The 56,229-nt window shown below is 71.8% G+C and carries 51 protein-coding genes (2 of these 51 running past the window's edge); 25 read left to right on the top strand and 26 right to left on the bottom strand.

Going from position 1 to position 56,229, the window contains the following annotated elements; genetic code table 11:
• Positions 1–1,798: the 5' portion of a glycosyltransferase gene (locus ACIQFZ_RS16530; RefSeq protein ID WP_402691503.1), read on the bottom strand. The gene continues 1,973 nt to the left of window position 1, outside the view; only the first 1,798 of its 3,771 coding nucleotides appear in the window; the start codon lies at positions 1,796–1,798; its stop codon lies off the left edge, out of view.
• A 193-nt stretch (positions 1,799–1,991) separates the two neighbouring features.
• Positions 1,992–2,255 carry a WhiB family transcriptional regulator gene (locus tag ACIQFZ_RS16525; RefSeq protein ID WP_003975777.1) on the bottom strand — a complete coding sequence of 88 codons (264 nt, stop codon included), beginning with the start codon at positions 2,253–2,255 and terminating at the stop codon, positions 1,992–1,994.
• Between the two features lie 657 nt (positions 2,256–2,912).
• Between ACIQFZ_RS16525 and ACIQFZ_RS16520 the strand changes: the two genes are divergently transcribed.
• The 4 genes from ACIQFZ_RS16520 (at position 2,913) to ACIQFZ_RS16505 (ending at position 6,907) form a co-directional block, all read left to right on the top strand.
• Positions 2,913–3,452 carry a cysteine dioxygenase family protein gene (locus tag ACIQFZ_RS16520; RefSeq protein ID WP_361411697.1) on the top strand — a complete coding sequence of 180 codons (540 nt, stop codon included), beginning with the start codon at positions 2,913–2,915 and terminating at the stop codon, positions 3,450–3,452.
• A 71-nt stretch (positions 3,453–3,523) separates the two neighbouring features.
• Entirely contained in the window at positions 3,524–4,507 is a 984-nt protein-coding gene (gene cofD / locus ACIQFZ_RS16515) for a 2-phospho-L-lactate transferase (protein WP_402691502.1), read from the top strand.
• Entirely contained in the window at positions 4,504–5,859 is a 1,356-nt protein-coding gene (locus tag ACIQFZ_RS16510; protein WP_402691501.1) for a coenzyme F420-0:L-glutamate ligase, read from the top strand. The genes cofD and ACIQFZ_RS16510 overlap by 4 nt, the downstream gene beginning before the upstream one ends.
• Positions 5,860–5,905: 46 nt before the next feature.
• Positions 5,906–6,907: a DNA-3-methyladenine glycosylase family protein gene (locus tag ACIQFZ_RS16505; protein ID WP_402691500.1), complete on the top strand. Its 1,002-nt coding sequence runs from the start codon at positions 5,906–5,908 to the stop codon at positions 6,905–6,907.
• 113 nt (positions 6,908–7,020) lie between these two features.
• Here ACIQFZ_RS16505 and ACIQFZ_RS16500 read toward each other — a convergent pair whose 3' ends face one another.
• Together ACIQFZ_RS16500 and ACIQFZ_RS16495 are read right to left on the bottom strand one after the other, a co-directional pair.
• Positions 7,021–8,103 carry an NDP-sugar synthase gene (locus tag ACIQFZ_RS16500; protein WP_361411705.1) on the bottom strand — a complete coding sequence of 361 codons (1,083 nt, stop codon included), beginning with the start codon at positions 8,101–8,103 and terminating at the stop codon, positions 7,021–7,023.
• Between the two features lie 47 nt (positions 8,104–8,150).
• Complete coding sequence (locus tag ACIQFZ_RS16495; RefSeq protein ID WP_402691499.1) at positions 8,151–9,461, bottom strand: peptidoglycan recognition protein; 1,311 nt, start codon at positions 9,459–9,461, stop codon at positions 8,151–8,153.
• Positions 9,462–9,593: 132 nt separating this feature from the next.
• On the opposite strand from ACIQFZ_RS16495, the gene ACIQFZ_RS16490 reads away from it, so the two are divergent.
• The 3 genes from ACIQFZ_RS16490 to ACIQFZ_RS16480 all read left to right on the top strand — a co-directional run bounded on the left by ACIQFZ_RS16490 (position 9,594) and on the right by ACIQFZ_RS16480 (position 14,348).
• Positions 9,594–10,349 carry a TIGR03089 family protein gene (locus ACIQFZ_RS16490; protein ID WP_402691498.1) on the top strand — a complete coding sequence of 252 codons (756 nt, stop codon included), beginning with the start codon at positions 9,594–9,596 and terminating at the stop codon, positions 10,347–10,349.
• Positions 10,350–10,848: 499 nt separating this feature from the next.
• Positions 10,849–12,600 (top strand): LCP family protein, encoded by a 1,752-nt coding sequence (locus tag ACIQFZ_RS16485; RefSeq protein WP_376651934.1) that lies wholly within the window; start codon positions 10,849–10,851, stop codon positions 12,598–12,600.
• 92 nt (positions 12,601–12,692) lie between these two features.
• Complete coding sequence (locus tag ACIQFZ_RS16480; RefSeq protein WP_402691497.1) at positions 12,693–14,348, top strand: LCP family protein; 1,656 nt, start codon at positions 12,693–12,695, stop codon at positions 14,346–14,348.
• Positions 14,349–14,405: 57 nt separating this feature from the next.
• On the opposite strand, the gene ACIQFZ_RS16475 is transcribed toward ACIQFZ_RS16480, so the two are convergent.
• Positions 14,406–15,434 (bottom strand): glycosyltransferase family 2 protein, encoded by a 1,029-nt coding sequence (locus ACIQFZ_RS16475; protein ID WP_365416920.1) that lies wholly within the window; start codon positions 15,432–15,434, stop codon positions 14,406–14,408.
• A 125-nt stretch (positions 15,435–15,559) separates the two neighbouring features.
• Between ACIQFZ_RS16475 and ACIQFZ_RS16470 the strand changes: the two genes are divergently transcribed.
• Entirely contained in the window at positions 15,560–17,050 is a 1,491-nt protein-coding gene (locus ACIQFZ_RS16470) for an LCP family protein (RefSeq protein ID WP_365416918.1), read from the top strand.
• A 20-nt stretch (positions 17,051–17,070) separates the two neighbouring features.
• Here the strand turns inward: ACIQFZ_RS16470 and ACIQFZ_RS16465 are convergent, their stop codons facing one another.
• A complete protein-coding gene (locus ACIQFZ_RS16465) occupies positions 17,071–17,628 on the bottom strand; it encodes an acyl-CoA thioesterase (protein WP_361411719.1) in 558 nt (185 codons plus the stop codon).
• Between the two features lie 119 nt (positions 17,629–17,747).
• Here ACIQFZ_RS16465 and ACIQFZ_RS16460 point away from each other — a divergent pair, with 119 nt between their 5' ends.
• Entirely contained in the window at positions 17,748–19,037 is a 1,290-nt protein-coding gene (locus tag ACIQFZ_RS16460) for an LCP family protein (RefSeq protein WP_402691496.1), read from the top strand.
• Between the two features lie 75 nt (positions 19,038–19,112).
• Here the strand turns inward: ACIQFZ_RS16460 and ACIQFZ_RS16455 are convergent, their stop codons facing one another.
• Both ACIQFZ_RS16455 and ACIQFZ_RS16450 read right to left on the bottom strand, forming a co-directional pair.
• Positions 19,113–19,475 (bottom strand): four-helix bundle copper-binding protein, encoded by a 363-nt coding sequence (locus ACIQFZ_RS16455; RefSeq protein ID WP_376400967.1) that lies wholly within the window; start codon positions 19,473–19,475, stop codon positions 19,113–19,115.
• 208 nt (positions 19,476–19,683) lie between these two features.
• Complete coding sequence (locus ACIQFZ_RS16450; RefSeq protein WP_402691495.1) at positions 19,684–20,856, bottom strand: acyl-CoA dehydrogenase; 1,173 nt, start codon at positions 20,854–20,856, stop codon at positions 19,684–19,686.
• 172 nt (positions 20,857–21,028) lie between these two features.
• Between ACIQFZ_RS16450 and ACIQFZ_RS16445 the strand changes: the two genes are divergently transcribed.
• Positions 21,029–22,372, top strand: coding sequence for a UDP-glucose/GDP-mannose dehydrogenase family protein (locus tag ACIQFZ_RS16445; RefSeq protein ID WP_365416910.1), 1,344 nt, complete (start codon positions 21,029–21,031; stop codon positions 22,370–22,372).
• Between the two features lie 143 nt (positions 22,373–22,515).
• Here ACIQFZ_RS16445 and ACIQFZ_RS16440 read toward each other — a convergent pair whose 3' ends face one another.
• Positions 22,516–23,022: a CGNR zinc finger domain-containing protein gene (locus ACIQFZ_RS16440; RefSeq protein ID WP_383060622.1), complete on the bottom strand. Its 507-nt coding sequence runs from the start codon at positions 23,020–23,022 to the stop codon at positions 22,516–22,518.
• 118 nt (positions 23,023–23,140) lie between these two features.
• Here ACIQFZ_RS16440 and ACIQFZ_RS16435 point away from each other — a divergent pair, with 118 nt between their 5' ends.
• Positions 23,141–23,500: a VOC family protein gene (locus tag ACIQFZ_RS16435; RefSeq protein WP_365416907.1), complete on the top strand. Its 360-nt coding sequence runs from the start codon at positions 23,141–23,143 to the stop codon at positions 23,498–23,500.
• Positions 23,501–23,572: 72 nt separating this feature from the next.
• On the opposite strand, the gene ACIQFZ_RS16430 is transcribed toward ACIQFZ_RS16435, so the two are convergent.
• Genes ACIQFZ_RS16430 through ACIQFZ_RS16420 form a run of 3 tightly spaced genes read right to left on the bottom strand, consistent with a single transcriptional unit; the run spans position 23,573 to position 26,420 of the window.
• Positions 23,573–24,751: a dipeptidase gene (locus ACIQFZ_RS16430; RefSeq protein ID WP_383060624.1), complete on the bottom strand. Its 1,179-nt coding sequence runs from the start codon at positions 24,749–24,751 to the stop codon at positions 23,573–23,575.
• 5 nt (positions 24,752–24,756) lie between these two features.
• Positions 24,757–25,284, bottom strand: a complete 528-nt coding sequence (gene purE, locus ACIQFZ_RS16425) for a 5-(carboxyamino)imidazole ribonucleotide mutase (protein ID WP_361411735.1) — start codon at positions 25,282–25,284, stop codon at positions 24,757–24,759.
• Positions 25,281–26,420 (bottom strand): 5-(carboxyamino)imidazole ribonucleotide synthase, encoded by a 1,140-nt coding sequence (locus ACIQFZ_RS16420; protein WP_365416903.1) that lies wholly within the window; start codon positions 26,418–26,420, stop codon positions 25,281–25,283. The genes purE and ACIQFZ_RS16420 overlap by 4 nt, the downstream gene beginning before the upstream one ends.
• A gap of 282 nt (positions 26,421–26,702) precedes the next feature.
• On the opposite strand from ACIQFZ_RS16420, the gene ACIQFZ_RS16415 reads away from it, so the two are divergent.
• Positions 26,703–27,248, top strand: coding sequence for a GtrA family protein (locus ACIQFZ_RS16415; RefSeq protein ID WP_365416948.1), 546 nt, complete (start codon positions 26,703–26,705; stop codon positions 27,246–27,248).
• Positions 27,249–27,298: 50 nt separating this feature from the next.
• Here ACIQFZ_RS16415 and ACIQFZ_RS16410 read toward each other — a convergent pair whose 3' ends face one another.
• Both ACIQFZ_RS16410 and ACIQFZ_RS16405 read right to left on the bottom strand, forming a co-directional pair.
• On the bottom strand, positions 27,299–28,570 hold the full coding sequence (locus tag ACIQFZ_RS16410; RefSeq protein WP_365416901.1) for an ATP-binding protein: 1,272 nt from the start codon (positions 28,568–28,570) through the stop codon (positions 27,299–27,301).
• A 35-nt stretch (positions 28,571–28,605) separates the two neighbouring features.
• The gene (locus ACIQFZ_RS16405; protein WP_100571005.1) at positions 28,606–29,283 is read right to left on the bottom strand and encodes a response regulator transcription factor; all 678 of its coding nucleotides are present in this window, start codon (positions 29,281–29,283) and stop codon (positions 28,606–28,608) included.
• 536 nt (positions 29,284–29,819) lie between these two features.
• Here ACIQFZ_RS16405 and ACIQFZ_RS16400 point away from each other — a divergent pair.
• Complete coding sequence (locus tag ACIQFZ_RS16400; RefSeq protein ID WP_402691494.1) at positions 29,820–31,358, top strand: peptide MFS transporter; 1,539 nt, start codon at positions 29,820–29,822, stop codon at positions 31,356–31,358.
• Between the two features lie 123 nt (positions 31,359–31,481).
• On the opposite strand, the gene ACIQFZ_RS16395 is transcribed toward ACIQFZ_RS16400, so the two are convergent.
• Together ACIQFZ_RS16395 and ACIQFZ_RS16390 are read right to left on the bottom strand one after the other, a co-directional pair.
• Positions 31,482–32,030, bottom strand: a complete 549-nt coding sequence (locus ACIQFZ_RS16395) for an ATP-binding protein (RefSeq protein WP_365416897.1) — start codon at positions 32,028–32,030, stop codon at positions 31,482–31,484.
• A 253-nt stretch (positions 32,031–32,283) separates the two neighbouring features.
• Positions 32,284–32,661 (bottom strand): STAS domain-containing protein, encoded by a 378-nt coding sequence (locus ACIQFZ_RS16390; RefSeq protein ID WP_100571008.1) that lies wholly within the window; start codon positions 32,659–32,661, stop codon positions 32,284–32,286.
• Between the two features lie 239 nt (positions 32,662–32,900).
• On the opposite strand from ACIQFZ_RS16390, the gene ACIQFZ_RS16385 reads away from it, so the two are divergent.
• Entirely contained in the window at positions 32,901–33,836 is a 936-nt protein-coding gene (locus ACIQFZ_RS16385) for an RNA polymerase sigma factor SigF (protein WP_172632949.1), read from the top strand.
• A 290-nt stretch (positions 33,837–34,126) separates the two neighbouring features.
• Positions 34,127–35,695 carry an RICIN domain-containing protein gene (locus tag ACIQFZ_RS16380; RefSeq protein WP_365416894.1) on the top strand — a complete coding sequence of 523 codons (1,569 nt, stop codon included), beginning with the start codon at positions 34,127–34,129 and terminating at the stop codon, positions 35,693–35,695.
• An 81-nt stretch (positions 35,696–35,776) separates the two neighbouring features.
• On the opposite strand, the gene hutI is transcribed toward ACIQFZ_RS16380, so the two are convergent.
• The 4 genes from hutI to hutU all read right to left on the bottom strand — a co-directional run bounded on the left by hutI (position 35,777) and on the right by hutU (position 41,272).
• Positions 35,777–36,949, bottom strand: a complete 1,173-nt coding sequence (gene hutI / locus ACIQFZ_RS16375; protein ID WP_402691493.1) for an imidazolonepropionase — start codon at positions 36,947–36,949, stop codon at positions 35,777–35,779.
• A 26-nt stretch (positions 36,950–36,975) separates the two neighbouring features.
• Positions 36,976–38,325, bottom strand: coding sequence for a formimidoylglutamate deiminase (locus tag ACIQFZ_RS16370; RefSeq protein WP_365416890.1), 1,350 nt, complete (start codon positions 38,323–38,325; stop codon positions 36,976–36,978).
• The gene (locus tag ACIQFZ_RS16365; RefSeq protein WP_402691511.1) at positions 38,322–39,524 is read right to left on the bottom strand and encodes an allantoate amidohydrolase; all 1,203 of its coding nucleotides are present in this window, start codon (positions 39,522–39,524) and stop codon (positions 38,322–38,324) included. The genes ACIQFZ_RS16370 and ACIQFZ_RS16365 overlap by 4 nt, the downstream gene beginning before the upstream one ends.
• Positions 39,525–39,607: 83 nt before the next feature.
• On the bottom strand, positions 39,608–41,272 hold the full coding sequence (gene hutU / locus ACIQFZ_RS16360) for a urocanate hydratase (protein WP_365416888.1): 1,665 nt from the start codon (positions 41,270–41,272) through the stop codon (positions 39,608–39,610).
• 182 nt (positions 41,273–41,454) lie between these two features.
• Here hutU and ACIQFZ_RS16355 point away from each other — a divergent pair, with 182 nt between their 5' ends.
• The 5 genes from ACIQFZ_RS16355 (at position 41,455) to ACIQFZ_RS16335 (ending at position 45,186) form a co-directional block, all read left to right on the top strand.
• The gene (locus ACIQFZ_RS16355; RefSeq protein WP_402691492.1) at positions 41,455–42,852 is read left to right on the top strand and encodes a diaminopimelate decarboxylase; all 1,398 of its coding nucleotides are present in this window, start codon (positions 41,455–41,457) and stop codon (positions 42,850–42,852) included.
• 187 nt (positions 42,853–43,039) lie between these two features.
• Positions 43,040–43,432, top strand: coding sequence for a hypothetical protein (locus tag ACIQFZ_RS16350; RefSeq protein WP_361411757.1), 393 nt, complete (start codon positions 43,040–43,042; stop codon positions 43,430–43,432).
• The gene (locus ACIQFZ_RS16345; RefSeq protein WP_365416885.1) at positions 43,429–44,277 is read left to right on the top strand and encodes a transcriptional regulator; all 849 of its coding nucleotides are present in this window, start codon (positions 43,429–43,431) and stop codon (positions 44,275–44,277) included. The genes ACIQFZ_RS16350 and ACIQFZ_RS16345 overlap by 4 nt, the downstream gene beginning before the upstream one ends.
• 13 nt (positions 44,278–44,290) lie before the next feature.
• The gene (locus ACIQFZ_RS16340) at positions 44,291–44,791 is read left to right on the top strand and encodes a roadblock/LC7 domain-containing protein (RefSeq protein WP_383056443.1); all 501 of its coding nucleotides are present in this window, start codon (positions 44,291–44,293) and stop codon (positions 44,789–44,791) included.
• 20 nt (positions 44,792–44,811) lie between these two features.
• Complete coding sequence (locus ACIQFZ_RS16335; protein ID WP_361411763.1) at positions 44,812–45,186, top strand: hypothetical protein; 375 nt, start codon at positions 44,812–44,814, stop codon at positions 45,184–45,186.
• Positions 45,187–45,218: 32 nt separating this feature from the next.
• On the opposite strand, the gene ACIQFZ_RS16330 is transcribed toward ACIQFZ_RS16335, so the two are convergent.
• The gene (locus tag ACIQFZ_RS16330; protein ID WP_365416881.1) at positions 45,219–45,821 is read right to left on the bottom strand and encodes a hypothetical protein; all 603 of its coding nucleotides are present in this window, start codon (positions 45,819–45,821) and stop codon (positions 45,219–45,221) included.
• A 107-nt stretch (positions 45,822–45,928) separates the two neighbouring features.
• Positions 45,929–46,771: a MurR/RpiR family transcriptional regulator gene (locus ACIQFZ_RS16325; RefSeq protein ID WP_365775649.1), complete on the bottom strand. Its 843-nt coding sequence runs from the start codon at positions 46,769–46,771 to the stop codon at positions 45,929–45,931.
• A 304-nt stretch (positions 46,772–47,075) separates the two neighbouring features.
• Between ACIQFZ_RS16325 and ACIQFZ_RS16320 the strand changes: the two genes are divergently transcribed.
• Positions 47,076–47,504, top strand: coding sequence for a hypothetical protein (locus ACIQFZ_RS16320; RefSeq protein WP_365775668.1), 429 nt, complete (start codon positions 47,076–47,078; stop codon positions 47,502–47,504).
• A 426-nt stretch (positions 47,505–47,930) separates the two neighbouring features.
• Here ACIQFZ_RS16320 and ACIQFZ_RS16315 read toward each other — a convergent pair whose 3' ends face one another.
• Complete coding sequence (locus ACIQFZ_RS16315) at positions 47,931–49,322, bottom strand: cystathionine beta-synthase (RefSeq protein WP_365417100.1); 1,392 nt, start codon at positions 49,320–49,322, stop codon at positions 47,931–47,933.
• A 158-nt stretch (positions 49,323–49,480) separates the two neighbouring features.
• Here ACIQFZ_RS16315 and ACIQFZ_RS16310 point away from each other — a divergent pair, with 158 nt between their 5' ends.
• The 3 genes from ACIQFZ_RS16310 (at position 49,481) to ACIQFZ_RS16300 (ending at position 53,121) form a co-directional block, all read left to right on the top strand.
• Entirely contained in the window at positions 49,481–50,539 is a 1,059-nt protein-coding gene (locus ACIQFZ_RS16310) for an SGNH/GDSL hydrolase family protein (RefSeq protein WP_365417149.1), read from the top strand.
• Positions 50,540–50,768: 229 nt separating this feature from the next.
• The gene (locus tag ACIQFZ_RS16305) at positions 50,769–51,989 is read left to right on the top strand and encodes an acetyl-CoA C-acetyltransferase (RefSeq protein ID WP_365775648.1); all 1,221 of its coding nucleotides are present in this window, start codon (positions 50,769–50,771) and stop codon (positions 51,987–51,989) included.
• A gap of 310 nt (positions 51,990–52,299) precedes the next feature.
• Positions 52,300–53,121, top strand: coding sequence for a hypothetical protein (locus ACIQFZ_RS16300; protein ID WP_365775647.1), 822 nt, complete (start codon positions 52,300–52,302; stop codon positions 53,119–53,121).
• 60 nt (positions 53,122–53,181) lie between these two features.
• Here the strand turns inward: ACIQFZ_RS16300 and ACIQFZ_RS16295 are convergent, their stop codons facing one another.
• Positions 53,182–53,493 carry a hypothetical protein gene (locus ACIQFZ_RS16295; RefSeq protein ID WP_361411775.1) on the bottom strand — a complete coding sequence of 104 codons (312 nt, stop codon included), beginning with the start codon at positions 53,491–53,493 and terminating at the stop codon, positions 53,182–53,184.
• A gap of 98 nt (positions 53,494–53,591) precedes the next feature.
• On the opposite strand from ACIQFZ_RS16295, the gene ACIQFZ_RS16290 reads away from it, so the two are divergent.
• Positions 53,592–53,819, top strand: a complete 228-nt coding sequence (locus tag ACIQFZ_RS16290; protein ID WP_141360416.1) for a DUF4287 domain-containing protein — start codon at positions 53,592–53,594, stop codon at positions 53,817–53,819.
• 123 nt (positions 53,820–53,942) lie between these two features.
• Here the strand turns inward: ACIQFZ_RS16290 and ACIQFZ_RS16285 are convergent, their stop codons facing one another.
• Together ACIQFZ_RS16285 and ACIQFZ_RS16280 are read right to left on the bottom strand one after the other, a co-directional pair.
• Entirely contained in the window at positions 53,943–54,854 is a 912-nt protein-coding gene (locus tag ACIQFZ_RS16285; protein ID WP_361411777.1) for a Bax inhibitor-1/YccA family protein, read from the bottom strand.
• 205 nt (positions 54,855–55,059) lie between these two features.
• A protein-coding gene (locus ACIQFZ_RS16280) for a 4-hydroxybenzoate 3-monooxygenase (protein WP_402691491.1) crosses the window boundary here: on the bottom strand, positions 55,060–56,229 show its 3' portion. Its footprint extends 6 nt past the window's final position; the window shows 1,170 of its 1,176 coding nt (coding positions 7–1,176); its start codon lies beyond the right edge, outside the window — the gene reads right to left on this strand; it ends in the stop codon at positions 55,060–55,062.

The following is a 56,229-nucleotide window of genomic DNA, read 5'->3' as shown; positions in this document are numbered from 1 at the left end:
CCAGCACGGCGGTGCCGATGCGGCCGCCGGCCAGCGCGCCGGTGGTGGCGGGCAGGAAGGCATAGGCGACGGCGGCCCAGGCACGCAGCAGGCGGGAGGGGACCAGCGGGCGGGAGGCGAAGTACGCGGTGAATCCGGCCAGCGGTACCGAGCCGACCAGCAGGGCGGTGACCGCGAGCCCGGTCGAGCCGAGCAGCAGGGAGGCGAGCGTCGCGACCATCGCCAGGTACGGAGGCGCGGACGGGGTGCCGCCCGCGCCCACCGGGTGCCAGGAGTCGAGGTAGCGCGACCACAGTTCGGAGGAGTCGGCGGGCGCGGGCAGCAGGGCGCCGCCCGCGAGCGCGCCGCCGCCGAGCAGACCGCGGCAGGCGGCAAGGGAGACGAACAGCAGCACCAGGAAGAGCACCGGGCCGGGTTTGCGGGCGATGCGCTTGAGCCGGGCGAACTGCTCGATCTCCAGGAAGTCGGCGTCGTCGCCGCCGGGCCCGGACTCGATCGCGCCGCCGTGCCGGCCGGCCGAGGACACCTCGGCGTCGGAGCCGCCCACGAGGTTGCCGGCGACCTGTTCCACGGTGGCGCGGATGGTGGCGCCCGGCGGTGGGAGCAGCGCCCGCAGCTCACCCTTGTCGATCTGCGACTTGCCGCGCCTGCTGCGGCCCGCGATGATCCGCTCGGGCCGCAGCAGGACGCCCATCAGGCCGCGGATCTCGTCGACGGCCTGTCCCGGCACCTTGCCGACGAGGTAGGCGACGGTCCGCAGGAGGGTGCCCAGGACCAGGCGCAGCAGCACCCAGGGCAGCGCTGCCGTACGGGTGTTGACGAGCAGGGTGTAGACGGCGCCGGCCTTGTCGACCTTGTGCGGGGAGGCGGCGGTGCGGCCGACGCAGTCGACGGTGCGGCGCTCGCGGGAGGCCGCCTCGGCGTGCCGTACGACGGCTTCGGGGGCGACCAGGACACGGTGGCCGGCGGAGAGGGCACGCCAGCACAGGTCGACGTCGTCGCGCATCAGGGGAAGCCGGCGGTCGAACCCGCCCAGCTCCTCGAAGATGTCACGCCGGATCAGCATTCCGGCGGTGGACACCGACAGCACGGGCCGTACGTGGTCGTGCTGGCCCTGGTCCTGCTCGCGCCGGTCGAGGCCGGTCCAACGGCGTCCGGAGTTGGCGATGCTGACGCCCACTTCGAGGAGCTGCCTGCGGTCGTACCAGCCGCGCAGCTTGGGGCCGACCACCGCCACGTCGTCGCGGCCGAGTTCGTACTCGTTCTCCACGACGCGCAGCAGCTGGGCCAGGGCGTCGGGCTCGGGGGCGCAGTCGTCGTGCAGCAGCCACAGCCATTGCACCGGCTCCCCGTAGGGCAGTTCGGGCAGGTCGTAGGTGTCGTCGCGCCACGTGCGCGTGACGGGGTCCCAGCTGCTGGGGCGCTTGAGGTACGGCAGGTCGTCCGGGGCGAGGACCGGGGCGCTGTGGACGGCCTCATTGACGGCCTGTCCGAAGCCGGTGCGCCGGGCGAGGTGCACAACGCGGTCCGCGCCGAGGGCGTCGGTGACCACCTGGGCGGACTCGTCCGCGCTGCCGGTGTCGGCGGCCACTGCGTACTGCACGGGCCGCTCCTGGCCGAGCAGGCCGGCGAGCGCGTCGGGCAGCCAGCGCGCGCCGTCATGGGAGACGAGCACGGCGGTGACGACGTGGCGCGGGTACTCCGGTGTGCCGGTCTGGTCGGACGCCGTCGCGCGCGCGGGGTCGGGCACTGGGGCAGCGCCGTCGTAATGGGCTGCCGTATGGCTGTGCACGGACATCGATGTACGGGCCCCGGTTCGGTGGACTTCGGTGGACGCCTGTGCCCGACGGGGGCAGGGGGGCGTGTTGGACGAGCGACCACACTATCGGCTGACCAACAGAGCGGCCCGCCGCCTGTGGATAACCCACCAGCGACGGGCCGTTCGTGACGTTTTCCGGGGGATGTGAGCGGAGCCTGCGGTGGTACGGCGGTCAGACGGCCGCCTTCTTCAACCGGCGGCGCTCCCGCTCGGACAGGCCGCCCCAGATGCCGAAGCGCTCGTCGTTGGCGAGGGCGTACTCGAGGCACTCGGAGCGGACCTCGCACGCGAGGCAGACCTTCTTGGCCTCGCGGGTGGAGCCGCCCTTCTCGGGGAAGAAGGACTCGGGGTCGGTCTGGGCGCACAGCGCGCGCTCCTGCCAGCCGAGTTCCTCGTCCGCGTCGTCGACCAGCAGTTGCTGCACCAGCTCGGTCATGTGCGCCCCTCGTCTGTCTTTCGCGTCCCCGTGATGCAGCCGTTATCTGTCCGGCTGAACGACACGAGTGAAATTACAAGTGTGCTGCTCCGGGCGAGTCAAGCCGAGATCTGCTATTGAGCCCCTTATTCACTCTGCGGAACCAAGGCCATGCGGAAAGTGTGCAAATCGGCATAAACCCTGACACACGGTCGAGGCTCCGAGGGTCTCGCGCCCCGCACGTAGCCCGCACAGGGAAGGACGCCTCGGACTTCGATCTCGTTCCGACGCGCACACCGAAGCGACCTGGATCACGGTCTGATCACGGGATCGCATCGGGACTTGCGCGCCCGGCATGAGCGCCATGTGTCCCGGTAGCCACGCGAGCAAACCTTTCATCTGGGAGATGAACCGGATGAGGTGAAACATGTCCCACATTCCGGGCGTCAAGTTGACAGTGGGGGTGTGAGCCGCTTGCCTAGAGGGCATGCTCGCGAACTCGGCACTCACCACGACCCGCACCGCCGGGTCCCTCGGTGCTGCCCACGCTCGCTGTAGCTGTCGCTGTTGCGGCTGTTGAGCCCCCGCGCGTCACGCGTGCTCCAGTCGTCGTCCGGACCTTTTCAGCCGGGCCCCCGTTCCCTCTGACCTTCTTTCACGAGGAACCACCCCACCCTCATGAACAGCGACAGCGACCTCCAGATCGCCGGCGACATCCTCGAAGTCCCGCACCTGCTCCAAGCCCCCCGCGAACATCCGTCCACCGTGGCCGAGTTCGTCGGCCTGGCCCGCTCCCTCGCGGCCGACCGCGCCCAGTGGGCGCACCTCGTCCGCTACGACGCGACCACCCGCTGGTACCACCGGCTGCGCACCGGCCCGGGCTACGAGGTGTGGCTGCTGTCCTGGGTGCCCGGACAGGGCAGCGGACCGCACGACCACGGCCCCTCCTCCGGCGTGCTCACGGTCCTGGACGGCGAGCTGACCGAGCGCACCGCGCGGGGCACGCGCGCGCTGGGCGCGGGCGCGCAGCGCGTGTTCGCACCCGGGTACGCGCACGAGGTCGTCAACGACACGCTGGAGCCGGCGGTCAGCCTGCACGTCTACTTCCCCGGTCTGACCGAGATGCCCATGCACGCCCGGTCCTCGACCGGGGCGGCCCGCACCGCCGCCCAGTGCGCGGGGGTCCTCCCCGACCCGGCGGGCGCGGCCGGCGCCTGAGCCGCCGGGGGGGACGTGTCCCTTGTCCACAGGCCGCAACGAGTCGGCCCGGCGGCTGACACACTGTTTCCATGCGGATTGTGGTTCTGGCAGGCGGCATCGGTGGTGCCCGGTTCCTACGCGGTCTCAAGCGGGCCGTGCCGGACGCGGACGTCACGGTCATCGGCAACACCGGCGACGACATCCACCTCTTCGGGCTGAAGATCTGCCCGGACCTGGACACGGTGATGTACACGCTCGGCGGCGGCATCGAGGAGGAGCAGGGCTGGGGCCGGGCCGAGGAGACCTTCCATCTCAAGGAGGAACTCGCGGCGTACGGCGTGGGACCGGACTGGTTCGGCCTGGGCGACCGCGACTTCGCCACGCACATCGTGCGTACTCAGATGATCGGCGCCGGGTATCCGCTCAGCGCGGTGACCGAGGCACTGTGCGACCGGTGGAAGCCGGGGGTGCGGCTGATCCCGATGACCGACGACCGGGTCGAGACGCATGTCGCGGTCACCCTGCCCGACAGCGGCGCCACCCCGGGCCCCGGCGAGCGCAAGGCCGTCCACTTCCAGGAGTACTGGGTGCGGCTGCGGGCCTCGGTACCGGCGGAAGCCGTGGTGCCGGTCGGCGCGGAGCAGGCCAAGCCGGCGCCGGGCGTGCTGGAGGCGATCGCCCAGGCCGACGTGATCCTCTTCCCGCCGTCCAACCCCGTCGTCTCCATCGGCACCATCCTCGCGGTGCCCGGCATCCGGGAGGCCATCGCCGACACGGGAGTGCCGGTGATCGGCCTGTCCCCCATCGTCGGGGACGCGCCCGTGCGCGGCATGGCCGACAAGGTCCTCGCCGCAGTCGGCGTGGAGTCCACGGCCGCGGCGGTGGCCGAGCACTACGGCTCGGGGCTGCTGGACGGCTGGCTCGTCGACACGGTCGACGAGGCCTCGGTCGAGCGGGTCGAGACCGCGGGCATCCGCTGCAGGGCGGTGCCGCTGATGATGACCGACGTCGACGCCGCCGCCCGGATGGCGGGCGAGGCACTCGCGCTGGCCGAGGAGGTGCGCGGAGCATGAGCGGCACGACGGAGGAGTCACCGGCCGCCGCCCCGGAGTTCCGGGTCTGGGCGGTGCCCGGGATCCCCGAGGTCGCGCAGGGGGACGATCTGGCCAAGCTGATCGCCGGCGCGGAGCCCGGGCTGGCCGACGGGGACGTGCTGCTCGTCACCTCGAAGATCGTCTCCAAGGCCGAGGGGCGGCTGGTCCGGGCGACCGACCGGGAGGCCGCGATCGACGCCGAGACCGTGCGGGTCGTGGCCCGGCGCGGAGCGCTGCGGATCGTGCAGAACCGGCAGGGGCACGTCATGGCGGCCGCCGGAGTCGACGCGTCCAACACCCCTGCCGGCACGGTGCTGTTGCTGCCGGAGGACCCGGACGCGTCCGCACGCGCGATCCGGGACGGGCTGCGCGACGCCCTCGGCGTCACCGTCGGAGTGCTCGTCACCGACACCTTCGGGCGGCCCTGGCGCGCGGGGCTCACCGACGTCGCCATCGGCGCCGCGGGCGTACGCGTGCTGGACGATCTGCGCGGCGGCACGGACGCGCACGGCAACCCGCTGAGCGCCACCGTCGTCGCCACCGCCGACGAACTCGCCGCCGCGGGCGACCTGGTCAAGGGCAAGGCCGCCGGGCTGCCGGTCGCCGTGGTGCGCGGGCTGCGGCATGTGGTGGCCGAGGAGAACGGTGAGAACGGTGCGGACGCAGAGGACGGGGAAGGAGCGCGGGCCATGGTGCGTGACGCGCGCGACGACATGTTCCGGCTGGGGACCTCCGAGGCCGTGCGGGAGGCGGTGACCCAGCGGCGTACCGTGCGGTCCTTCACCGACGAACCGGTCGACCCCGGCGCGGTGCGGCGGGCGGTGGCCGCGGCGGTGACCGCGCCCGCGCCGCACCACACCACGCCGTGGCGGTTCGTGCTCCTCGAGTCCGCGCCGTCGCGCACCCGGCTGCTCGACGCGATGCGGGATGCCTGGATCGCGGACCTGCGGCGGGACGGAAAGAGCGAGGAGTCGATCGCCCGGCGGATCCGGCGCGGGGACGTGCTGCGCAACGCGCCGTACCTCGTGGTGCCGTGCCTCGTCATGGACGGCTCGCACGAGTACGGCGACGAGCGGCGGGACGGCGCCGAGCGGGAGATGTTCGTGGTCGCCGCCGGGGCCGGGGTGCAGAACTTCCTGGTCGCGCTGGCCGGGGAGCGGCTCGGCTCGGCATGGGTGTCCTCGACGATGTTCTGCCGGGACGCGGTGCGCGAGGTGCTCGGGCTGCCCGCGGAATGGGATCCGATGGGGGCGGTCGCCGTCGGGCATCCGGCGGAGCAGCCGAAGCCGCGACCGGAGCGGGACGCGGGGACGTTCGTCGTCTCCCTGTGACCGCATAGGCTCGTACGGCACCTCAAGGCAACCCTGGATCTCATTCGTGGCAGGACGTTTCGCTCCGCGGCCCCCGCGCCCGACCGTGCGCGGTGGGCAGGCCGGCGTGCCCGCGGCCGTGCCCCGGCAGGCCGCCGCGCCGGGGCGGGTCCGCACCTGGGCGCCTGACGGGCCACTGGACCTGGGGCTCGTGCTCGGACCGCTGCGACGGGGGCAGGGCGATCCCACGTTCCGGGCGACGCCCGACGGTTCGGTGTGGCACACCGGCCGCACACCGCTCGGGCCCGGGACGCTGCGCGTGTCCGCTCATGGTGAGAAGGTGCGCGGCGAGGCGTGGGGGCCGGGCGCCGAATGGCTGCTGGAGCAACTGCCCGAGCTGCTCGGGGCCGCCGACGACCCGTCCGCGTTCGTACCGCGGCACCGGCTGCTCGCGCTGACCCGGCACCGGCGGCCGGGGTTGCGGCTGACACGGACCGGGCTGGTGCTGGAGTCGCTGATCCCGTCGGTCCTGGAACAGAAGGTGACGACGGTCGAGGCGTACGCGGCCTGGCGGATGCTGGTGCGCACGTACGGCGAGCCGGCGCCCGGACCCGCCCCGGGACGGATGTACGTCATGCCGGCGCCGCGGACGTGGGCGCTGATCCCGTCGTGGGAGTGGCACCGGGCCGGGGTCGACGACAAGCGGGCGTCGACCGTGCTGCGGGCGGTGCGGGTCGCCGCGCGACTGGAGGAGGCGGCGCGGATGCCTCCGGAGCGGGCGCGGGAGCGGCTGGAGCTGGTGCCCGGCATCGGGCCGTGGACGTCGGCGGAGACCGTGCAGCGCAGTCATGGCGCGGCGGACGCCGTGACGGTCGGCGATCTGCATCTGCCGGGCATCGTGGGATGGGCGCTGGCCGGGGACCGGAACGCGGACGACGCGGAGATGCTGCGCCTGCTGAAGCCGTACGCCGGACAGCGGCATCGGGCGGCCCGGTTGATCCTGATGAGCGGGCGGGTGCCGCCCCGGCGGGCGCCGCGGATGCCGAAGGGCGACATCGGGCGCCTCTGAGCCGGGCCGGGTCACCCGCGTCGACAGGTTCCCGCGGTGCGGTCGACACGAGGCGAGCCGGCGCACCGCGCTCGCGGGCGCCGCCGCGGGAGTCGTGCCGCCCACCCGGCCGGCTACTGGTCCGAGGAGAACCTCACGGACCCGGCCGGGATTCTCGCGTCGCACCACACTCTCGCGCCGTTTCGCAGCTCGTTGTCGGCGCCGACCACCGCGCCGTCGCCGATGACCGTGCCGTTGAGGACGGAGCGGGTGCCGACGCGGGCGCGGCTGCCGATGAGGGAGTCGGTGATGACGGCACCGGGCTCGATGACGGCACCGGGCAGGATCGCGCTGCCGAACACCCGCGCGCCCTCGGCGACGAACGCGCCCTCGCCCACCACCGTGCCGCCGGTCAGCTTGGCGCCGGGGGCGACCACGGCCGTGGGCAGGATCAGGCGGTCGCCGCAGCGACCGGGTACGGCCGGGGAGGGAGCGCGGCCGAGGACCAGGTCGGCGGAGCCGCGTACGAAGGCGGCCGGGGTGCCCAGGTCCAGCCAGTAGGTGGAGTCGACCATGCCCTGCAAGTGGGCGCCCGCCGCGAGCAGTTCGGGGAACGTCTCCCGCTCCACCGAGACCGGGCGGCCCTGCGGGATCGCGTCGATGACCGAGCGCCGGAAGACGTACGCCCCCGCGTTGATCTGGTCGGTGACGATCTCCTCGGGGGTCTGCGGCTTCTCCAGGAAGGCCAGGACACGGCCGGTCCCGTCGGTGGGGACCAGGCCGTAGGCGCGGGGGTCCGGCACCTTCGTCAGGTGCAGGGAGACGTCCGCGCCCGTGGTCTCGTGGGTGCGCACCAGCGCCCGGATGTCCAGCCCGGTCAGGATGTCGCCGTTGAAGACGAGGACGGGCTCGTCGGGGCCGGAGCGCAGGCGCGAGGCGACGTTGCGGATGGCGCCACCCGTGCCCAGGGGCTCCTCCTCCGTCACGTACTCCAGGTGGAGCCCGAGCGAGGAGCCGTCGCCGAAGTACGGCTCGAAGACCTCGGCCAGATAGGAGGTGGCGAGCACGACGTGCTCGACGCCCGCCGCTCTCGCCCGCGCCAGCTGGTGGGTGAGGAACGGCACTCCCGCCGCCCGCACCATCGGCTTCGGCGTGTGCACCGTGAGGGGGCGCAGCCGGGTGCCCTTGCCGCCGACCAGGAGGATCGCTTCTGTCACCTGTCGTCTCCGCTTCCTGTTCGTCCTCGGTCCGTCCTCGTCCGTCCTCAGCGGCCCTGGTAGCGCGCCGCGGCCGAGCGGGCCGTGCCGAGCTTGCCGTAGAGCTGCTTTCCCGGGCAGTCGGTGGCGAAGCCGTCCCGGTGGCCGGAGATCACGTTCAGGCGCACGCTCTTTCCTTTTTGGTACAGGTTGCCACCGCCGGAGGTCAGATATGTCTTTCCACGCGGATTCATCCCATAGAGCCCGAGCTTCCACGCGGTCAGCCGTGCGATGGCCGTCACCGCGGCCGAGGAGGGCTCGGACGTGTTGTAGGTGCCGATGACGGCGATCCCCGCGCTGTTGCTGTTGAACCCCATGGTGTGGGCGCCCAGCACGGGCTTCGCCACACCGCCGGCCCGGCCCTCGTAGATGGTCCCGCACTTGTCGATCAGGAAGTTGTAGCCGACGTCGCGCCAGCCCATGCTCTTGACGTGGTAGCGGTAGATGCCGCGGATCACCGCCGGAGCCTGCGCGCAGCTGTAGTTGTTGCCTGAGGCGGTGTGGTGCACGAACGCCACCTTGACCTTCTTGGTGTAGACGAAGCCCTTCTCGCGCAGGGACTCGTCCGCGCCCCAGCTGCGGCGCGTGACGATACCCGGGCGCGATCCGACGTGGGACTGCGCGCGCCGCTGATCGGTCGGGTCCCCGCCGGGCGCGGCCGGAGCGGTGTCGGCGGCGAACACCTCCTCGCTCGGACCGCCTGCGCGTGCGGTGCCCCTCCCGGTGCCCCGCGCCGGGACCTGCGCGCCGGGGTCGACGAGTTCCAGGCGCAGGCCCGAGGGCAGTGGGACCGGCCGGGCGGCCGGGTCGCGGCTCCCGGCGTCGGCGCGGACGCGTACGTCGACGCCGTCGCAGTCGCCCACCCACAGCGGCGCGGTGGCGCCGCGCACATGTCCGGAGGTGCGCTCGGCCGTGCCGGGGTCGGCGCCGTGGTCGGCGCTGTGGGTATCGATGTCCTGCCAGCCGGACCAGACGCCGGTGGCGGCGGAGCGGGTGCGGATCCGGACGCTGCCGTGCAACTCGACGTCCGGGTCGTCCCAGACGACGCCGACCAGGGAGAAGTGGCGGACGTCCGCGCGGCGCAGGCCCTGTTCGAGGGCGGACCCGCGGCCGGGGCCGGGGTCGCGGGTGAGCGGGACGAGGGGCAGGGACCGGGTGCTGCCGGGCACGGCCGCCGCCCCGGTCGCCGATGCCGACACCGGCACCGCGCCCGCCTGACCGCCCGTCACGCCGGGGGTGAGGACGAGGGCGGCCGCGTACGTGGCACCGATCGAGCACGCAAGGAATCCGTATCGACGCATGCCCCTGATCTTGGACATAGTCATACAAACCTGTCCATCGGGGACTTGACGGGCCGTCGGCTGCCGTTGCGCCGAACCGGTGCCCCGCGGCTCACCCGCACGTGGCCGACGACGCGGTGGGCGGGGCCGTCGCCGCGTACGCTTGCGCGGGTGAACGCCACCGAACGCACCCCTGCCGACCTGCTGCGTTCCGCGCTCGCCGCGGATCCCGGACGCCCGCTGGTGACCTTCTACGACGACGCCACCGGCGAACGCGTCGAATTGTCCGTGGCCACCTTCTCCAATTGGGTGGCCAAGACCGCCAACCTCCTCCAGGGGGACCTCGGCGCCGGACCCGGCGACCGGGTCGCGCTCATGCTGCCGGCGCACTGGCAGACGGCCGTGTGGCTGCTGGCGTGCGCGTCGGTGGGCGTGGTGGCGGACGTCGACGGGAACGCGGGCGTCGCCGATGTCGTGGTCAGCGGACCGGACACGCTGGACGCGGCCCGCGTGTGCTCCGGGGAGCGGGTGGCCCTGGCGCTGCGGCCGCTGGGCGGGCGGTTCCCGCAGTCGCCGGAGGGCTTCCTGGACTACGCCGTCGAGGTGCCGGGGCAGGGCGACGTGTTCGCGCCCTTCGCGCCGGCGGACCCGGAGGGGCCGGCGCTGATCGTGGCCGGGGCCGAGTACACGGCGGCGGAGGTCGTGGAGCGGGCCCGCGGCGACGCCCCGGAGCTGAACCTGACCGGGCCGGCCTCCCGCCTGCTGTCGGCACTGTCGTACGACACCTGGGAGGGCCTCAGCGCGGGCCTGTACGCGCCACTCACCGCCGGCGCCTCGGTCGTCCTGTGCCGCAACCTCGACCGCCTGCCCGAGGACGCTCTGGCCAAGCGCATCGAGTCCGAGCGGGTCACGGCCACGGCCAGATGACGCGACCGGGCTCCGAGCCCGGATCTCCGCGCGACACGCCCGCCCCCAATCCCGTGGAATGCGGGATTCGGGGCGAACGGCGCGAATTCGGCCGCCGCGGATTCGGATTCCGAGCCGGAAAGGGATTCGTCTGCGCAGTCGCACGACTACGGTGGGTATTTCCCGGGCGTTGCGCACGACGCGGGTCGGGCACCCTGGCGATCCATGGCTCGCACCCTGCCCCAGGGTGCCGTTCCACGACGACACGGCCAACTTGGGGGCCTCTGCGGGTAAAGCCACGGCCAAAGGCGAACTTTTGTCCAAAGAAATGGGCGGATTGCCCCCTTGTAGGGAAGTGGAATTTGTCACCAGCGTCGCTCGATGTTGAATCTGCCGGATAGTGTGAGCGATCCGGTGCGACTGGCCGCGAGGTCTTCCTGGGGTCGCGCACTATGCGAAGCAGACCTGGCGCCAAGAGGGGCAAGGCGCCGCGTGGCCCCAACGGAGGATTCGGACAACCGTGGACGCGCAAGGCCGTGGGCGGGCGGACAATGTCGACCCCGCAGACCAGTGGGTGCTCAATCCGGACACCGGCGAATACGAACTGCAACTGACCCCTTCCGCTCCGCAGTCGGCGGTACCGGGTCCCCGTCGGGCCTCCTCCCGCAGAGCCGGAGGCACGGCGTCCGGGCAGCGCCCGGCGGCGCCCGGACGGCAGCAGACCCGCCAGGCCGCCCCCTCCGAAACCGTGCCCGTCCCGCGTCGCCGCCGGACGGCGCCGCCGGAGGAGCCGCCCGGGCGGCGGGGACGCCGGCCGGTGAAGAAGTCGAAGACCAAGAAGGTCCTGATGTGGACCGGCGGCACCATGGCGCTCGTCCTGGTCGGCGTCGGCACAGCCGGCTACCTGGTCCTCAAGCACCTCGAGGGAAACGTCACCACCACCGACGTGGGTGGCGCGGCCAAGAACGGCTTCAGCAAGGACGAAGCCTTCAACATACTGATCATCGGCACGGACAAACGCACCGGCAAAGGCAACGAGGGCTACGGCGACAAGGGCAGCGTGGGCCACGCCGACACCAACGTCCTGCTGCACGTCGCCAAGGACCGTACGAACGCGACCGCGCTGAGCATCCCGCGCGACCTGATCGTGAACGTACCGGACTGCCCGACCAAGCAGCCCGACGACAGCACGAAGGTCGTCCCCGGGACGACCGACGTCCGCTTCAACACGAGCCTCGGCCAGGACGGCCGCGATCCGGGCTGCACCATGCGCACGGTCAAAGAAATCACCGGTATTCAGCCCGACCACTTCATGATGGCCGACTTCAACGCGGTCAAGACGCTGACGACGGCGGTCGGCGGAGTCGACGTGTGCCTCAAGCACGCGGTGAAGGACAAGGACTCGCACCTGGACCTGCCCGCCGGCGAGTCCACTGTCGAGGGTGAGCAGGCCCTGGCCTTCGTCCGTACCCGGCACGCCTGGGGCAACGCGGGCGACCTGGACCGCATCAAGGTCCAGCAGCAGTTCCTCAGCTCGCTGATGCGCAAGATGGCTTCCGGTGACACGCTCACCGACCCGACCAAGCTGTACGACCTGGCCAACGCCGCCACCAAAGCGCTGACCGTCGACAAGGGCATCGGCAAGGTCAGCACCCTCAAGGACGTGGCGCTGGAGCTGAAGAAGGTGCCGACGAAGAACATCACCTTCCTGACGGTGCCGGTGCGCGACAACCCGGCGGACGGGGTGGTGCACAAGACGGTCATCGTCGACCCGGTCACAGCCCCCCCGGTCTTCGACGCCATCGCCAACGACGTCTCCTTCACCGCCGTGAAGAAGAAGCAGAAGGCCGACAAGAGCGCCGCGGCCGCCCGCCTCAAGGGCACCCAGTCCGAGGCCTCCGAGGTGCGGGTCCGGGTCTTCAACGGAGGGGCCGCCGGCGGTGCCGCCCAGGAGACCGTCAGCTGGCTGCAGACCTCCGTGGGCGTGCTCAAGTCGGAGAACGCGGCCAACGCACCCGAGAGCATCGCCAAGACCACGCTCGAGTACGCGCCCGACCAGGCTCCGCAGGCCCGCAAGCTCGCGGCGCTCATGGGACTGTCCGGGGCCGCGCTGAAGCCGGGCGAGAGCTTCACCAACTCCCAGGGGATGCCCACGATGACGCTGACCCTGGGCAAGGACTTCAAGGGTGCCGGTGTGCCGCTCACGCCGCCGACGAAGGCCCCGGAGGTCGACGGGAAGTCCACGGCGGACAAGGTCGAGTGCGCAAGTTGAGCGCACAGCACCACCTTATGGGCCTGTCATGCGTCTAACACGGCGCACGACAGGCCTGTTTCATGCATGGCACCAGGGTGGGAGGACGGGGAGTGACGCGGAGCAGTCTGCGCGGGGAGGGGTCGGCGGTCGAGGAAGCGATACCTCCCGCGCCGCGCAAGGGCAGCACTTCGGACGGCCGCGGCCGGCACGGCGGAGGAGGACGCGGCGGGAAGAAGCGCGATGCCGCGGGCAGAGGTCCCGCGCGGCGCATACTGCGCTGGTCGGCCATGGTGCTCGCGCTGGTCGTACTCGGCACGGCCGGCGCCGGATACCTCTACTACCAGCACCTGAACGGCAATATCCGCAAGGGCCAGCGCAGCAGCGGTGACTCCAAGGCGCAGAGGTCGAGGCCCAACTCGGCCGGCCAGACGCCCGTGAACATTCTGCTGATCGGCTCCGACAGCCGTAACTCCGACGCCAACGTCGCGCTGGGCGGCAGCCGGGACAACCGCGGCACCCCGCCGCGGGGCGACGTGCAGATGCTCATCCACCTGGCCGCGGACCGCAAGAGCGCCGCCGTGGTGAGCATCCCGCGGGACACCCGCGTCGACATCCCCAAGTGCACCGACCCCGGCACCGGCAAGGTCTATCCGCCCGTCAACGAGATCATCAACGAGTCGCTGGCCCGCGGCGGCGCCGGCTGCACGCTCGCCACCTGGGAGAGCCTCACCGGTGTGTACATCGACCACTGGATGACTATCGACTTCGCGGGCGTGGTGAAGATGGCGGACGCCATCGGCGGCGTCGAGGTCTGTGTGAAGCAGAACGTGTGGGACCACCCCACGCCGCAGGCACCCGGGGGTTCCGGCCTGAAGCTGACGGCGGGCAAGCACAAGGTCGAGGGCAAAGAGGCCCTCCAGTGGCTGCGCACCCGGCATGCCTGGGGCAGCGACCTGCTGCGAGCCAGGGCCCAGCACATGTACATGAACTCGATGATCCGCACCCTGCGGAGCCAGAACGTCTTCACCGACTCCGGCCGGCTGATGGGCCTCGCGGAGGCGGCGACGAAGTCGCTCCAGGTCTCCGAGGAGATCGGCACCGTCGAGAAGCTGTACCACCTGGCCATGCAGCTCAAGACGGTCCCCACCGACCGCATCACCATGACGACGATGCCGAACGTCCCCGACCAGCAGGACGACAACCACGTCGTCCCGGACGGCGCCGGCGCCACGAAGGTGTGGAAGATGCTCCGCGACGACGTGCCCTTCGACGACAAGGGCCCGGCGCCGGATGCGAAGAACTCGAAGAAGCGTACGGGCGAGAGCGCCGCGGACAGGACTCCCTCGGTCCCGGCCGACCGGCTGGGCGTCCTGGTGCAGAACGGCACCCGCACCGCCACCCAGGCCCCGGTCGGCGGCCGGGCGCGCGAGATCGGCCAGGAGTTGGCGGGCAAGGGCTTCACCCGGGCCACCGCCGACACCTCGGCGGCGCAGTCGGAGGAGGAGACGCTCGTGCGCTACCCGAGCGCGGACATGGAGGGCGACGCGCAGAGCGTCGCCAACGCCCTCGGGATTCCGCTGAGTTCGGTGCGGAAGTCGACCGACGTCTCCGGTGTCACCGTCGTCGTCGGCGCCGACTGGCGTACGGGGGGCACCTATCCGAAGGAGGCCGCTCCGAAGGCCGGCGATTTGCCCGACAACTCCGACGCCATCAATGGCTCGGACGAGAGCCAGTGCATGGACGTGTACGCGCCCTACCGCTGGTAGCGCGAGCAGGGCCCCTCTCCCGTGGAGAGGGGCCCTGAGAACTCCCGGCGCGAACGCTCAGTCGGCGGCGGTGACCGCCGGCCTCCGGGCGGCGATGACCCTCCTGGCCAGCGACTTGGGGCTGGTCAGGAAACCCCAGCCCCAGGACATGTGCATGGTGGCCAGGGCGACCGGGATGCGCAGCCGTGCCGCCAGGGGAAGGCCCTTGCCGGCGGGGACCGATCCGGCGGAGATCGCCGCCAGGTAGCCGCCGGGGACCACCAGGGCCCACGGGGTCAGGGCCGCGCCCACCACGATCCCGGCCGCGATGGCGCACACCGCGGCCGGCGGGGCGAGATAGCGCAGGTTGATGGATCCCTGGTGGTAGCGGGCGACGACGTGCCGCCAACGGCCGTAGTCCTTGTACTGCCTGGCGAGGGCCTTGACGTTCGGGCGGGGCCGGTAGGACACCCGCAGCTCGGGCGAGAACCAGATCAGGCCGCCCGCCTCGCGGATGCGGAAGTTGAGCTCCCAGTCCTGGGCGCGGATGAACTCCTCGTTGTAGCCACCCTGTTGTTCCAGGGCCGCGCGGCGGAAGACGCCCAGGTACACCGTTTCGGCCGGGCCGGCCTGGCCGCCGGTGTGGAAGGCGGCGTTGCCCACCCCGATCTTCGAGGTCATCGCGGCGGCGACGGCGTGCTCCCAGTCGTTCTCGCCCTCGGCATGCATGGTGCCGCCGACGTTCTGCGCGCCGGTCTCCTCCAGGAGCCGTACCGCGGTGGCTATGTAGTCCGGCGAGAGCATCCCGTGTCCGTCGACACGGACCACAATCGGATGGCGGGAGGCCTTGATCGCGGCGTTGAGCGCGGCGGGGGTGCGGCCGGTGGGGTTCGGGACCGTGTGCACGCGCGGGTCCTCGGCCACGAGTTCGGCGGCGATCTCGTCCGTGCGGTCCGCGGACGGACCGAGGGCGATCACGACCTCCATCTCGCCGCCGTACTCCTGCGCGAGGATCGCTTCGACGGCCCCGCGCAGGTGCCGTTCCTCGTTGAGGACGGGCATGATCACAGAAACGGCGGGGAGTCGCACGTCGGGCTTGGCGTTCATCGGTGCTCACGTTACCGCGAACGGGGGACACCGGTGCGCGCCGTGGGGGTCACTGCGCCGGTCAGCAGATCGTATGGCCCTACGGTGCTCACGGTGCCCACCCACGCCTATGCGGAGGTGTCCCCATGCCCCCCACGCCGTCCCGGCCCCGCCCGCGGCCACCGCGCGCCCCGCAGCGCCGCGCCGCACCGCCGCGGCCGGTCCGGGTCCAGCACGCGTCCGCACCACGCCGGAGACCGCGCTGGGCCATGCGGGCGGCGACCACACTGTCGGTGGTGGTGCTCGCCTCCGCCGGGATCGGGCACGCGGTGGTCTCCGGCCTGGACGCGGACATCGCCCGGGTCGACCCCTTCAAGGACATGAAGAACCGCCCGCGGGCGGGCCACGGCATGAACGTCCTGCTGGTCGGCACCGACGGCAGGGACCGTATCAGCGAGCAGGAGCGGCGCCAGTACCGGCTGGGCGGCCAGGCCTGCCACTGCACCGACACGATGATGATCGTGCATGTGTCGCAGGACCGGCAGCGGGCCAGCGTGGTGAGCCTGCCCCGGGACTCCTACGCCGAGCTGCCCGATCACGTCGACCAGAACACGGGCCGGCGGCACGGTCCGCACCCCGTCAAGCTCAACGCCGCGTACGCGGAGGGCGGCCCCCAACTGACCGTGCGCATGGTCGAGGACCTGACCCAGCTGAAGATCGACCACTACCTCGAGGTGGACTTCACCACTTTCATGCGGACCGTGGACGTCCTCGGCGGGGTGCAGATCTGCACCGCCGAACCGATGAAGGACAGCTACTCCGGCCTGGACCTGGCGGCCGGCACGCACACGCTCTCCGGCGGCCAGGCCCTCCAGTACGTCCGCTCCCGGCACGTCGACGCGGCGAGCGACCTCGGCCGGATGAAGCGCCAGCAGCGGTTCCTGGCCGCCCTGATCGAGCGGGCGACCTCCTCCCAGGTGCTGCTGAATCCCATGAAGTTCCGGAACGTGGCGTTGACCGTGCTGAGCTCGGTGCGGGCGGACCAGGGTTTCCACACCGACGAGCTGCTGGACCTCGGGCGGGCGATGCGCAACTTCTCCCCGTCCTCCTCGGAGTTCACCACCGTCCCGATCGCTGAGCCGTCCTACCCCGTCAACGGCGTCGGCTCGACGGTGAAGTGGGACCGGGCCAAGGCCGACCGGCTCTTCCAGTCGCTGCGGGAGGACCGGCCGCTGACCGTGCGGCGACCGCGGCAGGCGAACCCCCCGGTGACCGTGCGGGTCGCCCCGCAGCAGATCCGCGTCCAGGTGGAGAACGGCACCGGCGCGGCCGGGCTCGGCAAGCGGGTGGACCAGGCGCTGGCCGCGGCCGGGTTCCGTACCACGGGGGCGCCCGCGGACGCCAAGGAGCCCACCCTGCGGCGGACCGTCGTGCTCTACGACCCCCGGTGGGACCGGTCGGCGAAGTCGCTCGCCGCGGCACTGCCGGGCAGTGAGCTGCGCGCCGCGCCGGGGCAGGGCGTCACGCTCAAGGTGATCGCGGGAAGCGACTACCGCCAGGTGCGCCCGGTGCGGGTCGAGGACCAGGTGCAGGGTGCCGCCGGAGTCATGACGGGCGACGAGGTGCTGTGCGGCTGACGGAGTGACGACCGGCGGCGTCAGTCCTCGTAGCCCTCGGCCGCGCGCTTCTCGCGCAGTTCCATGATGGCGCGGCGGCGGGCCAGGCGGTGGGTGCGGCGGATCTGGGCCTCCTGGTAGCGCCGCCGGTCCCGGTCGGTCTCGGGCAGGACGGGCGGCAGGGGGCGCGGCTTGCCGTCGGCGTCCACGGCGGTGAAGACCAGGTACGCCGAGCCGACCTGGGTGGTCGGGGTGGACTCGTTCCAGCGTTCGGCGAGGACCCGCACGCCGACCTCCATGGAGGTCCGGCCGGTCCAGTTGACCTGGGCCTTCACATGGACGAGATCGCCGACCCTGACCGGTTCGAGGAACGCCATCTCGTCCATGGACGCAGTGACGGCGGGCCCGCCGCTGTGCCGGCCGGCCACCGCGCCCGCCGCGTCGTCGACCAGCTTCATGATCACACCGCCGTGCACCGTCCCCAGCAGGTTGGTGTCGTTGTGGGTCATGATGTGGCTCAGGGTGGTCCGTGACGCCGAAGTCGGCTTGCCGGGGATGTCCGGAATCTCAGATTCCGCGGTGGAGGCCTGCTCTGTCATGACCCCTACCTTATGCCGAGGAGGCATCCGGGGAATTTGTGTCAGCTTCGCAACAGCGGTGCCCTTATTTCCTGACGCCCCTTGTAAGGGACACAGCGGTGCCCTGCACACTGGGGCGCATGAATGATTGGCCCGAGGGGTGGTCCGGCGGCAACCACGGACCCGGATACGGACGCGGCAGCGCCGGCGCGACGCCGGAAGGGGCGCGTGCGATGCGCCAGGTACGGCGCGGCGGCCCGGGGGCACCCGGCGGGCAGGGCGGATACCCGCCGCCCGGCGGCCCAGGCCCCTCCGCGCCGCCGTACGGCATTCCGCAGCAACCGTCGTACGTCGACGGCCGCGGATACGACGACCCCGGCGACTACGACGGCTACAACGGCGGCCACGTCTACGGCGGACCGGGCGGGGGCGACCCGCGCGACTACCGTCCCGCGCCGAACTGGGGGCGCCGCTTCAAGTGGACCGTGATCACCCTGGTCACGCTGCTCGTGGTGACCTCGGTCGCGACCTACTTCTGGGCCGACTCCAAGCTCCGCCGCGAGGTCGACCTGTCCAAGGTCATCGACCGGCCGGAGACCGGCAAGGGCACGAACTACCTGATCGTCGGCTCCGACAGCCGTGAGGGCATGACCTCGGAGCAGAAGAAGAAGCTGCACACCGGGTCAGCCGAGGGCAAGCGCACGGACTCGATGATGATCCTGCACGTCGGCGACAACGGCGACACGCTGATATCCCTGCCGCGCGACTCCAACGTCACGATCCCGCAGTTCCGCGGCTCGGAGTCCGGCAAGATCAAGGGCCCCCTCGGACCGAACAAGCTGAACGCGGCCTACGCCTTCGACGGTCCGGAGCTGCTGGTCCGCACCATCGAGTACAACACCGGCCTGCACATCGACCACTACGTGGAGATCGGCTTCGCCGGCTTCGCGAACATCGTGGACGCGGTCGGCGGCGTGGAACTCACCATCGACAAGGGCTTCAAGGACAAGTACTCGGGCGCCGACTTCCAGGCGGGCAAGCAGGAGCTGGACGGCCAGCAGGCCCTGGCCTTCGTGCGCACCCGGCACGCGTTCGCCACCTCCGACCTGCAGCGCACGAAGAACCAGCAGAAGTTCCTCGCCGCGCTGTCCCACCAGGTGGCGTCCCCCTCGACGGTCCTGAACCCGTTCAAGCTCTACCCGACGATGGGTGCGGGCCTGGACTCCCTGATCGTCGACAAGGACATGAGCCTGTGGAACCTGGCCTCCATGTTCTGGGCGATGAAGAACGTCAACGGCGGCGACGGCACCTCCATGAACATGCCGATATCCGGCTCGACCGGCGGCAACCTCGTCTGGGACATGCCGAAGGTCAAGACGCTGGTCAATGAGCTGAAGAACGACGAGAAGGTGACGGTCACGGGCAACTGACCCGGACCCCCTGCCAGGAGGGCCCCGCGATGCCGGCCGGCACCGCGGGGCTTTCGCCGTCCGGCCGGGCTCAGGTCACATCCTGACGCCCGCCATCGCACGACACATCTCGGCGCAGCGGCGACACGCCTCAGCGCAGCGCTTCATCATCTTGTCGTCTGGCATGGACATACACGCCTCGGCGCACATGTCGCAGGCCTTGGCGCACATCGCGCACATCTCGGCCGCCATGGGCGAGCGGCGCATCATCATGTCCGCGCACATGCGGGTCATCTCGGAACAGTCCATGAGCGCGCGCATGATCTGCATCTGCGCCTGGCCGCCCATCTGCATGCAGGAGCTCATGGCCTCCTCGCAGATGGTGTGGCACGACATGCAGGCCTGGACGCAGTCCTGCATCTCCTTGCTCATGGGGGTCATGGTTCCGGGCTGGGTCATGGCTCCTCCTGGGGGGCGAAGGGCACCGAGGGCGGGGCCCTGTACCCCTCCGTCGTACGCCCGCCCGGGTCCCCGCGCCATCCGACGCGGACAGCGGACCGGGTACCGCCGTTCGGCTTACGGCCCGCGTCCGGCGGCCCTCCCCCGGCGCATCGCGAACGGCCCCCGGCTCAATGCCGGAGGCCGTCGGACGCGTGCGAAGAGACTGCTAGGGAAGGTTCCTGGCCATCACGATTCGCTGGACCTGGTTCGTGCCCTCGTAGATCTGCGTGATCTTGGCGTCGCGCATCATGCGCTCGACCGGGTAGTCGCGGGTGTAGCCGTAGCCGCCGAGGAGCTGGACGGCGTCCGTGGTGACCTCCATGGCGACGTCCGAGGCGAAGCACTTGGCGGCGGCGCCCTGGAAGGTGAGGTCCCTTTCTCCGCCTCCGGCGGCGACGCGCTCGGACTTGGCGGCGGCCGCGTAGGTGAGGTTGCGGGCGGCCTCGATCTTCATGGCCATGTCGGCGAGCATGAACTGGATGCCCTGGAAGTCGGCGATCGGCTTGCCGAACTGCTTGCGCTCCTTGACGTAGCCCTTGGCGTAGTCGAGGGCGCCCTGGGCGATGCCGAGGGCCTGGGCCGCGATGGTGATGCGGGTGTGGTCCAGGGTCTTCATCGCCGTGGCGAAGCCGGTGCCCTCGGCGCCGATCATGCGGTCGGCGGGGATCCGGACGTTGTCCAGGTAGACCTCGCGGGTCGGGGAGCCCTTGATGCCGAGCTTCTTCTCCGGGGCGCCGAAGGAGACCCCGGGGTCCGACTTCTCGACGACGAACGCCGAGATGCCCTTGCTGCGCTTGTCCGGGTCGGTGACGGCCATCACCGTGTAGAAGTCGGACACGCCCGCGTTGGTGATCCAGCGCTTGACGCCGTTGAGGACGTACGTGTCGCCCTCGCGGACGGCCTTGGTCTTCATGCCGGCCGCGTCGGAGCCCGCGTCCGGCTCGGACAGGCAGTACGAGAACATCGCGTTGCCCTTGGCGAGCGGGGCCAGGTACCTCTTCTTCAGCTCCTCGGAGCCGGAGAGCATCACCGGGAGCGAGCCCAGCTTGTTCACGGCCGGGATGAGGGAGGATGACGCGCAGACGCGGGCCACCTCCTCGATCACGACGACCGTCGCGAGGGCGTCCGCGCCCGCGCCGCCGTACTCCTCGGGCACGTGCACGGCGTGCAGGTCGTTGGCGACCAGCGCCTCCAGCGCCTCCAGCGGGAAGCGGGCCTCCTCGTCCACCGCGGCGGCATACGGCGCGATCTTCGCCTCGGCCAGCGAGCGGACGGCGTCACGGAGCATGTCGTGCTCCTCGGACGGGCGGTACAGGTCGAAGTCAGCCGATCCGGCCAAGGTCTCTCACGCTCCAACGCTAATTACCGTTAAGTAACCCAAATTTTAGGCGCCCGCCCACGCCAGTGATACGTGAGCTTGGCGACAGCGGGGACATTGCCCGGCGAAGGCCCCGCGCATGCCCCCGATATGCTCGGGCACCGCATCACCATCGTCTCCCCCTGGAGGACCCATGAGCCTCAAGATCACCGTGATCGGCACCGGCTATCTCGGCGCGACACACGCCGCGGCCATGGCCGACCTCGGGTTCGAGGTGCTGGGTCTGGACGTCGTCCCCGAGAAGATCGAGATGCTCCGGCGGGGCGAGGTCCCGATGTACGAGCCCGGCCTGGAGGAGCTGCTGCGCCGGCACGTGGCCGGGATCGAGGGCTCGACCGGGCGGCTGCGCTTCACGACGGACTACGCGGAGGTGGCCGCGTTCGGCGACATCCACTTCGTCTGCGTGAACACCCCGCAGAAGCACGGCGAGTACGCCTGCGACATGAGTTACGTCGACTCCGCCGTCACCTCGCTCGCCCCGCACCTGAGCGGTCCCGCGCTCGTCGTCGGCAAGTCGACCGTGCCCGTGGGGTCCGCCGACCGTCTGGCCCGCATGATCGCCGAGCTGACGCCCGCGGGCGCGGACGTGGAGCTGGCCTGGAACCCGGAGTTCCTGCGCGAGGGCTTCGCCGTGCAGGACACGCTGCACCCGGACCGGATCGTGGTCGGCGTGCGCAGCGAGCGGGCGGAGAAGCTGCTGCGCGAGGTGTACGCCACACCGATCGGCGAGGGCTCCCCGTTCGTGGTCACCGACTTCCCGACCGCGGAACTGGTGAAGACCTCCGCCAACTCCTTCCTGGCCACGAAGATCTCCTTCATCAACGCGATGGCCGAGGTCTGCGAGGCCGCCGGCGGCGATGTGGCCAAGCTGGCCGAGGCCATCGGGCACGACGACCGGATCGGCAGGAAGTTCCTGCGGGCCGGGATCGGCTTCGGCGGCGGCTGCCTGCCCAAGGACATCCGGGCCTTCATGGCGCGCGCCGGTGAGCTGGGCGCGGACCAGGCCCTGACCTTCCTGCGCGAGATCGACTCGATCAACATGCGCCAGCGCGGGCAGATGGTGGAGATGGCCCGGCAGGCGCTGGGCGGCGGGCCGTTCCTCGGCAAGCGGGTCGCGGTGCTCGGCGCCACCTTCAAGCCGGACTCGGACGACGTACGGGACTCCCCCGCGCTCAACGTCGCCGGTCAGATACACCTCCAGGGCGGCCAGGTGACGGTCTACGACCCCAAGGGCATGGACAACGCCCGGCGGGTGTTCCCCACGCTCGGGTACGCCGGCTCCGCGCTGGAGGCCGTGCGCGGCGCGGACGTCGTCCTGCACCTGACCGAGTGGCGGGAGTTCCGCGAGCTGGACCCGGCCGGGCTGGGCGAGGTCGTGGCCGCCCAGGTGATCCTCGACGGGCGCAACGCGCTGGACCCGGAGCTGTGGCGGCGGGCCGGGTGGACGTACCGGGCGATGGGACGCCCGACCGCATAGCCCCACACCGGCGGATATCCCAGACATACCTAGACGTACGCAGACATGTGACGCCGGTTCGGCCGAGGCTCAGTCGGCCGAACCGGCGTCTGCACGCATTGTGCACCACCGGAGCCCGGCGTGAGCAGTGAACTCCCCGTGGATCACGTCTGCTTCGCCCGATAGCGGCGCATCTTCGCGCGCGCCCCGCACACCTGCATCGAGCACCAGCGGCCGCGGCCGGCCGGGCTGCGGTCGTAGTACGCAAAGTGGCACGTGACCGCCTCGCAGGCCTTCAGTCGGGCCCAGGTGCCCGCGACGAGGGCCTCGGCGACAGCGGCCGCGACCCGGGAGAGCAGGGGGCCGCCGTCGGCGGGGGCGAGCGTGGCGGAGCCGTCCCGGGCGTCGACGGCCACCAGCAGGGGCGCCCGCGCCAGCAGCTCGCCCAGCGGTGTCACCGTCCGGTGGGGCGGGTGCCCGGCGTGGGCCAGCAGCGTGGCGCGCAGCGACTCGCGCAGCTCGCGTGCCTGCGGCAGTTCCGCCTCGGGGATCCCCAGGCGCGCCCGGCCCTCCGCCGTGTCGAGCGAGTCGGCGCCCGTCTCGATGTCCAGCGTGTTCACCAGGGACTCGACCAGCGCCAGGCCTCCGGGCGCGGACGATCTCTCACTCATGCCAGCGACGGTACCTCGTGAAACCGGTTGCGTCGTTACCTGCTATACGCCAGCATGCAGTAACGGTTACCGGTTACCCGCTTCAGCGGGTAACACCGTCCCCGACTGGGAGGAACTCATGGCTCTCGCCAAGCTGGGTGTCGTCGTCCTGGACTGTCCCGACCCGCGCGCCCTCGCCGGCTTCTACGCCGAGGTGCTCGGCGGGACCGTGGAGGGCGAGGACGACTGGGTGGACCTGAAGGTGCCGGACGGGTCGGCGCTGGCGTTCCAGAAGGCGCCGGGGTACGTGCCGCCGAAGTGGCCGGCCGCGGACGCCTCGCAGCAGTCCCACCTGGACCTGGTGGTGGACGACCTGGACACGGCGGAGAAGGGGGTGCTGGCACTCGGCGCGCGGCCGCTGGACGCGACGGACCGGGCGCGCGGCTTCCGGGTCTACGCCGACCCCGCCGGGCACCCGTTCTGCCTGTGCGCCTGCTGAGAGGCGTCCGTCAGCCGTCGTGTGCGCCGGACGGCAGGAGGTACACAGCCTCCCGCCGTCCGGTACCGGTACTCACCCGTCCAGTGCGGCGATCGTCGCGTTGGACGGCGTCCGGGTGGCCCGCAGGTCGCGGGCGACGTCCTCCGCGGCACCCAGGACGCGGACCGCGTTCTGCCAGGTGAGCTTGGCCAGGTCGGTCCTGGACCAGCCGCGGTCCAGCAGTTCCGCGATCAGGTTCGGGTAGCCGGAGACGTCGTTCAGGCCGTCGGGGGTGAAGGCCGTGCCGTCGTAGTCGCCGCCGATGCCCAGGTGGTCGATGCCGGCGACCTCGCGCATGTGGTCGAGGTGGTCGGCCACCGTCGCGACCGTGGCGACCGGACGCGGGTTCGCCTCCTCGAAGGCGCGGTGGACCTTCATCGCCTCGGCGGTGGTGTCGAGGTGGTGGAAGCCGTGCGCGCGCATGTTCTCGTCGGCGGCGGACGTCCAGTCCACGGCCGCCTGGAGCACGAACTTCGGCACGAACGTCACCATCGCGATCCCGCCGTTGGCGGGCAGCCGCTCCAGCACGTCGTCCGGGATGTTGCGGGGGTGGTCGCACACGGCCCGCGCGGAGGAGTGCGAGAAGATCACCGGCGCGCTCGTGGTGTCGAGCGCGTCTCGCATGGTCGTCGCGGCCACGTGGGAGAGGTCGACCAGCATGCCGAGCCGGTTCATCTCCCGGACCACCTCGCGGCCGAAGGCCGACAGGCCGCCCACGCCCGGCTCGTCCGTCGCCGAGTCCGCCCAGGCCACGTTGTCGTTGTGGGTGAGCGTCATGTAGCGCACGCCGAGCGCGTACAGCCCGCGCAGCGTGCCGAGGGAGTCGGCGATGGAGTGGCCGCCCTCGGCGCCCATGAGGGAGGCGATCCGGCCGTCCGCGCGGGCCGCCTCCATATCGGCGGCGGTCAGGGCGGGGGCCAGGTCGGCCGGGTGGCGGGCGAGCAGCTGCCGTACGCAGTCGATCTGCTCCAGCGTCGCCGGCACCGGGTCGGGCAGGTCCGCGCGGACGTAGACCGACCAGAACTGGGCGCCGACGCCGCCCTCGCGCAGGCGCGGCAGGTCGGTGTGCAGATGGGCGTTCTGGGGGGTGGCGATGTCGCGGGCGTCGAGGTCGTAGCGGACCTGCTCGCGCAGCGCCCAGGGCAGGTCGTTGTGACCGTCGACGACCGGGAACTCGCGCAGCAGGTCCCGGGCTTCGTTCAGCAAGGACACCGGCGTCACTTCCCCGTGCCGAAGCCGAAGGCGCCGGAGTTCTCGACCTTGGCGCGCAGCCGCTTGCCCTTCTCGGTGGCCTGGTCGTTCAGCTCCTGCTGGAACTCCCGCATCCGGGCGAGCAGTTCCTCGTCGTGCGCGGCGAGGATCCGGGCGGCGAGCAGACCCGCGTTGCGAGCGCCGCCGACCGACACGGTCGCCACCGGGACCCCGGCCGGCATCTGCACGATCGACAGAAGCGAGTCCATGCCGTCCAGGTACTTCAGCGGGACGGGCACGCCGATCACCGGCAGCGGCGTGACGGAGGCGAGCATGCCGGGCAGGTGGGCGGCCCCGCCCGCGCCCGCGATGATCGCCTTCAGTCCGCGCTCCGCCGCGCGCTCGCCGTACGCGATCATCTCGCGCGGCATGCGGTGCGCGGAGACGACGTCGACCTCGTAGGAGATCTCGAACTCGTCGAGCGCCTCGGCGGCGGCCTCCATGACGGGCCAGTCGGAGTCCGACCCCATGACGATGCCAACAACTGGGCTCATTCGGTGATGGTGCCTCTCAGGTAGCCGGCTGCGTGACGGGCGCGTTCCAGCACGTCGTCCAGGTCGTCGCCGTAGGTGTTGACGTGGCCGACCTTGCGGCCGGGCTTCACGTCCTTGCCGTACATGTGGATCTTGAGCTGGGGGTCGCGGGCCATGCAGTGCAGGTACGCGGAGTACATGTCGGGGTAGTCGCCGCCGAGGACGTTCGCCATGACGGTCCACCTGGCGCGCGGGCGGGGGTCGCCGAGCGGCAGGTCGAGGACCGCGCGGACGTGGTTGGCGAACTGGGAGGTGATGGCGCCGTCCATCGACCAGTGGCCGGAGTTGTGCGGGCGCATCGCCAGCTCGTTGACGAGGATGCGACCGTCGCGGGTCTGGAACAGCTCGACGGCGAGGTGGCCGACGACACCGAGTTCCTTGGCGATGGTCAGCGCGAGCTGCTCGGCCTGGAGGGCAAGGCTCTCGTCCAGGTCGGGGGCCGGGGCTATCACGGTGTCGCAGACGCCGTTCACCTGCTGCGACTCCACGACCGGGTAGGCCACGGCCTGGCCGTGCGGGGAGCGTACGACGTTGGCGGCCAGCTCCCGGACGAAGTCGACCTTCTCCTCGGCGAGGACGGGCACGCCGGCGCGGAAGGGCTCGGCGGCCTCCTCGACGGAGTCGACCACCCACACGCCCTTGCCGTCGTAACCGCCGCGGACGGTCTTGAGGACCACGGGGAAACCGTCACCCTCGGCCGCGAAGGCGGCCACGTCCCGCGGGTCGCTCACGATGCGGTGCCGCGGGCAGGGCACGCCGATCGCATCGAGCTTCGCGCGCATCACACCCTTGTCCTGGGCGTGCACGAGCGCGTCGGGGCCGGGGCGTACGGGGATGCCGTCCGCCTCCAGGGCCCGCAGGAGCTCGGTGGGGACGTGCTCGTGATCGAAGGTGATCACGTCGCAGCCCCGCGCGAACGCGCGCAGCGTGTCCAGGTCGCGGTAGTCGCCGATGACGACATCGCTCACCACCTGCGCCGCGGAGTCCTGGGGAGTGTCACTGAGGAGCTTGAACCTGATGCCCAACGGGATGCCCGCCTCGTGTGTCATACGAGCGAGCTGGCCACCGCCGACCATGCCGACTACCGGGAACGTCACGCTCCTAGGGTATCGGCCGCCGCGGTGCGGCCCGCTTCCGCGCCCGCCGGGGCGGTGCCGGCGCCTCGCGGGGACGTCACCCGCCGCACTGACGTACGCATCCGACCGCGCCGACGTGCCCGTCGACGCTCTTACCAGTCGCTTCGAGGGCTCTTTCCCGCCTTTTCCCGGACTCTTTCCGACCTGTTCCCGAGCTGATGCCTTGTCCACAGGCGCGGGCGTGGAGCGCTGGTTAGCATGGCCGGGTTGACCGAACCGACCGAGACGGGGGCCTGCACGACCATGGAACATGGTTCCTCGGGGCTTCGACCGGCGCCCCAGGCGCCCCACGGCGCGCTACGCAGGCGCGTGGACCAGCTGTGGCGCGAGGTCGTGAAGTTCGGCGCGGTGGGCGGAGCAGGGCTGCTGGTCAACCTGCTCGTGTTCAACCTGGTGCGGCACGTGACCGGACTTCAGGTGGTGCGGGCCAGTGTCATCGCGACCGTCGTCGCGATCGCCTTCAACTACGTCGGCTTCCGCTACTTCACGTACCGGGACCGCGAAAATAGCGGGCGCACCCGGGAACTGACGCTGTTCCTCCTGTTCAGCGTGGTCGGCCTGGTGATCGAGAACGGCGTGCTGTATCTGGCGACGTACGGCTTCGGCTGGGACAGCCCGCTGCAGAGCAACGTCTTCAAGTTCCTCGGCATCGGCGTCGCGACCCTGTTCCGCTTCTGGTCGTACCGCACCTGGGTCTTCCGCACCCTGCCGGCCCGGGAGACCGTGGCGGGCGCGGAGTCCTTCCTCGAGACCGAGTCGAAGAAGCCCCGGCCCGAGGTCTTCCGCTAGGACCTGCCGGTCCTGGCTCTTCCGCTGGGTCCCGCCGGTGCCGGCCGCGGTCAGCGCACCGTCGGGTGGTCCTCCGACTGCTTCTTCAGCGGCGGGGTGCGGGACAGGAACAGGCCGAAGACGGGCGGCTGGGCCTGGAGCAGTTCCAGGCGGCCGCCGTCGGCCTCGGCGAGGTCGCGGGCGACGGCCAGCCCGATGCCCGTGGAGTTGCGGCCGCTGATGGTGCGCTCGAAGATTCGGGCGCCCAGGTCGGCGGGGACGCCGGAGCCCTCGTCGGTGACCTCCACCACGGCCTGGTTTCCGGTCACGCGAGTGCGCAGCGCCACCGTGCCGCCGCCGTGCATCAGGGAGTTCTCGATCAGCGCGGCCAGCACCTGCGCGACGGCGCCCGGCGTGCCCACGGCCTGGAGGTGCCGCTTGCCGGAGCTGACGATCGCCCGGCCGACGCTGCGGTAGGCGGGGCGCCACTCGGCGATCTGCTGCTGGATGACCTCGTCGAGGTCGAAGGAGACGGCGGAGCCGGTACGGGGGTCGCGGGAGTTGGTCAGCAGGCGGTCCACCACGTCGGTCAGCCGCTCGACCTGGGCGAGCGCGACGTTCGCCTCCTCCTTCACCGTGTCCGGGTCGTCGGTGAGGGTGATCTCCTCCAGGCGCATGGACAGCGCGGTCAGCGGCGTACGCAGCTGGTGGGAGGCGTCGGCGGCGAGCCGCCGCTCGGCGGTCAGCATGCGGGCGATGCGCTCGGCCGATCCGTCGAGCACGTCCGCGACCCGGTCCAGCTCCGGGACGCCGTAGCGCTTGTGGCGGGGGCGCGGGTCGCCGGATCCGAGGCGCTCGGCGGTCTCGGCGAGGTCGGTCAGCGGGGAGGCGAGCCGGTTGGCCTGGCGGACGGCGAGCAGCACCGCGGCGACCACCGCGAGCAGCGCCACCAGGCCGATGATCAGCAGGGTGCGGCCGACCTCGCGGGTCACCGAGGAACGGGGCTCCTCCACCCGGACGGTCTCGCCCTGCTCCCCCTTGGCCGTGGAGTGGATCACGTCGCCGGACGGTTTGGCGCCGACCTTGATGGGCTGCTGGCCGGGGATGCCGATCACGGCGTACTGGCCGTCGGCCATCTGGTTGCGCAGGACGTCGGCGTTGACCGTGGCCGCGCCGAGCAGCCTGCTGTCGACGATGCTGGCCAGCCGCAGTGCCTCGGAGTCGACCCGCTCCTGGGCGCTGCTGCTGATGGTGCGGGTCTCGACGATCACCAGGGACAAGCCGAAGACGGCGATCACGACCAGGACCACGGCAAGCGTGGACTGGATCAGTCGGCGGCGCATGTCCTCCTACCTGACGAAAGCGCGGGGCGGCCGGCTCAGCTCTTCTCGAATCGGAAACCCACGCCGCGCACGGTCGCGATGTACCGGGGGTTCGCGGCGTCGTCGCCGAGCTTCTTGCGCAGCCAGGAGATGTGCATGTCGAGGGTCTTGGTGGACGACCACCAGGTGGTGTCCCAGACCTCGCGCATCAGCTGGTCGCGGGTGACGACCCGGCCCGCGTCCCGCACGAGCACCCGGAGCAGGTCGAACTCCTTGGCGGTGAGCTGGAGCTCCTCGTCGCCCATCCACGCGCGGTGGGACTCGACGTCGATGCGCACGCCGTGCGTGGCGGGCGGCTGCTGCGGCTCGGCGGCGCCGCGCCGCAGCAGGGCCCGGACGCGGGCGAGCAGTTCGGCGAGCCGGAAGGGCTTGGTGACGTAGTCGTCGGCGCCCGCGTCGAGACCGACGACGGTGTCCACCTCGTCGGCGCGCGCGGTCAGGATCAGAATGGGCACCGTGTGGCCGTCGGAGCGCAGCCGGCGGGCGACCTCCAGGCCGTCCATGCCGGGCAGCCCGAGGTCCAGCACGACCAGGTCGACACCGCCCTGCATTCCGGCGTCGAGCGCGGCGGGTCCGTCCTCACGCACCTCGACCTCGTAACCTTCCCTGCGCAGTGCGCGGGCCAGCGGCTCCGAGATGGACGCGTCGTCCTCGGCGAGCAGTACACGGGTCATGAGCCGATGGTAGTCCGCCCGCGCCGCCCGCTGGGGTGGTCCCGCGGTGTGATCGGCACACGCGGTTCTTACCTTGCGGCCGGTCGGGTGCCGCCTGTGCGGCCCTGTGGCACGGACCGGTCGGCACGGAATGCGATCCTTTGAGGCCTTGGTAATAGACCTTCGAAAGCCGGGCAGGGTTCCCCAGCGACCTGTGATCCATGTCTCAAGTCCTTCCATATCCGGCAGTGTCCTGCCGTATGGTGGCTTGAACGTCTGATGCACACAGGGGACCTTTGGCGATCGTCTTGACGCTGAAGGTCTCTTTTGTGGGCGGGTCGGCCCCAACCGGCCCGGGAAGAATGACCTAGGGCCGGGCCTCGTACGCGCGTCGACGCGAGCAGAGGTGTGGATCCCGGTGGCCGTCGTCCGCCGCTTCGCGATCCGGAGCGGGATCCCCCTGGGCGTGGGGTGGACCTCGGGCCTGCCGGTGCCGGCCACCCCCACCGGGCGCGTACCCGCCGAGGGCGGCGCGTCCCGACCAGCAAGGAACGACCATGGCGTCCAGCCTGACGAAGGACTCGGTCCATCCGGGCACCCCCGGTTCCGAGAAGACCTTCTTCGGCCACCCCCGCGGCCTGGCCACCCTCTTCATGACCGAGATGTGGGAGCGCTTCAGCTTCTACGGTATGCGAGCCCTTCTCGTCGTGTACCTGCTCTCCGGCGGCCCCGACGCCAAGAAGGGGAGCATGACCGGTGGCCTCGGCATGGATCTGGCCACCACCACCGCCATCTACTCCGTCTACCTGTCGATGGTGTACCTGCTCGCCATGCCCGGCGGGTGGCTGGGCGACCGCGTCTGGGGTCCCCGCAAGACGGTGGCGATCGCCGCGATCACGATCATGGCGGGCCACACGGTGCTGGCGCTGCCCGGCGGCCAGGCGCCCTTCTTCGCCGGTCTCGCGCTGGTCGCGCTCGGCTCCGGCCTGCTGAAGGCCAACATCTCCACCATGGTCGGCCACCTCTACAAGGGCGCGGACGACCCGCGCCGCGACGGTGGCTTCACGATCTTCTACATGGGCATCAACATGGGTGCCTTCTTCGCGCCGCTGATCATCGGCACCGTCGGCCAGCAGGTCAGCTGGCACCTGGGCTTCGGCCTCGCCGCCGTGGGCATGGCGATCGGCCTCGCGGCCTTCCTCATCGGCACCCGGAACCTGAGCCCGCAGAGCAACGTCGTTCCCAAGCCGCTGGACACCGCCGAGCGCGCCTCCTGGCTGCGCAAGGGCCTGACCTGGCTCGCCGTCGCCGCCGTCTTCTACGGCATCGTCGGTTTCACCGGCCACTTCACCCTGAACTGGGCGATGATCCCGCTCACCGTCATCGGTCTGGTCATCCCGGCCGGCGTCCTGCTGCGCATCAAGCGCGACAAGGAGCTGTCGACCGTCGAGCAGTCCAAGATGACCGGCTACATCTGGTTCTTCGTCGCGGCCGCCGCCTTCTGGATGATCTACGACCAGGGCGGTTCCACGGTCCAGGCGTTCGGTGAGACCAAGACCTCCTCCTCGCTGCTGGGCTTCGGCTTCCCGTCCTCCTGGTACCAGTCGCTGAACCCGGTGTTCATCATGGCCCTGGCCCCGGTCTTCGCCTGGTTCTGGCTGTGGCTGAGCCGCAAGGGCAAGGAGCCGAGCACCGTCGCGAAGTTCGCGGCCGCCCTGTTCTTCATCGGCGTCTCGTTCTTCTTCTTCCTGCTGCCGCTGGGCATGGCCAACGGCGACACCCTGGTCAGCCCGATGTGGCTGGTCGGCATCTACCTGATCCAGACCGTCGGCGAGCTGTGCCTCTCCCCGGTCGGCCTGTCGGTGACGACGAAGATGGCGCCGGCCAAGTACGCCAGCCAGATGATGGGCGTGTGGTTCCTCGCGGTCACCGCGGGCGACTCCATCACGAGCCTGCTGTCCAACCCCGCCGTGGCCGGTGTCGACCTCAGCGGCACGGGGGCGGTCACCCTGGAGGCGGTCCTCGCCGTCCTCGCCGGTGTCGCGGTCTACATGTACCGCCGGAAGGTGAAGTCCCTGATGGGTGACGTCCACTGACGTCACCCCTCCGATCGCCGAAAGGGCCGCCCCTCGTGGGGCGGCCCTTTCGTGTCGCGGTCTTTTCTGTGTCGCGCTCCTGGTGTTGCGGTCGCCGTCGGGCCTCGCCGAGCGGCTCCGCGTTCAGGCGGGTGCCCCCAGCTCGGCCCACACTCTCTTGCCGGTGACGCCGGGAGCGCGGACGACACCCCAGTCCAGGCACAGCCGCTGGACGATGAACATGCCGTGGCCGCCGGGGCGGCCGGCGCGGTGCGGGGTGCGCGGGGCGGGCTGGCCGGTGCCGCGGTCGGAGACCTCGATGCGGATCACCTTGTTGTCGCAGGTGATCTCCAGCTGGTCGGGTCCCTCGGCGTGCAGGCAGGCGTTGGTGACCAGTTCGGAGACGACGAGGAGCACGTCCTCGGCAGCGGCCCGCCGGTCGGCGGTCGCGGCGGGCAGCCAGCCCCACGCGTACAACGCCTGGCGGGTGAAGTCGCGGGCGAGCGGCACGACGCCGCTCTCGCCGTCGAAGCTCAGCCTGCGGATCTGGCGACTCCCGGACGGGGCCGCCGGCACGGCCGTCGCACCCCCTGTGGGTACCGCGCCCGTCGGCGCGTCCCCCTCGGTCACCCCGGAAGCGCCGCTGGGCTCCGGGCCGCGGTCGCCCGGCGAGTAAGGCCGGGTGGTGCTCATCAGCGCATCACCTCACCGATTCACCAGTTCACGATTCAAAAGTCACCAGTCACTTCACACGTACACGCTCTGCACGTCCGTACACACGCCGAAACCCCGGTCGTCGGCTCCCGCGGGGGCGACCGATCCACTCAGGATGTCTCCTGCCCGACCGATCGGGGGGAACACCCCCGTTTTCGGCCCGCCGTGCGTGCGCCCGGCATACGCCGGGCCCGGAACACGGAAGGGGCACGTCGACGAACCCGAGGCCGGCTCAGCCGGCCTCGTCGGCCAGGGCGTCCTCCAGGGAGTCGTGCACGGTGAAGACCGCGTCCGCCCCTGTGATCTCGAACACGCGGGCCACCACCGGCAGCATCCCGGCCAGATGCACACCCCCTCCGGCCGCCTCTGCCTTCAGCCGCGCGCCCAGCAGCACGTTCAGCCCCGTGGAGTCGCAGAACTCCAGGCGTGAACAGTCCACCACCAGGCGCGAGCGCCCCTTGTCGAGGCACTCCTCGAGCGGTTCGCGCAGCAGGTCGGCCGTGTGGTGATCGAGCTCACCCGCCGGCGTCACGACGGCACTGGAACCCTCTTGCCGCACCTCCACCAGAAGCCGGCCCGACTGTGCGCTGCCGACCGTCCCGCGGTCCATGCCGTCCCTCTCTCCCGGGTTCTTGGCTGCTGACTGACGCCCTCGAACACTACGCCTTCCCTCACCGCTCCGGCAGCCGAACATCCGCACACAAACGGACATACCCCCACATGAGGAACTTGCGGCGGTGTTGGGAAAGCGGGTAGGGCTAGTAGGGACCCGCACCCGACACGGCCGGCTTTGGAGGCGCCGCACACCGCAGTGCACAAATTGGCTTCGGCAGCCATATGCCGAGAACGATGGAGGACATCATGTCACCCCGGCTCGACGCATCGCATACCCAGATGGCGACGTCGGCATCCCCAGCGGAGCACCTGGATCCCATCGAGTTCCACGACGTACGCGCCGAGCGGGCCGATCAGGCCGACGCACTGGCCGGACTTCCGGACATCCCCCCGTACGACGAGGTGGCCCCCGACGACGCCCGGGCCTTGTCCAAGGCCCTCTTCGAGCGGCTGGAGTCCCTCGAGGAAGGCACCCACGCCTACTCGTACGTCCGCAACACGCTCGTCGAGCTCAACCTCGCGCTCGTCAAGTTCGCCGCCTCCCGCTTCCGCTCCCGCAGCGAGCCGATGGAGGACATCATCCAGGTCGGCACCATCGGCCTGATCAAGGCGATCGACCGGTTCGAACTGTCCCGGGGCGTTGAGTTCCCGACGTTCGCGATGCCCACCATCATCGGCGAGATCAAGCGGTTCTTCCGCGACACCTCATGGTCCGTGCGCGTCCCGCGCCGGCTCCAGGAACTGCGCCTCGACCTCGCCAAGGCCGGTGACGAACTGGCCCAGCGGCTCGACCGCGCCCCCACGGTCGCCGAACTCGCCGAGCACCTCGGCCTGTCCAACGACGAGGTGGTGGAAGGCATGGCCGCCTCGAACGCCTACACCGCGTCGTCGCTGGACGCCCAACCCGAGGAGGACGACTCCGAGGGCGCCCTCGCGGACCGCATCGGCTACGAGGACCACGGGCTCGAAGGCATCGAGTACGTCGAGGCGTTGAAGCCGCTGATCGCCCAGCTGCCCTCCCGGGACCGGAAGATCCTGTCCCTGCGGTTCGTGGCCAATATGACCCAGTCGGAGATCGGCGAGGAACTCGGCATCTCGCAGATGCACGTCTCCCGGCTGCTCTCCCGGACGCTCGGACAACTGCGCAAGGGGCTGACACTCGAGGAGTGACGGCGTGACGGGTGAAGGCGTGACGGGGTGAAGGGGACATTTCCGTCCGGTGCCGTCGATGGCGCCGGGCGGACCGCGGCCCCAGCGCCTCGGCCCGTGCGGGGCGTGCGGCCCGTCCGGGACGTGCGGGGCGTGCGCCGAGAAACCCGCCGCCCTGGCGCCGTTACCCCGGGAAACCCTGGGCAACCTCTTTCCCCCGGGGCCCGCTTCCCCCACTATGGGTCACCCCCATACCGGCCGGTACGTTCGGAGTCCGGCCATGCCACCAGGGGTGCGAGGAGGGCGGGGCAATGGCTCGGGCCGACGGGACCGACGACGGCGGCGTCGAGACCGGGGACACGGGCGGCGGACCGCACGAGGACGCCTCGGACACACGACTCATCGAACTGCTCCGCGCCGACACTCCGACCGTCTATCCGGCACTGCGCGAACTGCGCGCCCGCCACCTGCCCCGGGTCCTGGCCCACGCCCGGCACTGCACCGCAGGCGAGTCGGCCGCCCGTCAACTCGCGGCGCAGGCGTTCACCCTCGCCGCCCGCGAGACAGCGCGCGGTGCGGACCCGGGGGTCCCGGTCCGGCTGCGCCTGCTGCTGCTCACCGCCCGGCTGACCGCCGCCTGGGCGCGGGACGAGCGGTCCGGCGGCGTCGACCCCGGGTTGCTGCTGGTCCTGAACACGGCCGGCCCCGAGGGCCCCGTACCGCCTCTGCTCAGCGCCTTCCGGTCGCTGCCGACCCGCGTCCAGGGCCTGGTCTGGTACGGGATCGCGGAGCAGGAACCCGAGGAGCGGACGGCCAGGTTCCTCGGCCTCACCCGCCAGGACGTGGTGCACGGCACCCCGCAGGCGCTCAAGGCGTTGGCCCAGGCCTGTCTGAGGACGCGTCTGGCCGCCTCGGACGACCCGCGCTGCGGTGACTTCCGCCGGCTCATCGAGGAGGCGGTACGGCCGGACCACCCCCGCGCGAGCCTGGACCTGCACGACCACATGGCCCGCTGCGGCCACTGCTGGGCCGCGTTCGAGGAGCAGTCCGCCCTGCGCGACCACCCGCGCACCGCGGTGGCCGAGGGCCTGCTGCCCTGGGGCGGCGCCGCCTACGTCGCACGGCGTCCTGCCGATCCGCCTCCGGGAGCTCGGGCGCGGGCCGCCGCCTGGCCGCCCTCCCGCCGCTACGCGCTGGCCTCGGCGGCGCTCGGCGTGGCCCTCGCACCGCTGCTGCTGTTCCTGCTCGCCTCGAACGACGGCACACCGCACCAGCGGGCAGCGGGCGCGGTGACCGTGCCCACGCCGCCGGTACGGGTCACGGTGACGGCCACGGTGTCGGCGACCCCGTCCGCACCCTCTCCGTCCGCGACCTCCCGGCCGCCCTCCCGGCATCCGTCCCCCGAACCGACGCCGGGCCGCTCCCGGACGGCGCGCCCGAAGCCGCCGCCCAGCCCGTCGCCCTCGCCGGTGCGTCCGCCCGGCGCGTCCTACGCGCAGGTGGTGAACGCCGCCTCGGGCCGCTGCCTGGACGTGGTCGGCGACTTCGACAACGGCACGGACGTCGCCACCGCCCCGTGCGGGTCCGCGTCCAGCCAGCGCTGGCGGTTCGACGCCTCGCGCCAGGTGCTCCAGTCGGCGGCGGACCCCGATTTCTGCCTGGACAGCCGCGGTTCCGTGGAAAACGGCGTGGGAATCTGGAGGTGCTCGTCGGCCGACGGCAGGAACGGCCGCAATCTGCGCTTCACCGTCGACCCGGACGGCGTGATCCGCCCGGCCATCGCCACCGGGACCGCCCTCACCCCGCATCCGGACGGCTACCTCTCCCTCGACCCACGCGGTGGAGGTATGGCGCAGAAGTGGCGGGCGGGCAGCGCCTGACCGGTCCCGGGCGGGACCCGGGCGGCCGGTGGGGCGTCTTCCCTCGGTCTCCTGCGACTCGATCCGCCGGACAGGCCCTGCTCAGACCTCGCGTACGCCGCGCCGCCAGACCTGGGTGACCAGCGGAACGCCCGGCCGGTAGGCCAGGTGGACGTGGCTGGGCGCGTCCAGGACGGCGAGGTCGGCGTGGGCGCCCGGGGACAGACGGCCGACGTCGTCGCGGCGCAGGGCCCTCGCGCCGCCCGCCGTCGCCGCCCAGACCGCCTCGTCCGGCGTCATGCCCATGTCCCGTACAGCGAGCGCGATGCAGAAGGGCACCGAGGAGGTGAACGACGAGCCCGGGTTGCAGTCGGTGGACAGGGCGACCGTGACACCCGCGTCGAGGAGGCGGCGGGCGTCGGGCCACCGGGCGCGGGTGGAGAACTCGGCGCCGGGCAGGAGGGTGGCGACCGTGTTCCCGTTCGCCAGCGCGTCCACGTCCGCGTCGGTCAGGTGGGTGCAGTGGTCTGCGCTGGCCGCGTCCAGCTCGACGGCGAGCTGGACGCCGGGGCCGTAGGTGAGCTGGTTGGCGTGGATGCGCGGGAGCAGGCCCTTGGCCTTGCCCGCGGTGAGGATCGCCCGGGCCTGGTCACCGTCGAAGGCGCCCTTCTCACAGAAGACGTCGACCCAGCGGGCGTGCGGGGCGCAGGCGTCCAGCATCTCCCCGGTGACCAGGGCGACGTATGCCGCCGGGTCCTCGGCGTAGTCCGGGGAGACGATGTGGGCACCGAGGTAGGTGACCTCGTCGGTGTGCGTGGCGGCGATGCGCAGGGCGCGGGCCTCGTCGGCGACGGTGAGGCCGTAGCCGGACTTGGTCTCGAAGGTGGTCGTGCCCTGGCGCAGGGCCTCGGCGAGGTAGTGGGTGAGGTTGGCCTCCAGCTCCGCGTCGGTGGCGGCGCGGGTGGCGGCGACCGTGGTGCGGATGCCGCCCGCGCTGTAGGCCCGGCCGGACATGCGGGCGTTGAACTCCTCGGTGCGGTCGCCCGCGAAGACCAGGTGGGAGTGGGAGTCGACGAAGCCGGGGATCACCGCCCGGCCGCCGGCGTCGACCCGGTTGTCAGTGGCGGGTGCTTTGCTGGATTCACCGGTCCACGCGATGCGGTCGCCCTCGATGACGACGGCCGCGTCCCGGACCAGTCCGAGGGGGGATCCGTCACCGAGGGAGGGGTCGTTGGTGACCAGTGTGGCGATGTTGGTGATGACGGTGCTGCTCATGGTGTCCTCAGGGGTGACGGGGGGATTCATCCGCGCAGTGCCTCGACGGCGCCTGCCAGCGCCGACGGCACGTCCGGTACGAGGGTGTGGGCGCCGTCCCGCACGATGTGCCGACCGGCCACGACCGTATGGCGTACGTCCGCGGCGGTCGCCGCGAATACGGCCGTCTCGGCGCCGAGCCTGGGCAGCGTCCCCGCTGTCCTGACCGAGTCCAGCGCGATCGTCGTGAAGTCGGCGAGGGCGCCGGGGGTGAGGCTGCCGGCGTCGGACCAGCCGAGGGCGGCATGCCCGTCGGCGGTGGCGGCGCGCAGCAGGGCCGCGGCCGTCCAGTGACCGCGGGTGCGGGTGCGCAGCCGCTCGTTCAGCTCCATCGCGCGGGCCTCTTCGAGCAGGTCGATGACGGCGTGGCTGTCGGAGCCGAGGGAGAGCGGGGAGCCGGCGCGCTGGAGGGCGGCGGCGGGTCCGATGCCGTCGGCCAGGTCCCGCTCGGTGGTCGGGCACATGCAGGTGCCGGTGCCGGATCCGCCGAGCAGGGCGATGTCCTCGTCGGTCAGGTGGGTGTTGTGCACGCCGGTCGTGCGCGGGCCGAGGACGCCGTGGTCGGCCAGCAGCCGGGCCGGGGTGCAGCCGTGGGCTGCCTGGCAGGCGTCGTTCTCGGCGGTCTGCTCCGACAGGTGCACATGGAGCGGGGCCCGCCGCTCCTCGGCCCACCGCGCCACCGTCGCCAGTTCCCGCGCGGGCACGGCCCGTACGGAGTGCACGGCGGCACCGATCCGCGCGTGATCCCGTTCCTTGAGAACTGAACAGCGTTCGGCCCAGGCCTCGGCCGTCCCGTCGGAGAAGCGGAGCTGGTGGGTGTCGGGCGGCTGACCGAACCCGGAGGACAGGTAGCAGGTGTCGAGGAGGGTGATGCGGATTCCGGCTTCGGCGGCGGCCTCGATCAGGGCCTCGCCCATCGCGTTCGGGTCGGCGTACCGGGCGCCTCCCCGGGCGTGGTGGACGTAGTGGAACTCGCCGACGGCGGTGATGCCGGCCAGCGCCATCTCGGCGTACACCGCGCGGGCCAGCGCGTGGTACGTCTCGGGGGTGAGCCGGCCGGCGGTGGCGTACATGACCTCGCGCCAGGTCCAGAACGTCCCGGAGCCGACCTGGACGGTGCCGCGCAGAGCCCGGTGGAAGGCGTGGCTGTGCGCGTTGGCGAGTCCCGGGATCGTGAGTCCCCGCAGCACCTCGGCTCCCGGCGGAGGGACGGGCACGTCGCTGCGGACGGCCGCGATGCGGCCGCCGCGCACGTCGAGGGCCACGCCCGGCTCGACATGGGTGCCGAGCCAGGCCTGCTCCAGCCAGTACGTCCGCGTCTGCTCGGTGGGGGTCACGTGCAGGCCAGCCCTTCCAGTACGTCGGCGAGCGCGCGCACCCCGGCCACGCAGTCGTCCTCGGCCGCGAACTCGGCCGGGGAGTGCGAGACACCGGTGGGGTTGCGCACGAACAGCATGGCGGTCGGGACGCTCCCGGAGAGGATTCCGGCGTCGTGTCCGGCACCCGTGCCGAGCACCGGCACCTTCGGGTGGGTGTCCGTGCCCAGGAGGCGGGCGAGTTCGTCGCGCAGGGCGTGGTCGAACTCGACGACGGGCGTGAAGGACTCGCGGACCACGTCCAGGTCGACGCCGTGCGCGGCGGCGTACTCACGGGCCGCCTTCTCGACACCGGTGACCACGGTGTCCAGGGTCGCCTGATCGGCGGCGCGGGAGTCGAGCCAGCCGCGCACCAGGGACGGGATCGCGTTGACGCCGTTCGGCTCGACGGCGATCTTGCCGAAGGTGGCGACGGCACCGGCGAGCGTTGCCTCGCGCCGGGCGGCGAGCACGGTCTCGGCGTACGACAGCATCGGGTCGCGCCGGTCGACGAGCCGGGTGGTGCCCGCGTGGTTGGCCTCGCCCCGGAAGTCGAACCGCCACCGCCCGTGCGGCCAGATGGCGCTGGCCACACCGACGGGGTCGCCGGTCAGGTCGAGGGCGCGTCCCTGCTCGACATGCAGTTCGACGAAGGCGCCGATGCTCGCGAGCCGCTCCGGGTCGGGGCCGATGGCGTCGGGGTCATACCCGGCGGCCTCCATGGCCCTGGGCAGCGTGACCCCGTCGGCGTCGGTGAGCCGGTGCGCCTGCTCGACGGTGAGCTGCCCGGCGGTCAGCCGCGACCCGGTGCAGGCCAGCCCGAACCGGGCGCCCTCCTCGTCACCGAAGTTGACGAGGGCCAGCGGCTTGGTGAACCGCGCGTTCCTGCCGCGCAGTTCGTCGAGGGCGGCGAAGGAGGACACGACGCCCAGGGGCCCGTCGAAGGCCCCGCCGTCGGGCACGGAGTCGAGGTGCGACCCGGCGACCACGGCGTCCCCGGCCGCGGGGTCCCCGAGCCAGGCCCACTGGTTGCCGTTGCGGTCGACCTCGTAGGCCAGCCCGCGGTCCTCGGCCTGCTGCCGGAACCAGGCCCGGCACTCGGCGTCGGCCGCGGTCCAGGCGAATCGCCGGTAGCCGCCGGACTCGGGGTGGCGCCCGACGGGGAGCAGCTCCCGCCACATCGTGTGGAAGGAGTCGCCCACGGCAGGCGACGGGGTCCGCGCCGGGGCCGGGCGGACCTCGCTCGGGTTGGCCGTATGCCGCGTCACGCCTCCTCACCCTCGCGCATGGGCACGCGCACTCCGCGTTCGCCGGCCACCGACTCCGCGATGTCGTACCCGGCGTCCACGTGCCGGATCACGCCCATGCCGGGGTCGTTGGTGAGCACCCGCCGGATCTTCTCCCCGGCGAGCGCGGTGCCGTCGGCGACCGTCACCTGGCCGGCGTGGATGGACCGTCCCATGCCGACGCCGCCACCGTGGTGGATCGACACCCACGACGCGCCCGACGCCACGTTCACCATCGCGTTCAGCAGCGGCCAGTCGGCGATCGCGTCGGAGCCGTCGAGCATGGCCTCGGTCTCCCGGTACGGGGAGGCGACGGAGCCGCAGTCGAGGTGGTCGCGGCCGATCACGATCGGCGCCTGGAGCTCACCGCTCGCGACCATGTCGTTGAACCGCTCGCCCGCCTTGTCGCGCTCGCCGTAGCCGAGCCAGCAGATGCGCGCGGGCAGGCCCTGGAAGTGGACGCGCTCGCCGGCCATCTTCATCCAGCGCGCCAGGGACTCGTTCTCGGGGAACAGTTCCAGGATCGCCTTGTCGGTCTTGGCGATGTCGGACGCCTCACCCGACAGCGCGGCCCAGCGGAACGGGCCCTTGCCCTCGCAGAACAGCGGTCGGATGTAGGCGGGGACGAACCCGGGGAAGGCGAACGCCCGCTCATACCCGGCGAGTTGGGCCTCACCGCGGATCGAGTTGCCGTAGTCGAAGACCTCGGCGCCGGCGTCCATGAAGCCGACCATGGCCTCGACGTGCCGGGCCATGGACTCGCGGGCCCGGGTGGTGAAGCCGGCCGGGTCCTTGGCGGCGGCGTCGGCCATGTCCTCGAAGTCGACGCCCACCGGGAGGTAGGACAGCGGGTCGTGGGCGGAGGTCTGGTCGGTGACGATGTCGATGGGCGCGCTCATCGCGAGCAGCTGCGGGACGAGTTCGGCCGCGTTGCCGAGGACGCCGATGGACAGGGCCTTGCGCTGGTCGCGCGCCTCAACGGCCAGCTGGAGGGCCTGCTCCAGAGAGTCGGCCTTCACGTCGAGGTAGCGGTGCTCGATGCGCCGGTCGATGGCGCGCGGGTCGCAGTCGATGCAGATGGCCACGCCGTCGTTCATGGTGACGGCGAGCGGCTGGGCGCCGCCCATGCCGCCGAGGCCGGCGGTCAGGGTGATCGTCCCGGCGAGCGTGCCGCCGAACTTCTTCGCGGCGACAGCGGCGAAGGTCTCGTAGGTGCCCTGGAGGATGCCCTGGGTGCCGATGTAGATCCAGGAGCCGGCGGTCATCTGGCCGTACATGGTCAGGCCGAGGGCCTCCAGGCGGCGGAATTCCTCCCAGTTGGCCCAGTCGCCGACGAGGTTGGAGTTGGCCAGCAGCACGCGCGGGGCCCACTCGTGGGTCTGCATGACGCCGACCGGCCGGCCGGACTGGACGAGCATGGTCTCGTCGGCCTTGAGGGTCCTCAGCGTGCGGACCATGGCGTCGAAGGAGCGCCAGTCGCGGGCCGCCTTGCCGGTGCCGCCGTAGACGACGAGCTTGTCGGGGTGCTCGGCGACCTCGGGGTCGAGGTTGTTCTGGAGCATCCGCAGGGCGGCTTCCTGCTGCCATCCCAGGGCGCTCAGTTCCGTACCGCGCGGCGCTCGTACGGGGCGGGGTCCTGACATGGTCTGCCTCCTGGTGGGTGCTCCCGGCTGATTGTTACTGCGACTATTCACATCCTGGCGTCATGAATAGAGCTAGTCAATACATGTGCACGGGCCGGCCCGCCCGGCCGGCGGATGTTTGGCCCGCTCCAGGTCAGGAAGGCAGGACCTGAAGGCACACCGACGGGACCGGGGGACACGGCATGGACGACGGCATGGACCAGAACCACGGCGACGGGATCGGCGAGGCGGACCGCGAGCGGGCGGTGCGGCGGGACGAGGCGGTGCGGGCCGCGGTGGCGCAGGGGCTGCTCGGCCCCGGCTCCCCCATCGTGGGCCTGCTCGACGTCACCGGCATCCGGGAGTCCGCGGCGGCGCTCCGGGCGGCGTTCGAGGCGGTGCTGGCGCCGGGGACTCCGGCGCTGCACGCCTTCGCGGTCAAGGCGACCCCGCTCGTGCCCGTCCTGCGGCTGCTGCACGAGGAGGGCATCGGCGCCGAGGTGGCCAGCCCGGGGGAACTGGCGCTGGCGCGGGCGGCCGGGGTGCCGCCCGCCCGTACCGTCCTGGACTCACCGGCCAAGACCCCGGCCGAACTGCGCGAGGCGCTGGAACTCGGTATCGCCGTCAACGCCGACAACCCGCAGGAGCTGGCCCGCATCGACGCCCTGGTGGGCTCCGCCATCCCTCGCTCACCGCTCGGGATTCGGGTGAATCCGCAGGTCGGCGGGGGTTCCATCGAGGCGCTGTCGACGGCCACGGCGACCTCGAAGTTCGGGGTGGCGCTCCGTGACGAGGGCGCCCGCGAGTGGGTCGTGCAGGCGTATCTGGACCGGCCGTGGCTGACCCGGCTGCACGCCCACACCGGGTCCCAGGGCATCCCGCTCGCCCTGATGGCGCAGGGTGTGGCGCGGACCTACGAGCTCGCCGAGGAGATCAACGCGCGCGCGGGGTGGCGGCAGATCGACACCCTCGACATCGGCGGCGGGCTGCCGGTGAACTTCGGCTCCGAGGCGACCACGCCGACGTACGCGCGGTACGCGCGGCTGCTGCGCGGGGTGGTGCCGGGGCTGTGCGAGGGGCGCTACGGGCTGGTGACCGAGTTCGGGCGGTCGCTGCTGGCCAAGCAGGGCACGATGGTGGCCCGGGTGGAGTACACCAAGAGCGCCGGGGGGCGGCCGGTCGCCGTGACCCACGCGGGCGTGCAGGTCGCGACGCGCACGGTCTACGTGCCGGAGGCCTGGCCGCTGCGCCTGGCCGCGTACGACGCGAAGGGGCGGCCCAAGCCGGGACCCGAGGTGGTGCAGGACGTGGCCGGGCCCGCCTGCTTCGCGGGCGACCTGCTCGCCGAGGCCCGCGCGCTCGCCCCGCTCGAACCGGGCGACCACGTGGCGGCGCTGGACACCGGGGCCTACTACTTCGCCCACCACTACGCCTACAACTCCCTGCCCCGGCCCGGGGTTTACGGCTACATCCCGGACGGCTCAGGGGGTGTCGCCTTCGCGGTCGTGCGCGAGCCGCAGCGGGTCGAGGAGATCGTGACCGAGTCCGGAGGGGCGCACGCGTCGGCGCTCACCACCCTGCGCGCACCCGAGCGCGCTTGAGGCACGCCGAAGAGCTTTTAGGTGCACCGAAGGCACGGCGAGACCCGCCTGAAACCCGGTTCAGTCGACCCACATTAGCCCCTCGGTCGCATGTTCCACCGGAAAATGCCGTAACCCTCACCACCGGCGTACACCGTGCGTAGCGTCGGCATCACTCAGCCGAGCCCCCGGTGGGAGAGGAACAACGGTGCCCGGAATCGACGAGTGCCTACTGGAAGCCATGCGGCTGCCCGGTGCCAGAGGCGCCGCGCTGGTCGACTGGACGAGCGGACTTGCCCTGGGCACCGTCGGAGAGTCCCCGGGAGGCGACCACGAGACCACCGCGACGGAGGCCGCCGAACTGGCCCGGCTGGCCGCCGAGCACGGCGCCTTCGCCGCCGCCGAGGACCCCGACGGCGAGCGTCCCCCGGTGGAGGACCTGATCGTCAGCAACCGTGACAGCTACCACCTGCTGCGGTTCGTGGACACGTCCTTCGACAGCAGCGTGTTCCTGCATCTGTGGCTGACCCGCGCCGAAGGCAACCTCGCCCTGGCCCGCATACGCCTGGGCGAGATGGCCGAGCGGCTGGTGCTGGGATGACCGTGGTCGACACCCCGCCCCCGCCCCAGCTGCCGGTGCGCAGCAAGCCGGCCGCCGACGACGCGGCCTGGGGCGGACTCTCGCCGATGCTGACCCGGCTCGCCGCCGAGCACGCCACCGGCGTCCTGGTCCGCGAACACGGCACGCTCTACCTCGCCGAGGGCCGTGTGGTGCACGCCGAGAGCCCCCTGAGCCCCGGCCTGGACCTGCTGCTCACCGCCCACGGCACAGTGACGGCCGAGGCGTGGCGGGACGCGGTCACCCGCGCCGACGACCGGTACGGCGCCGCACGCCTGTTGCTGGACGGCGGCCATCTGACCGAGGGCGCCCTGGAGCTGTGCCACCTGGGCGCGCTCCACGACGCCGCCTACTTCGCGCTCGCCCCGAGCAGCACCCCGGGCCGGTTCCGCTACGGCATCGCCCACCCGCTCGGCCGCGTCCTGCCGGTCCCGGTGAAGGCCCTGGAGCGCGAGATCCTGCGCCGCCGCGAGCTGCTGCACCGCGTCTGGCCCGACGCCGCGCCTGACAGCGCACCGCTGGTGCGGACGCACGCCGCCTCGGCACCGAAGTCGACGCCCCGCCAGCAAAGGCTCCTGGAGCGGGTCGACGGCACCCGCACGGCCACCGACCTGGCCCGGGAGCTGGGCCGGCAGGCGTTCCACATCCTGGTCGACGTACGGCGCCTGGCGGCCGCGGGGCTCGTCGCGCCGGTCGTCGCGCCACGGGACCCGCCCGTACCGGACGGCACCGGGCAGACCCCTGCGCTCGCCGACCGGCCGGCGTACACCACCGATCCCCACATCACGCTGCTGAAGAGGCTCAGGGATGCGCTGGAGGCCCTTTGAGAGGAGACACCGGATGGCAGCCGAGCCCGAGATCCTGGACGAGCTACGCCGGCTCAGAGCCCGGGTACCCCAGCTCACCGGCGCCCTCGCCGCCAGTGTCGACGGCCTCGTACTGGCCCACGACACTCCCGGCGTGGAGCCGGAGAGCGTGGCGGCACTCACCGCGACCGCGCTCGGCGTCGCCGTGCGCATGTCGGACGTGACCGGCCAGGGCGATCTGCGCGAACTGCTCGTGCGGGGCGTCCACGGCTATGTCGCGACCTACGCGGCGGGCCGCACCGCGGTGCTGACCCTGCTCGCCCAGGACCGCGTCAACGTCGGCCGCCTCCATCTGGAGGGCCGCCGTGCGGGCGCCCGCATCGGGGAGCTGGTCGACGCCGAGGCGGCCGACACTTCCGGCACGACGCCCGCGAAAGCCGTGAAACCGACCACCAGGACCGGCACCGCACGGCCCAGAACCACCCGCGCGCCACGCACCACTGCCACCAATACGCGCACCACTACTGATAGTTGACAGAACAAGGAGACCCGGCCATGGCCAACACCGAGACCTGCCTGAAGGAAGCGCTCGCCTCCATCGAGGGAGCGACAGGCGTCGCGCTCGTCGACTACACCAGCGGCATGGCGCTGGGCACGATGGGCGGCAGCAAGAGTTTCGACCTGAACGTCGCCGCCGCGGGCAACACCGATGTCGTACGGGCCAAGATGCGCACCATGGAGCACCTCGGCCTCAAGGCGCAGATCGAGGACATCCTGATCACCCTGACCGACCAGTACCACCTGATCCGCCTGATCAGCGGGCGCGGCGGGAACGGCCTGTTCCTCTACCTCGTCCTCGACGCCAAGCGGGCCAACCTGGCGATGGCCCGCCACCAGCTGAGGAGGATCGAGGAGGACCTGGAGGTCTGACCCCGGCCCGCAGGGCGGGCCCGGGGCCTGCCCTAGTCGAGCGCCGCGGTGCGGCGGCGTGCTCCGCCCGGGGCCGCGTCGCCCGCCGCGAGGCCGGTGCCGCGGTAGCCCCGCACCGCCTTGCCCGCGGGATGCCCGCCCCGCTTGCCCAGCCAGTCGACGCGCACCCACAGCAGTGTGTCCTCGGCCCGCTCCAGCCGCCCGAGCCAGGCGGCCTTGAGCCACAGCCCCACCCCGGCGCCGGCCAGCAGCAGGCCGCCGGCCGCGGGCAGGACGAAGGAGCTGCCCAGCGCGGCCAGGAAGGCCGGGGCGAGCCACCAGCGGTGCCCCCGGCGCCACACGCGGACGCTCACCGCCCGGTCCTGGAGCACGTCGTGGCGTCCGGCCCGGGCGGCGCCCCGGGCCAGGGCCCGGTAACGCCGGCGCCGGACGCAGGCCACGACGGCCGCCGTCACCAGGAACAGCGCGGCCCCCGCCAGGACCCCGATCCGGCGCCCGGTCATCCCCGGCACCAGCACGCCGATCCCCGCCGCGAAAACCCCGAGCCACCACAGCGGCGCGGCTCCGGCCCGCACCACGACGGCCACCCGGGCCAGGCCCTGACCTCCCCGACCTGTGCGACCAGCGCGCGCCATGCCCTGCCTCCTCGTCGTCCCGGCACCCTCGTTCGGGCGGGCAGGCTAACGAGCGTTGGTGAGGCGAGTCTGAGAGCACCCGGCCCCGGGCATCAGGCCACGAGATGTCACTCCACGAACAGCCCCCGTGCCGCCGCCCTCTGGTCGAACTCCTCCAGGCGGGCCTGCGCGTCGGGCAGGTCGTCGCACATCGCCTCCAGGAGCACCCGGCCGAGCAGCATCGGCGCACACGCGGTGTCGAAGGCGAGCCCGGTGCCGACGGCGGCGGGCAGCAGCAGGTCGGAGTGCTTGGCGACGGGCGCGAAGGCCGAGTCCGCGACCGTGACGACGGTCAGCCCCGCGCCCTTGGCGTAGGCGAGGGTGTCCACGACCTCGCGCGGATGGCGCGGCAGCGCGAAGCACAGCAGCGCCGAGGCACCCGCCCGTACGGCGCCGTCGATGCGGTCCTGGATCATCGTGCCGCCCTCGTCGAGCAGCCGTACGTCCGGGTGGACCTTGCCGGCGAAGTACGCGAAGCCGTAGGCCTGGGCCGCCGCGGCCCGCAGGCCGAGCACCGGCAGCGGACGCGAGGCGGCGAGCACCTGCCCCGCCCTGCGCACCGGCCGCGGATCGGCCAGCGCCTGAGCCAGGTGCCTGAGGTTCTCGATCTCGGCCTCGACCGCCTCCTGGTACTCGTTGTACGAGGCCGGCTGGGCCGCCGGTTCGGCGGGCGCGACCTCGCGCAGGTGCCGGCGTAGCGCCGGGTAGCCGTCGAAGCCCAGGGCGACCGCGAAGCGGGTCACCGACGGCTGGCTGACCCCGGCCAGTTCGGCCAGCTCGACGCTGGACAGGAAGGGCACGTCGGCGGCCCGCCGCACCATGCTGTGCGCGATACGCCGCTGGGTCGGTGTGAGCCGGTGCCCCTCGAAGAGCGCCTGCAGCCGCGCGGCAGGGCTGTCGGTCACGGTCATGACGTGCTCCCCCTCCAGATGTCGTCGACGCCCCGGGAGGGTATCTCCCCGACCAGTTTCTATTCAGACATCAAGAACTCTGCATGAAGTCATACAGCCAGGGCAAGGGATCGGTCAAATATCATTAAACCCGCCCAGACAGGTACGGAACGCGACAATCAGCGTGCTTAGTGTGAGCAGGCCCCGTCGGTGTCGCCGGCCGCAGCCCCGGCGACACCGACGGCGGCCCGCCCCCGCACCGACAGGGGGGCTAGCCCCAGTGCGGCGGGCACCCCGGCTCCCTAGCCTGGTCCGTATGACCGGAATGGATGCGCGGGACACGGACCTGAAGAAGGACCTCAACGCCTCCCTGCAGGCCCGCAGGGAGCTGGGCGAGGAGTACGAGTCCGCGCTGGTCGACTCGTTTCTGGAGAAGGTCGACCAGCGCATCGACGGGGCCGTCGAACGCCGGATGCGCCGGCAGTTCGCCGAGCAGCAGATGACGGTGGCGCGGGGCTCCCGCTCGCCGAAGGCCACCGACTCCTGGGGCGAGCGCTTCGGCTTCGGCATCGTCTCGCTGGTACTGGCCGTGCCGCTGTCCGCGATCGGCGGCGGCCTCGCGCACCTGCCCGGCCTCATCGTCGCCTGGTTCGGGATCGTGGGTGTCAACGCCGTCCAGGCCGCCCGCACCAACCCGGGCCTGTTCACCGGCCGCCGCCGCGACCGCGCCGAGGACGACGCCTGGAAGGACTGAGCGGCCACGCCGGCCTGGCACGAGCCGGCGGCCGCGTCCCCGGCACGACCGCGCGCGGGGCGAGGAGTATGCGCGGGGACCGCCGCACCCCCGTGACCGGGGGGCGGGACGACGGCGGTCCCCGCGAGGGACGCGGGCCGGGTCAGGACCGGGCCTTCGCGTCCGTGGCGTTCGTGGAGGTCCGGGAGCCGCTCCGGAGGTCCGCGACGCCGCACGGCGCCGGCCGGGGCAGACGGCCTCCCCGGCGCACGGCGCCCGGGAGGCGATCCCCCGCCCCTTCCGACGTCCACCAATGTGCCGGACGCGTGTTAAGCGGGTGCTGCGTGCACGTGACACGCTCGTACCGTTTCCACGACTGTCTCTCAGCCGCAGGTCACCGCACGTTCCCCGCCGGTGCGCCGGCACGCCGGCCTCGGCGGCGGTGCGTCAGTGCTTTCCGCCCTTGGCCAGGAAGGAGAGCAGGTCCTGACGGCTGACGACCCCGGTCGGCTTGCCCTCCACCAGCACGATCGCCGCGTCCGCCGTGCCCAGCACCGACATCAGGTCGGCGACCGGCTCGCCGGAGCCGACCTGGGGCAGCGGGGCCGACATGTGCTTCTCCAGCGGGTCCTCCAGCGCGGCCCGCCGGGTGAACAGCGCGTCCAGCAGCTCCCGCTCGACCACCGAGCCGACGACCTCGGCCGCCATGACGTCCGGGTGGCCCGCGCCCGGCTTCACGATCGGCATCTGCGAGACGCCGTACTCGCGCAGCACCTCGATGGCCTGGCCGACGGTCTCGTCCGGGTGCATGTGGACCAGGGAGGGGATGGAGCCGCCCTCCTTGTCGCTGAGCACGTCGGCGACGCGGGCGCTCGGGCCCTCGTCCTCCAGGAAGCCGTAGTCGGCCATCCACTCGTCGTTGAAGATCTTCGACAGGTACCCGCGCCCGCTGTCCGGCAGCAGGACCACCACGACGTCGTCCGGGCCGAGCCGCTCGGCCACCCGCAGCGCCGCGACGACGGCCATGCCGCAGGAGCCGCCGACCAGCAGGCCCTCCTCCTTGGCGAGGCGGCGGGTCATCTGGAAGGAGTCCTTGTCGGACACGGCGACGATCTCGTCGGCCACAGTCCGGTCGTAGGCGGTCGGCCAGAAGTCCTCACCGACGCCCTCGACGAGGTAGGGCCGCCCGGAACCGCCGGAGTACACCGAGCCCTCCGGGTCGGCGCCGATGACCTTGACCCTGCCGTCGCTGGCGTCCTTCAGGTAGCGGCCGGTGCCGGAGATGGTGCCGCCGGTGCCGACGCCGGCCACGAAGTGGGTGATCCGCCCCTCGGTCTGCTTCCACAGCTCGGGACCGGTGGAGTGGTAGTGCGACAGCGGGTTGTTCGGGTTCGAGTACTGGTCGGGCTTCCAGGCCCCGGGGGTCTCCCGGACCAGCCGGTCGGAGACGTTGTAGTAGGAGTCGGGGTGCTCCGGCGCGACGGCCGTCGGGCAGACGACCACTTCGGCGCCGTACGCGCGCAGCACGTTGATCTTGTCCGTGGAGACCTTGTCCGGGCACACGAAGATGCACTTGTAGCCCTTCTGCTGGGCCACAATGGCCAGTCCCACACCGGTGTTTCCACTGGTCGGCTCGACGATCGTGCCACCGGGCTTGAGCTCCCCGCTCTGCTCGGCCGCCTCGATCATGCGCAGGGCGATGCGGTCCTTCACGGAGCCGCCGGGGTTGAAGTACTCGACCTTCGCCAGGACGGTCGCCTTGATCCCCTGGGCGACGCTGTTGAGCCGCACCAGCGGGGTGTTGCCGACGAGGCTGATCATCGAGTCGTGGAATTGCACCGTTGTCTCCGGTTGCTGCAAAAGATGTGGTCGTAGTGTGCCGCCAGCCTAAGGCCAGGGCGACCGCCCGGGGTGGGCGTTCACTCCCCGTCGAGATTGGACGACGGTCCGTACGGGGCAAGGAGTGGATGTACGGCTACGAGGAGGTGTCGGCGGGCATGACGAACATGTCGAGGGCGAGAGTGGCCCGGCGGATCGCGGCCGGCGCCGCGTACGGCGGCGGCGGACTCGGTCTGGTCGGTGCCGCCGCCGTCGGTCTGCTGCTGGCCGAGGTGCAGATGGCCAAGCGTCACGTGGGCAACGGCACGGACAACCACGTGCCGGTCGCGGACGGCCTGTACGGCCGCGCCTACGACACTCCCGGCGAGCTGCCGCTGAGCCTGGTCATGCTCGGCGACTCCACGGCCGCGGGGCAGGGCGTGCACCGGGCCGGGCAGACGCCGGGCGCGCTGCTGGCGTCGGGCCTGGCGGCGGTCGCGGAACGTCCGGTGCGGATGCGCAACGTGGCGCTGCCCGGTGCCCGGTCGGACGACCTGGACCGCCAGGTGGCGCTGGTACTGGGCGACCCGGATCGGGTGCCGGACGTCTGCGTGATCATGGTCGGCGCGAACGACGTGACCCACCGGATGCCGCCGACACGCTCGGTGCGCCATCTGTCGGCGGCGGTGCGGCGGCTGCGCACGGCGGGCGCCGAGGTCGTGGTGGGCACCTGCCCGGACCTCGGCACGATCGAGCCGGTCCAGCAGCCGCTGCGGTTGCTGGCCCGGCGGGCCTCGCGTCAGCTGGCGGCGGCGCAGACGATCGGGGCGGTGGAGCAGGGGGGCCGGACCGTGTCGCTGGGCGACCTGCTGGGTCCGGAGTTCGCGGCGAACCCGCGGGAGCTGTTCGGTCCGGACAACTACCACCCCTCCGCGGAGGGGTATGCGACGGCGGCGATGGCGGTGCTGCCGACGGTGTGCGCGGCGCTGGGCCTGTGGCCGGCCGAGGAGGAGCGTCCGGACGTGTCCCGGAGCGAGGGCTTCCTGCCGGTGGCCCGTGCGGCGGCCGAGGCCGCGTCGCAGGCGGGCACCGAGGTCACGGCGGCGCTGCCGACCGGTCCGCGCGGACCGTGGGCCCTGCTCAAGCGGCGCCGGCGGCGCCGGGTCCCGGAGCCCGAGCCGGCCTCTTCCGGCCCGTCCGAGGACGCCCCTCAGTTCGAGGAGCTGGGGGGAGCCTGAGGGCGGCCCGGGAGCGAACCCCGGCCGCGCGGGGTAAGCACACAGGGGAAGCACACAGGGAAAGCAAGCGCTTGGAAAATTGCGGTCAGGGTCACACTCCGGTTGGAGTGACCCCGACCGTACGTACGGGTAACTTCCAAGCAGCCCGCCCGTCATCGCGCGGCCGCCCGGTCGCCCGACCACCGCCCTCCACGAGCGTTGCGCGCCGCCCTATCGACATGGAGTCGTGATGCCCGAAGCCGTCATCGTCTCGACTGCCCGCTCCCCCATCGGCCGTGCCTTCAAGGGCTCCCTCAAGGACCTGCGCCCCGACGACCTCACCGCCACGATCATCCAGGCGGCGCTCGCGAAGATCCCCGAGCTGGACCCCCGGGACATCGACGACCTGATGCTCGGCTGCGGCCTGCCCGGCGGCGAGCAGGGCAACAACCTCGGCCGGATCGTCGCCGTGCAGATGGGGATGGACCACCTGCCCGGCTGCACCATCACCCGCTACTGCTCCTCGTCGCTCCAGACCTCCCGGATGGCCCTGCACGCGATCAAGGCCGGCGAGGGCGACGTCTTCGTCTCGGCCGGCGTCGAGATGGTCTCCCGGTTCACCAAGGGCAACTCCGACAGCCTGCCGGACACGCACAACCCGCTGTTCGCCGAGGCGGAGGCCCGTACCGCGGCCAGGGCCGAGCAAGGCGGCTCGACCTGGCACGACCCGCGCGAGGACGGCCTGGTCCCGGACGCCTACATCGCGATGGGCCAGACCGCGGAGAACCTGGCCCGCCTCAAGGGCGTCACCCGCGAGGACATGGACGAGTTCGGCGTGCGCTCGCAGAACCTCGCCGAGGAGGCCATCAAGAACGGCTTCTGGGAGCGGGAGATCACCCCGGTGACGCTGCCCGACGGCACCGTGATCGGCAAGGACGACGGCCCGCGACCCGGCGTGACCATGGAGGGCGTGGCCGGCCTCAAGCCCGTCTTCCGCCCGGACGGCCTGGTCACCGCCGGCAACTGCTGCCCGCTCAACGACGGCGCCGCCGCGGTCGTCATCATGTCCGACACCAAGGCCCGCGAACTGGGCCTCACCCCGCTCGCCCGGATCGTCTCCACCGGTGTCACCGCCCTGTCCCCGGAGATCATGGGCCTGGGTCCGGTCGAGGCGTCCCGGCAGGCCCTGAAGCGGGCCGGGCTGACCGTCGGCGACATCGACCTGGTCGAGATCAACGAGGCCTTCGCCGCCCAGGTGATCCCCTCCTACCGCGACCTCGGCATCGACCTGGACCGGCTGAACGTCAACGGCGGCGCGATCGCGGTGGGCCACCCCTTCGGCATGACCGGCGCGCGCATCACCGGCACGCTCGTCAACTCCCTCCAGTTCCACGACAAGCAGTTCGGCCTGGAGACGATGTGCGTGGGCGGCGGCCAGGGCATGGCGATGGTCATCGAACGCCTCAGCTGACACACAGCGTCACCATGGCCACTTGAGAGACCGTCAGTGGCCGCTTTACCACCCGCTGTGACCGAATGGCCCGGAATCCAAGAAACCCCTTGGTTCCGGGCCGTTTTGTGATCCAATCTCCCTCAGGATGTGACCTATCTCCCTCGGCAGAGAGGTTTACGCAGGTCAGCGCCTTACCCCAGAGGGCTCCGGGGCCGCATCGGACCACAATTCTGTCCGTTTCGTGACATTACGCACTGACACTTGGATAGTCCGCCCTTCAAGCTGATGTAGGAAGTCGGGGGTCGACCTTGAACCCGGGAGTACGTCAGTGAGCGCCATGCCGATCGCCTTGCTGCTCGCCACGGCCGCCACCGGCGCCGTGGGCGTCGCCGTTCTGCGCGTCTTGTGGGTGCTGCGCCGCCAGGTCGCGGCCCTGCACACCCAGCTCGCGGAGAACCACGCCGCCACCGCGCGCGCACTGGTGCCCGCCGCCCGCGGCCACGCGGACGCGGAGCAGATACGTGCCGCCGTGGTGCAGGCGCTCTCCGAGGAGCGGGAGCGGGAACTGGCCGAGGCGCGGGCCTTCTGGGCCGCCCAGGAGGCCCGCGACGCCGCCGACGCGCCCTCCCTGCTCGGGCTCCCCGACAGCGAGCTGTTTCTGCCCCGGCAGTCCGACTTCACCGGGCTTGACAACCTGGAGCCGGTGGCCGAGCCCGCCCCGGAGGCCGACGAGCTCTCCGGCAAGGACTGCGTCCAGGGCGGCACGTCCGGCGAGTCCCCGGAGCTGGCCGCGGCCCGCCGCCGGCACCCCTCGCACCCGGACTTCACCCCGCACCCGTCGCCCGTCGGGGGCGACCACGAACAGACGCTCGCCACGCTGGAGGACCTGGCCGAGTCCCGCGTGGAACTGGCCGACGTCCGCCCGGGCCCGCTGGGCACCCTCGACGTCTACGTCTTCGCCGACGGTACGACCCTGTGCATGACCCCGGGACACCGCGAGACCGCGGAACGCCTGGCCGACGCCCTGCGCGCGGGCGAGACCCCGGTGCTGCTCGGCGGTTCGGGCGTCTCCGGCGCCTACACGCTCACCTTCACCTGCGGTGCCGAGCAGGTGTACATCCTGGCGGACCGGGTCATCGCGTCGCTGTAACGGGGGCCGCCGGCTCCCACTCGCGTCAGCGCCCCGTCCGCCCCTGAACAGGCGCGCGGCTCAGACCCCGGCGCGCTTCAGCGCCTCCTGCACCAGACGTACGGCCTCCTCGACCTCGTCCTCGCTCTTCAGTACGAGCGCCAGGTCGTGCCCGGCGACCGTGACCTGGTCCGCCGCCGCGAACATCCCCGCGTCGGGCATCTCCCGCGGCTCGCACCCGGGGCATTCGGCGAGCTGGGCTCGCCGGGCGAACTCCCTGGCCAGCGCGAGTGCCTCCGCTGCGCCCGCCCGTTGCAGCCGGCTCTGCGGCGCCGCCCTGAGGCGGTCGGCGAAGTGATCCACTGCCCGGGTCAGAGATGTCGTGTCAACCACGCCGCGAGACTACGCGTCACGGCACGACTGTTGCCAATACGCGAACCCTCAGGCACGGTGACGTGAAGGACCGGCTTCGAGTGCGTCCGGAGGCGCCGATGTCCCAAGTCTTCTCCGAAGAGACCCATCGCAATCTGCTCGCCCGCATCCCCCACTGCACCGGTCGTGATATCTCCGACTGGCTGCGCACCGTCGAAGAAGGCCCCGCGCTCCGCTTCGAGGAGAAGGTCAGCTGGCTCCGCCACGAGCACGACCTCGCGTACGGCCACGCCAAGGCGCTCATCCACGAGTACGACCTGAGGAGGGCCGCGCGCAAGCTGCTCTAGCCGTGCCGCGCAGCGCAGTGCCGGCGCCGCCGGACGGACACGACGCCGGAACGACGAAGGGCCCCGGGAAGACCCGGGGCCCTTGCGTTCGTCGCGTTCGTCCGGCGCGAGGTGCGCTGGGGACTAGTCGCTCTGGTTGAGGATCGCGATGAGACGCAGGAACTCCATGTAGATCCACACCAGCGTCAGCGTGAGGCCGAAGGCCGCGAGCCAGGCCTCCTCGCGCGGCGCGCCGTAGGCGATGCCGTCCTCGACCTGCTTGAAGTCCAGGGCCAGGAAGCAGGCGCCGAGGATGATGCCGATGACACCGAACAGGATGCCGAGCGGGCCGCTGCGGAAGCCGAGGCCGTCACCGCCGCCGAACACCGCGAACAGCATGTTGACCGCCATGAGGAGCACGAAGCCGAGCGCCGCCGCCATCACGAAGCCGTAGAACCGGCGGGTGACGCGGATCCAGCCCGCCTTGTACGCCAGCAGGACGCCGACGAAGACGGCCATCGTGCCGAGCACGGCCTGCATGGCGGCGCCACTGGCGATGTGGGTGTCGACGATGTTGGAGACGACGCCGAGGAACACGCCCTCGACCGCGGCGTAGGTCAGGATCAGCGCGGGTGAGGCCTTGCGCTTGAACGACTGCACCAGGGCCAGGACCATGCCGATCACCATGGCGCCGATACCGATCCCGTAGGAACGGTTGATGTTGGCGCTGTCGACCGGCAGCAGCGCCCAGGCGAGCGCGGCCGTCACGACCAGGGTGCCGAGTGTGGACGCGGTGCGCAGGACGACGTCGTCCATCGTCATCCGGCCGGTGGTGGCCGGGGCCTGCGGCGGCGCGCCCTGCTGAAGGTCTTGCTGAGCGTAAGGGTTCTGCGCGTAGGGGTTGCCGCTCGGCTGGGCGTACGGGTTGCCCTGCGCGTACGGATTGCCCTGCGTGCCGACAGCGGGACCCCCGGCCTGCGGCGCGGCGTTGAAGCCCGCGTAGCCGTTGTCGCGGCTGAACCCCCGTCGCGAGAAGACCGGGTTTCTGCTCCTCATCTCACTCCTCCATGGCCGCACGGCGCGGCCTTGGCCTCAAGAGTAATGGAAAGGCAAAGGGCTGGCCCTAGTACCTCGGAAGGATCTTTCCCTCGCCATGCTGCGGAACACGCTACGTCGCCGCATGATTCCCGGCCAGGGAGGGTCCCTTTCATGACCGACTCGGAACACGTCCGGAACCGGCCGGAGACCACCCAGTTGTCCGTCAGCCGATCGGGAACCCGGTGTAGCCCTCGGCGAGGTCGGTCTCGGCGGCCCGGCAGGAGCCGATCCGGTCCAGCCGCGCCAGTTGCAGCCGTCCCTCGAAGGCGGTGGCGTCCGGGTCGCGGTGCAGCATCGTCGTCATGTCGTAGCTGAAGCGCTCGGCCTGCCAGACGCGCCGCAGGCAGGTCTCCGAGTAGGCGTCGAGGAGGTCGGCGGAGCCCGTCTCCTTCTCGTGGACGAGCGCCCGCGCGAAGGTGACGACGTCGCCGACGGCGAGGTTCAGCCCCTTGGCTCCGGTCGGCGGCACAATGTGGGCGGCGTCACCGGCCAGGAACAGGCGGCCGTGGCGCATGGGTTCGTGGACGTAGGAGCGCATCGGGGTCACCGACTTCTGGGTGATCGGGCCACGGTGCAGGGCCCAGTCGTCGACGGTCTCCAGCCGCCGTTCGAGTTCGTCCCAGATCTCCTCGTCGCTCCAGGCCCCGACGTCGGTGTCCGCGGGCACCTGGAGGTAGAGGCGGGAGACGGACGGGGAGCGCATGGACAGCAGGGCGAACCCGCGGTCGTGGCGGGCGTAGACCAGTTCGTCGTGCGAGGGCGCCACGTCGGCGAGGATGCCGAGCCAGCCGAAGGGGTACGTCCGCTCGAACACCCGGGAGAGCGAGGCGGGGACGACCGTACGGGCCACGCCCCAGAAGCCGTCGCACCCGACGACGTAGTCGCACTCGAGGACGTCCTCGCGCCCCTGGTGGCGGAACCGGATGGAGGGGCGATCGCTCTCCGCCCCCTCCACGGCCAGCGCCTCCGCCTCGAACAGCAGCGGCCCGCCCTCCTCGAGCTGCAGGGCGATGAGGTCCTTGCAGACCTCGGTCTGGGCGTAGACCATCACCGACCGCCCACCGGTGAGCGCGGGGAAGTCGACGCGGTGCCGGCGCCGGTCGAAGCGCAGCTCGATCCCGTCGTGCCGCAGCCCCTCGCGGTCCATCCGCTCCCCCGCCCCGGCCGCGCGCAGCACGTCCACGGTGCCCTGCTCCAGGATCCCGGCGCGCTGCCGGTGCTCGACGTAGGCGCGGTCGCGGCTCTCCAGGACGACCGAGTCGATCCCGGCGTTGTGGAGCAGCCGGGCGAGGAGCAGGCCGGCCGGTCCGGCTCCAATGATGCCGACGGTGGT

The organism is Streptomyces sp. NPDC093064, assembly GCF_044754605.1.
Lineage (GTDB): Bacteria > Actinomycetota > Actinomycetes > Streptomycetales > Streptomycetaceae > Streptomyces.
This window is presented reverse-complemented; position numbering and strand designations above follow the sequence as displayed.

Coding starts and splice junctions, on each gene's coding strand:
- ACIQFZ_RS16525 (WP_003975777.1), bottom strand. CDS start 2,255: ATGACCGAGCTGGTGCAGCAACTGCTGGTCGACGACGCGGACGAGGAA.
- ACIQFZ_RS16520 (WP_361411697.1), top strand. CDS start 2,913: ATGAACAGCGACAGCGACCTCCAGATCGCCGGCGACATCCTCGAAGTC.
- cofD (WP_402691502.1), top strand. CDS start 3,524: ATGCGGATTGTGGTTCTGGCAGGCGGCATCGGTGGTGCCCGGTTCCTA.
- ACIQFZ_RS16510 (WP_402691501.1), top strand. CDS start 4,504: ATGAGCGGCACGACGGAGGAGTCACCGGCCGCCGCCCCGGAGTTCCGG.
- ACIQFZ_RS16495 (WP_402691499.1), bottom strand. CDS start 9,461: ATGTCCAAGATCAGGGGCATGCGTCGATACGGATTCCTTGCGTGCTCG.
- ACIQFZ_RS16475 (WP_365416920.1), bottom strand. CDS start 15,434: ATGAACGCCAAGCCCGACGTGCGACTCCCCGCCGTTTCTGTGATCATG.
- ACIQFZ_RS16470 (WP_365416918.1), top strand. CDS start 15,560: ATGCCCCCCACGCCGTCCCGGCCCCGCCCGCGGCCACCGCGCGCCCCG.
- ACIQFZ_RS16465 (WP_361411719.1), bottom strand. CDS start 17,628: ATGACAGAGCAGGCCTCCACCGCGGAATCTGAGATTCCGGACATCCCC.
- ACIQFZ_RS16460 (WP_402691496.1), top strand. CDS start 17,748: ATGAATGATTGGCCCGAGGGGTGGTCCGGCGGCAACCACGGACCCGGA.
- ACIQFZ_RS16455 (WP_376400967.1), bottom strand. CDS start 19,475: ATGACCCAGCCCGGAACCATGACCCCCATGAGCAAGGAGATGCAGGAC.
- ACIQFZ_RS16445 (WP_365416910.1), top strand. CDS start 21,029: ATGAGCCTCAAGATCACCGTGATCGGCACCGGCTATCTCGGCGCGACA.
- ACIQFZ_RS16440 (WP_383060622.1), bottom strand. CDS start 23,022: ATGAGTGAGAGATCGTCCGCGCCCGGAGGCCTGGCGCTGGTCGAGTCC.
- ACIQFZ_RS16435 (WP_365416907.1), top strand. CDS start 23,141: ATGGCTCTCGCCAAGCTGGGTGTCGTCGTCCTGGACTGTCCCGACCCG.
- purE (WP_361411735.1), bottom strand. CDS start 25,284: ATGAGCCCAGTTGTTGGCATCGTCATGGGGTCGGACTCCGACTGGCCC.
- ACIQFZ_RS16415 (WP_365416948.1), top strand. CDS start 26,703: ATGGAACATGGTTCCTCGGGGCTTCGACCGGCGCCCCAGGCGCCCCAC.
- ACIQFZ_RS16410 (WP_365416901.1), bottom strand. CDS start 28,570: ATGCGCCGCCGACTGATCCAGTCCACGCTTGCCGTGGTCCTGGTCGTG.
- ACIQFZ_RS16405 (WP_100571005.1), bottom strand. CDS start 29,283: ATGACCCGTGTACTGCTCGCCGAGGACGACGCGTCCATCTCGGAGCCG.
- ACIQFZ_RS16400 (WP_402691494.1), top strand. CDS start 29,820: ATGGCGTCCAGCCTGACGAAGGACTCGGTCCATCCGGGCACCCCCGGT.
- ACIQFZ_RS16395 (WP_365416897.1), bottom strand. CDS start 32,030: ATGAGCACCACCCGGCCTTACTCGCCGGGCGACCGCGGCCCGGAGCCC.
- ACIQFZ_RS16390 (WP_100571008.1), bottom strand. CDS start 32,661: ATGGACCGCGGGACGGTCGGCAGCGCACAGTCGGGCCGGCTTCTGGTG.
- ACIQFZ_RS16385 (WP_172632949.1), top strand. CDS start 32,901: ATGGAGGACATCATGTCACCCCGGCTCGACGCATCGCATACCCAGATG.
- ACIQFZ_RS16380 (WP_365416894.1), top strand. CDS start 34,127: ATGGCTCGGGCCGACGGGACCGACGACGGCGGCGTCGAGACCGGGGAC.
- hutI (WP_402691493.1), bottom strand. CDS start 36,949: ATGAGCAGCACCGTCATCACCAACATCGCCACACTGGTCACCAACGAC.
- ACIQFZ_RS16365 (WP_402691511.1), bottom strand. CDS start 39,524: ATGTGGCGGGAGCTGCTCCCCGTCGGGCGCCACCCCGAGTCCGGCGGC.
- hutU (WP_365416888.1), bottom strand. CDS start 41,272: ATGTCAGGACCCCGCCCCGTACGAGCGCCGCGCGGTACGGAACTGAGC.
- ACIQFZ_RS16355 (WP_402691492.1), top strand. CDS start 41,455: ATGGACGACGGCATGGACCAGAACCACGGCGACGGGATCGGCGAGGCG.
- ACIQFZ_RS16345 (WP_365416885.1), top strand. CDS start 43,429: ATGACCGTGGTCGACACCCCGCCCCCGCCCCAGCTGCCGGTGCGCAGC.
- ACIQFZ_RS16340 (WP_383056443.1), top strand. CDS start 44,291: ATGGCAGCCGAGCCCGAGATCCTGGACGAGCTACGCCGGCTCAGAGCC.
- ACIQFZ_RS16335 (WP_361411763.1), top strand. CDS start 44,812: ATGGCCAACACCGAGACCTGCCTGAAGGAAGCGCTCGCCTCCATCGAG.
- ACIQFZ_RS16330 (WP_365416881.1), bottom strand. CDS start 45,821: ATGGCGCGCGCTGGTCGCACAGGTCGGGGAGGTCAGGGCCTGGCCCGG.
- ACIQFZ_RS16325 (WP_365775649.1), bottom strand. CDS start 46,771: ATGACCGTGACCGACAGCCCTGCCGCGCGGCTGCAGGCGCTCTTCGAG.
- ACIQFZ_RS16320 (WP_365775668.1), top strand. CDS start 47,076: ATGGATGCGCGGGACACGGACCTGAAGAAGGACCTCAACGCCTCCCTG.
- ACIQFZ_RS16310 (WP_365417149.1), top strand. CDS start 49,481: ATGACGAACATGTCGAGGGCGAGAGTGGCCCGGCGGATCGCGGCCGGC.
- ACIQFZ_RS16305 (WP_365775648.1), top strand. CDS start 50,769: ATGCCCGAAGCCGTCATCGTCTCGACTGCCCGCTCCCCCATCGGCCGT.
- ACIQFZ_RS16290 (WP_141360416.1), top strand. CDS start 53,592: ATGTCCCAAGTCTTCTCCGAAGAGACCCATCGCAATCTGCTCGCCCGC.
- ACIQFZ_RS16285 (WP_361411777.1), bottom strand. CDS start 54,854: ATGAGGAGCAGAAACCCGGTCTTCTCGCGACGGGGGTTCAGCCGCGAC.